General features: G+C 62.7%; 52 protein-coding genes and 3 tRNA genes (2 of these 55 cut by a window edge). 35 read left to right on the plus strand and 20 right to left on the minus strand.

What is annotated here, in order from left to right; all coding sequences use genetic code 11:
• From IM737_RS01115 to IM737_RS01140, 6 genes are all read left to right on the plus strand, one after another.
• Window positions 1–1035: the 3' portion of an ABC transporter ATP-binding protein gene (locus IM737_RS01115; protein WP_236897672.1), read on the plus strand. 51 nt of this gene lie to the left of the window's left edge; only the last 1035 of its 1086 coding nucleotides appear in the window; the start codon falls outside the window, past its left edge; its stop codon occupies window positions 1033–1035.
• 183 nt (window positions 1036–1218) lie between these two features.
• Entirely contained in the window at window positions 1219–1968 is a 750-nt protein-coding gene (locus IM737_RS01120; protein WP_236897673.1) for a sugar phosphate isomerase/epimerase family protein, read from the plus strand.
• Window positions 1969–1974: 6 nt separating this feature from the next.
• On the plus strand, window positions 1975–3114 hold the full coding sequence (locus IM737_RS01125; RefSeq protein ID WP_236897674.1) for a Gfo/Idh/MocA family protein: 1140 nt from the start codon (window positions 1975–1977) through the stop codon (window positions 3112–3114).
• A gap of 140 nt (window positions 3115–3254) precedes the next feature.
• Window positions 3255–4310, plus strand: a complete 1056-nt coding sequence (locus tag IM737_RS01130; RefSeq protein WP_236897675.1) for a sugar phosphate isomerase/epimerase family protein — start codon at window positions 3255–3257, stop codon at window positions 4308–4310.
• A gap of 178 nt (window positions 4311–4488) precedes the next feature.
• Window positions 4489–5640: a Gfo/Idh/MocA family protein gene (locus IM737_RS01135; protein WP_236897676.1), complete on the plus strand. Its 1152-nt coding sequence runs from the start codon at window positions 4489–4491 to the stop codon at window positions 5638–5640.
• Between the two features lie 6 nt (window positions 5641–5646).
• Entirely contained in the window at window positions 5647–6033 is a 387-nt protein-coding gene (locus IM737_RS01140) for a tautomerase family protein (RefSeq protein ID WP_236897678.1), read from the plus strand.
• Between the two features lie 2 nt (window positions 6034–6035).
• On the opposite strand, the gene IM737_RS01145 is transcribed toward IM737_RS01140, so the two are convergent.
• The 4 genes from IM737_RS01145 to IM737_RS01160 all read right to left on the minus strand — a co-directional run bounded on the left by IM737_RS01145 (window position 6036) and on the right by IM737_RS01160 (window position 8219).
• On the minus strand, window positions 6036–6896 hold the full coding sequence (locus IM737_RS01145) for a TraB/GumN family protein (protein ID WP_236897679.1): 861 nt from the start codon (window positions 6894–6896) through the stop codon (window positions 6036–6038).
• 91 nt (window positions 6897–6987) lie between these two features.
• On the minus strand, window positions 6988–7731 hold the full coding sequence (locus tag IM737_RS01150; RefSeq protein ID WP_236897681.1) for a sulfite exporter TauE/SafE family protein: 744 nt from the start codon (window positions 7729–7731) through the stop codon (window positions 6988–6990).
• Window positions 7732–7798: 67 nt separating this feature from the next.
• Window positions 7799–8104 (minus strand): ETC complex I subunit, encoded by a 306-nt coding sequence (locus IM737_RS01155; protein ID WP_236897683.1) that lies wholly within the window; start codon window positions 8102–8104, stop codon window positions 7799–7801.
• A 38-nt stretch (window positions 8105–8142) separates the two neighbouring features.
• Window positions 8143–8219: transfer RNA gene (locus tag IM737_RS01160), tRNA-Pro, on the minus strand.
• Window positions 8220–8324: 105 nt separating this feature from the next.
• Between IM737_RS01160 and IM737_RS01165 the strand changes: the two genes are divergently transcribed.
• Complete coding sequence (locus IM737_RS01165; protein WP_236897685.1) at window positions 8325–9062, plus strand: phosphatase PAP2 family protein; 738 nt, start codon at window positions 8325–8327, stop codon at window positions 9060–9062.
• Here the strand turns inward: IM737_RS01165 and metC are convergent.
• Entirely contained in the window at window positions 9044–10231 is a 1188-nt protein-coding gene (metC, locus tag IM737_RS01170; RefSeq protein WP_236897687.1) for a cystathionine beta-lyase, read from the minus strand. The genes IM737_RS01165 and metC overlap by 19 nt on opposite strands.
• A 221-nt stretch (window positions 10232–10452) precedes the next feature.
• Here metC and IM737_RS01175 point away from each other — a divergent pair, with 221 nt between their 5' ends.
• The 5 genes from IM737_RS01175 to IM737_RS01195 all read left to right on the plus strand — a co-directional run bounded on the left by IM737_RS01175 (window position 10453) and on the right by IM737_RS01195 (window position 15925).
• A complete protein-coding gene (locus IM737_RS01175; protein WP_236897689.1) occupies window positions 10453–11469 on the plus strand; it encodes an amino acid ABC transporter substrate-binding protein in 1017 nt (338 codons plus the stop codon).
• 114 nt (window positions 11470–11583) lie between these two features.
• Window positions 11584–12774, plus strand: a complete 1191-nt coding sequence (locus IM737_RS01180) for an amino acid ABC transporter permease (RefSeq protein WP_236897691.1) — start codon at window positions 11584–11586, stop codon at window positions 12772–12774.
• A 10-nt stretch (window positions 12775–12784) separates the two neighbouring features.
• On the plus strand, window positions 12785–13912 hold the full coding sequence (locus IM737_RS01185) for an amino acid ABC transporter permease (protein ID WP_236897693.1): 1128 nt from the start codon (window positions 12785–12787) through the stop codon (window positions 13910–13912).
• 5 nt (window positions 13913–13917) lie between these two features.
• Window positions 13918–14718, plus strand: a complete 801-nt coding sequence (locus tag IM737_RS01190; protein ID WP_272906539.1) for an amino acid ABC transporter ATP-binding protein — start codon at window positions 13918–13920, stop codon at window positions 14716–14718.
• Window positions 14719–14914: 196 nt separating this feature from the next.
• Entirely contained in the window at window positions 14915–15925 is a 1011-nt protein-coding gene (locus IM737_RS01195; RefSeq protein ID WP_236897695.1) for an amino acid ABC transporter substrate-binding protein, read from the plus strand.
• A 14-nt stretch (window positions 15926–15939) separates the two neighbouring features.
• Here IM737_RS01195 and cls read toward each other — a convergent pair whose 3' ends face one another.
• Entirely contained in the window at window positions 15940–17391 is a 1452-nt protein-coding gene (gene cls, locus IM737_RS01200; protein WP_236897697.1) for a cardiolipin synthase, read from the minus strand.
• 251 nt (window positions 17392–17642) lie between these two features.
• Here cls and IM737_RS21045 point away from each other — a divergent pair, with 251 nt between their 5' ends.
• Window positions 17643–18332 (plus strand): glyoxalase superfamily protein, encoded by a 690-nt coding sequence (locus IM737_RS21045; protein ID WP_236897698.1) that lies wholly within the window; start codon window positions 17643–17645, stop codon window positions 18330–18332.
• Window positions 18333–18349: 17 nt separating this feature from the next.
• Here IM737_RS21045 and IM737_RS01210 read toward each other — a convergent pair whose 3' ends face one another.
• From IM737_RS01210 to IM737_RS01225, 4 genes are all read right to left on the minus strand, one after another.
• Window positions 18350–19399, minus strand: coding sequence for a cysteine synthase A (locus tag IM737_RS01210; RefSeq protein ID WP_236897700.1), 1050 nt, complete (start codon window positions 19397–19399; stop codon window positions 18350–18352).
• Window positions 19400–19585: 186 nt separating this feature from the next.
• Complete coding sequence (locus IM737_RS01215) at window positions 19586–20986, minus strand: cryptochrome/photolyase family protein (RefSeq protein ID WP_236897702.1); 1401 nt, start codon at window positions 20984–20986, stop codon at window positions 19586–19588.
• A gap of 50 nt (window positions 20987–21036) precedes the next feature.
• Window positions 21037–21492: an SRPBCC family protein gene (locus IM737_RS01220; RefSeq protein WP_236897704.1), complete on the minus strand. Its 456-nt coding sequence runs from the start codon at window positions 21490–21492 to the stop codon at window positions 21037–21039.
• Complete coding sequence (locus tag IM737_RS01225; RefSeq protein WP_236897706.1) at window positions 21489–22712, minus strand: MFS transporter; 1224 nt, start codon at window positions 22710–22712, stop codon at window positions 21489–21491. The genes IM737_RS01220 and IM737_RS01225 overlap by 4 nt, the downstream gene beginning before the upstream one ends.
• Before the next feature lie 117 nt (window positions 22713–22829).
• Between IM737_RS01225 and IM737_RS01230 the strand changes: the two genes are divergently transcribed.
• On the plus strand, window positions 22830–23099 hold the full coding sequence (locus IM737_RS01230; RefSeq protein ID WP_236897708.1) for a DUF2188 domain-containing protein: 270 nt from the start codon (window positions 22830–22832) through the stop codon (window positions 23097–23099).
• Between the two features lie 39 nt (window positions 23100–23138).
• On the opposite strand, the gene IM737_RS01235 is transcribed toward IM737_RS01230, so the two are convergent.
• The 3 genes from IM737_RS01235 to IM737_RS01245 all read right to left on the minus strand — a co-directional run bounded on the left by IM737_RS01235 (window position 23139) and on the right by IM737_RS01245 (window position 25140).
• Window positions 23139–23214, minus strand: a tRNA-Asn gene (locus IM737_RS01235).
• A 100-nt stretch (window positions 23215–23314) separates the two neighbouring features.
• Window positions 23315–23929, minus strand: a complete 615-nt coding sequence (gene mobA / locus IM737_RS01240; RefSeq protein WP_236897710.1) for a molybdenum cofactor guanylyltransferase — start codon at window positions 23927–23929, stop codon at window positions 23315–23317.
• Window positions 23926–25140, minus strand: coding sequence for a benzoate/H(+) symporter BenE family transporter (locus IM737_RS01245; protein ID WP_236897712.1), 1215 nt, complete (start codon window positions 25138–25140; stop codon window positions 23926–23928). The genes mobA and IM737_RS01245 overlap by 4 nt, the downstream gene beginning before the upstream one ends.
• A gap of 140 nt (window positions 25141–25280) precedes the next feature.
• Between IM737_RS01245 and IM737_RS01250 the strand changes: the two genes are divergently transcribed.
• Window positions 25281–25354, plus strand: a tRNA-Cys gene (locus IM737_RS01250).
• Window positions 25355–25387: 33 nt separating this feature from the next.
• On the opposite strand, the gene IM737_RS01255 is transcribed toward IM737_RS01250, so the two are convergent.
• A complete protein-coding gene (locus IM737_RS01255) occupies window positions 25388–25666 on the minus strand; it encodes a hypothetical protein (protein ID WP_236897714.1) in 279 nt (92 codons plus the stop codon).
• A 219-nt stretch (window positions 25667–25885) separates the two neighbouring features.
• Here IM737_RS01255 and IM737_RS01260 point away from each other — a divergent pair, with 219 nt between their 5' ends.
• The 5 genes from IM737_RS01260 to IM737_RS01280 all read left to right on the plus strand — a co-directional run bounded on the left by IM737_RS01260 (window position 25886) and on the right by IM737_RS01280 (window position 33012).
• Window positions 25886–26542 carry a protein-L-isoaspartate O-methyltransferase family protein gene (locus IM737_RS01260; RefSeq protein ID WP_236897716.1) on the plus strand — a complete coding sequence of 219 codons (657 nt, stop codon included), beginning with the start codon at window positions 25886–25888 and terminating at the stop codon, window positions 26540–26542.
• A 134-nt stretch (window positions 26543–26676) separates the two neighbouring features.
• Window positions 26677–28041 (plus strand): TolC family outer membrane protein, encoded by a 1365-nt coding sequence (locus tag IM737_RS01265; protein ID WP_236897718.1) that lies wholly within the window; start codon window positions 26677–26679, stop codon window positions 28039–28041.
• Window positions 28042–28322: 281 nt separating this feature from the next.
• A complete protein-coding gene (locus IM737_RS20905; RefSeq protein ID WP_272906540.1) occupies window positions 28323–29120 on the plus strand; it encodes a PopZ family protein in 798 nt (265 codons plus the stop codon).
• 116 nt (window positions 29121–29236) lie between these two features.
• The gene (locus tag IM737_RS01275) at window positions 29237–31996 is read left to right on the plus strand and encodes a valine--tRNA ligase (RefSeq protein WP_236897720.1); all 2760 of its coding nucleotides are present in this window, start codon (window positions 29237–29239) and stop codon (window positions 31994–31996) included.
• An 8-nt stretch (window positions 31997–32004) separates the two neighbouring features.
• Window positions 32005–33012, plus strand: a complete 1008-nt coding sequence (locus tag IM737_RS01280) for a CorA family divalent cation transporter (protein WP_236897722.1) — start codon at window positions 32005–32007, stop codon at window positions 33010–33012.
• A gap of 16 nt (window positions 33013–33028) precedes the next feature.
• On the opposite strand, the gene IM737_RS01285 is transcribed toward IM737_RS01280, so the two are convergent.
• Window positions 33029–34879 (minus strand): ABC transporter ATP-binding protein, encoded by a 1851-nt coding sequence (locus IM737_RS01285; protein ID WP_236897723.1) that lies wholly within the window; start codon window positions 34877–34879, stop codon window positions 33029–33031.
• Between the two features lie 686 nt (window positions 34880–35565).
• Here IM737_RS01285 and IM737_RS01290 point away from each other — a divergent pair.
• Window positions 35566–36378, plus strand: coding sequence for a tetratricopeptide repeat protein (locus tag IM737_RS01290; RefSeq protein WP_236897725.1), 813 nt, complete (start codon window positions 35566–35568; stop codon window positions 36376–36378).
• Between the two features lie 11 nt (window positions 36379–36389).
• Here IM737_RS01290 and xth read toward each other — a convergent pair whose 3' ends face one another.
• Genes xth through IM737_RS01310 form a run of 4 tightly spaced genes read right to left on the minus strand, consistent with a single transcriptional unit; the run spans window position 36390 to window position 39839 of the window.
• Window positions 36390–37169, minus strand: a complete 780-nt coding sequence (gene xth, locus IM737_RS01295) for an exodeoxyribonuclease III (protein WP_236897726.1) — start codon at window positions 37167–37169, stop codon at window positions 36390–36392.
• Window positions 37170–37222: 53 nt separating this feature from the next.
• A complete protein-coding gene (locus IM737_RS01300; RefSeq protein WP_236897727.1) occupies window positions 37223–38338 on the minus strand; it encodes a serine hydrolase domain-containing protein in 1116 nt (371 codons plus the stop codon).
• Window positions 38335–39432 carry a serine hydrolase domain-containing protein gene (locus IM737_RS01305; RefSeq protein ID WP_236897728.1) on the minus strand — a complete coding sequence of 366 codons (1098 nt, stop codon included), beginning with the start codon at window positions 39430–39432 and terminating at the stop codon, window positions 38335–38337. The genes IM737_RS01300 and IM737_RS01305 overlap by 4 nt, the downstream gene beginning before the upstream one ends.
• 56 nt (window positions 39433–39488) lie before the next feature.
• The gene (locus IM737_RS01310) at window positions 39489–39839 is read right to left on the minus strand and encodes a HesB/IscA family protein (RefSeq protein ID WP_236897729.1); all 351 of its coding nucleotides are present in this window, start codon (window positions 39837–39839) and stop codon (window positions 39489–39491) included.
• 82 nt (window positions 39840–39921) lie between these two features.
• Here IM737_RS01310 and IM737_RS01315 point away from each other — a divergent pair, with 82 nt between their 5' ends.
• The 12 genes from IM737_RS01315 to IM737_RS01370 all read left to right on the plus strand — a co-directional run bounded on the left by IM737_RS01315 (window position 39922) and on the right by IM737_RS01370 (window position 53509).
• Entirely contained in the window at window positions 39922–41115 is a 1194-nt protein-coding gene (locus IM737_RS01315) for a deoxyguanosinetriphosphate triphosphohydrolase (protein WP_236897730.1), read from the plus strand.
• A gap of 30 nt (window positions 41116–41145) precedes the next feature.
• On the plus strand, window positions 41146–42891 hold the full coding sequence (gene argS, locus IM737_RS01320) for an arginine--tRNA ligase (protein ID WP_236897732.1): 1746 nt from the start codon (window positions 41146–41148) through the stop codon (window positions 42889–42891).
• A 101-nt stretch (window positions 42892–42992) separates the two neighbouring features.
• Window positions 42993–45326, plus strand: coding sequence for an SPOR domain-containing protein (locus IM737_RS01325; RefSeq protein WP_236897733.1), 2334 nt, complete (start codon window positions 42993–42995; stop codon window positions 45324–45326).
• A gap of 107 nt (window positions 45327–45433) precedes the next feature.
• Entirely contained in the window at window positions 45434–46222 is a 789-nt protein-coding gene (locus tag IM737_RS01330; protein WP_236897734.1) for a segregation and condensation protein A, read from the plus strand.
• On the plus strand, window positions 46219–46872 hold the full coding sequence (gene scpB, locus IM737_RS01335) for an SMC-Scp complex subunit ScpB (RefSeq protein WP_236897735.1): 654 nt from the start codon (window positions 46219–46221) through the stop codon (window positions 46870–46872). Before IM737_RS01330 ends, scpB begins: the two co-directional genes overlap by 4 nt.
• Window positions 46872–47966: an ABC transporter ATP-binding protein gene (locus IM737_RS01340; RefSeq protein WP_236897736.1), complete on the plus strand. Its 1095-nt coding sequence runs from the start codon at window positions 46872–46874 to the stop codon at window positions 47964–47966. Before scpB ends, IM737_RS01340 begins: the two co-directional genes overlap by 1 nt.
• A 60-nt stretch (window positions 47967–48026) precedes the next feature.
• Window positions 48027–48233, plus strand: coding sequence for a twin-arginine translocase TatA/TatE family subunit (tatA, locus tag IM737_RS01345; RefSeq protein ID WP_236897737.1), 207 nt, complete (start codon window positions 48027–48029; stop codon window positions 48231–48233).
• Window positions 48234–48277: 44 nt separating this feature from the next.
• Window positions 48278–48994, plus strand: a complete 717-nt coding sequence (gene tatB / locus IM737_RS01350) for a Sec-independent protein translocase protein TatB (RefSeq protein ID WP_236897738.1) — start codon at window positions 48278–48280, stop codon at window positions 48992–48994.
• Window positions 48995–48997: 3 nt separating this feature from the next.
• Entirely contained in the window at window positions 48998–49816 is an 819-nt protein-coding gene (gene tatC / locus IM737_RS01355) for a twin-arginine translocase subunit TatC (RefSeq protein ID WP_236897740.1), read from the plus strand.
• 199 nt (window positions 49817–50015) lie between these two features.
• Window positions 50016–51347 (plus strand): serine--tRNA ligase, encoded by a 1332-nt coding sequence (gene serS, locus IM737_RS01360; RefSeq protein ID WP_236897742.1) that lies wholly within the window; start codon window positions 50016–50018, stop codon window positions 51345–51347.
• Window positions 51347–52114: a 5'/3'-nucleotidase SurE gene (gene surE, locus IM737_RS01365; RefSeq protein ID WP_236897743.1), complete on the plus strand. Its 768-nt coding sequence runs from the start codon at window positions 51347–51349 to the stop codon at window positions 52112–52114. The genes serS and surE overlap by 1 nt, the downstream gene beginning before the upstream one ends.
• Before the next feature lie 135 nt (window positions 52115–52249).
• Window positions 52250–53509, plus strand: coding sequence for a M23 family metallopeptidase (locus tag IM737_RS01370; RefSeq protein WP_236897745.1), 1260 nt, complete (start codon window positions 52250–52252; stop codon window positions 53507–53509).
• Window positions 53510–53700: 191 nt separating this feature from the next.
• On the opposite strand, the gene IM737_RS01375 is transcribed toward IM737_RS01370, so the two are convergent.
• The gene (locus IM737_RS01375; RefSeq protein ID WP_236897748.1) at window positions 53701–54579 is read right to left on the minus strand and encodes an ATP-binding protein; all 879 of its coding nucleotides are present in this window, start codon (window positions 54577–54579) and stop codon (window positions 53701–53703) included.
• 204 nt (window positions 54580–54783) lie between these two features.
• Between IM737_RS01375 and yajC the strand changes: the two genes are divergently transcribed.
• Window positions 54784–55143: a preprotein translocase subunit YajC gene (gene yajC, locus IM737_RS01380; RefSeq protein WP_236897750.1), complete on the plus strand. Its 360-nt coding sequence runs from the start codon at window positions 54784–54786 to the stop codon at window positions 55141–55143.
• A 66-nt stretch (window positions 55144–55209) separates the two neighbouring features.
• Window positions 55210–57152: the 5' portion of a protein translocase subunit SecD gene (secD, locus tag IM737_RS01385; RefSeq protein WP_236897753.1), read on the plus strand. The gene runs 607 nt beyond the window's last position; only the first 1943 of its 2550 coding nucleotides appear in the window; its start codon is at window positions 55210–55212; its stop codon lies off the right edge, out of view.

Below are 57152 nucleotides of genomic sequence, written 5' to 3' on the forward strand. Positions count from 1 at the left end.
GTGAAGGTGCTCGAGCACCTCGATCTCGATATCGCGCAGGGCGAATTCATCGTCCTGCTCGGGCCCTCGGGCTGCGGCAAGTCGACCTTGCTCAACTGCATTGCCGGCCTGCTCGACGTCTCCGACGGCCAGATATTCATTGGTGGCAAGAACGTCACCTGGGAAGAGCCCAAGGATCGCGGCATCGGCATGGTGTTCCAGTCCTATGCGCTCTATCCGCAGATGACGGTCGAGCGGAATCTCAGCTTCGGCCTGCGCGTTGCCGGCATGAAGAAGGACGAGATCGAGCGCCGCGTTGCCCGCGCCGCCGAAATCCTCCAGATCGGGCCGCTGCTGCAGCGCAAGCCGGTCGAACTGTCCGGCGGTCAGCGCCAGCGCGTTGCCATCGGTCGTGCCCTGGTGCGCGACGTGGACGTGTTCCTGTTCGACGAGCCATTGTCCAACCTCGACGCCAAGCTCCGCTCGGACCTGCGCGTCGAGATCAAGCGTCTGCACCAGCGCCTGAAGAACACCATGATCTACGTGACCCACGACCAGATCGAGGCTCTGACGCTCGCAGATCGTATCGCCATCATGAAGAATGGCGTCATTCAGCAGCTGGCCGATCCGCACACCATCTACAACAAGCCGGTCAATCTCTACGTCGCCGGCTTTATCGGCTCGCCCTCGATGAACTTCTTTGAGGGCTCGCTGAACGGCACCTCCTTTACTGCCGCCGATGGTACGGTCATCCCGGTCGATGGCTACGCGTTCACTGCGCCAGTGACGTCAGCCACAAAGGCTGTTCTCGGCGTTCGTCCTGAGCACATCGTGCTGGGCGACGAAGTGGCCAAGATGCCGGTGACGATGGACGTAGAGATCGAAATCGTCGAGCCGATGGGTTCGGACACGCTGGCCTGGACCAAGATCGCCGGGCATCCCGTGACGTTCCGGGCGGCAAGCGACGTGCTCCTTTCAGTCGGCCAGAAGCTCAAGGTCGGCTTTGACCCCGCGCGCGGTTCGATCTTCAACAAAGAGACGACCGACCGTATCTGATCGATTTTCATCTTGCGGCGGCGCCTGCGGGCGCCCCGCCATTTGCCCGGTGGACTTTTCGACCAATCTTACTTTTGCGGTAGTTGGCCTGTCCCCAGAGCGCGACAGCACAAACCGACATAGCTATCTGCTGGTGCAGAAATTTGCTCCAGCATCCCATTCAAACGTTACAAAGAGGCCCAAATGACTGTTTTGTCATTCCAGCTGTACAGCGCGCGGAACGTCCCCTCGCTGCCCGATTTTCTCGCGACACTTGGTCAGCTCGGCTATGCGCAAGTCGAAGGCTTCGGCGGCCTCTATGGCGATGCCGCTGGTCTCGCGGCCAATCTGAAAAAGAACGGCCTCACCATGCCGACCGGCCATTTTGGTCCGGCTCAGGCCGCGGATGTCTCAACGACGCTGAAGACCGCCGAAACCCTCGGCATCAAGAAGATCATCGTGCCGCATATCGGCGCCGAAGACCGCAGCGCCGACGAGTCCAAGTGGCTCAAGCTGGCGGAGACCCTTGCTGGCCATGCCGAAACCTACGGCAAGGAAGGCTATGCCTTCGGTTGGCACAATCACGATTTTGAGTTCGTACCGACCACCTCGGGCCGCACTCCGATGGAAATCCTGCTCGACACGGCGCCCGGCATCGAATGGGAAGCCGACGTGGCCTGGATCGTCCGCGGCAAGGCCGACCCGATCGCCTGGTTCGACAAGTACGGCAGCCGTATCACCGCCGTCCACGTCAAGGATATCGCGCCAGCAGGCGAGAAGGCCGATGAAGACGGCTGGGCCGACGTGGGTGACGGCGTCCTCAACTGGGATGATCTGATCACCAAGGTCCAGTCCAAGACCAAGGCCGAATACTTCGTCGCCGAACATGACAAGCCGTCCGACGCGGTGCGCTTTGCCACCCGTTCGATCGCCGCCTCCAAGAAGTGGAAGTAAGCTAAAATGGCCAAGACCTTTGGCGTCGGCATCATGGGTGCCGGCAATATCTCTGCCGCCTATCTCAAGCTCGCGCCCCTGTTCAAAGGGCTCGAGGTTCGCGCCGTCGCCGATATCCTGCCCGCTGCTGCCCAGAAGCGTGCCGACGAATTCGGTGTGAAGGCCCAGACGCCCGACGAACTGCTCAAGAACAGCGAAGTCGACGTCATCGTGAACCTGACGATACCTGCGACCCACTATTCGGTTTCGATGGACATCGTCTCGGCCGGCAAGCATGCTTATTCCGAGAAGCCGTTCGTGCTGAGCCTCGAAGAGGGCATGGCCCTCAAGAAGGCTGCCGACGATCGGGGTCTCAAGGTCGGCTCGGCTCCCGATACTTTCCTTGGCGGCGCGCACCAACAGGCTCGCCAGATCATCGATGCCGGCAAGCTCGGCAAGATCATGAGCGGCACGACCCACGTCATGAGCCGCGGCATGGAGCATTGGCACCCCAACCCGGACTTCTTCTTCCAGCCCGGCGCCGGCCCGATCCTCGATCTCGGTCCATACTACGTCACCGAGCTGATCCATCTGCTTGGCCCGGTCAAGCGCCTGTCGGCCTTCACCAACATGGCCCGCACAGAGCGTGAAGTGACGGCCGAAGGCCCCTACAAGGGCACCTTCGTCAAGGTCGGCACCCCGACCACCATCCATGGCGTGCTGGAATTCGTCTCCGGCGCCATCATCACCATCGGCGCCAGCTGGGACGTGGCGGCGCATGGCCACCACAATATCGAGCTTTATGGCACCGACGGCTCGATTTTCGTGCCCGATCCGAACTTCTTCGGCGGCGATCTGGTCACGACCAACATTGCTGGCGAGCGCAGCACGGTCACCCCGTGGGACCACCCGTTCGGCAAGGCCAACCAGGATCTCGACAAGCCGACACCGCGAGCCAACTACCGCACGGCCGGCCTCGCCGACATGATTGCCTCGATCGACGGCGGCTATAACGCTCGCTGCGGCCTCGATGTGGCGCTCCATGCGGTGGACGTGATGACCAGCCTGCTCAAGGCGGGCGAAAGCGGCCAGGTCTTGACCCTGTCGACGACCTGCGAGCGTCCGCTGGCCCTCAGCCCGGAAGATGCACAGGCCCTGCTGAAGTAGTGAGGTGCGTACCTCATTGACAGCGGTCACGCGCCGGTCAAAAGTATGATCAATAATCGCAGGCGGCGGCCAAACCGCCGCCTGTTTTCGCAAAAGCGGTAAAAGACCAAGGCGCCCGAGCGCCTCACGAGGAGAAACTCATGCGCACCATCAAGGGGCCGGCTATCTTTCTGGCGCAGTTCGCCGGCGACAAGCCACCGTTCAATTCCTTCGACGCCATCTGCGGCTGGGCCGCAAACTACGGCTACAAGGGCGTGCAGATCCCGACCTGGGTCGGCAGCCTGATCGACCTCGAAAAAGCCGCGACTTCGCAGACCTATGCCGACGAGCTCAAGGGCACCGCGGCCAAGCACGGCATCGAGATCACTGAGCTTTCGACCCATTTACAGGGGCAGCTCGTCGCCGTTAACCCGGTTTACGACTCGATGATGGATGGCTTCGCCCCCGCGTCGGTCCACAACAATCCCAAGGCGCGTCAGGAATGGGCTGTGCAGCAGCTGCATTGGGCGGCCAAGGCCTCAAAGAATCTCGGCCTGACCGAACACGCGACCTTCTCGGGCGCGCTGGCTTGGCCCTTCCTCTACCCATTCCCGCAGCGCCCGGCTGGCCTCGTCGAAGAAGCCTTCGACGAACTCGCCCGCCGCTGGACGCCGATCCTCAATGCCTTCGATGAGGCCGGCGTCGACGTGTGCTACGAGATCCATCCCGGCGAAGACCTGCACGATGGCGTCACCTACGAGATGTTCCTCGAGCGGGTGAAGAATCACCCGCGCGCCAATCTGCTCTACGATCCGAGCCATTTCGTGCTGCAGCAGCTCGATTACCTCGACTACATCGACATCTACCACGAGCGGATCAAGATGTTCCACGTCAAGGATGCCGAGTTCAATCCGACGGGTCGCCAGGGCGTCTATTCGGGCTACCAGAGCTGGATCAACCGGGCAGGGCGCTTCCGCTCGCTTGGCGATGGCCAGGTCGATTTCGCCTCGATCTTCTCAAAGATGGCGCAGTATGACTTCAAGGGCTGGGCGGTTCTCGAATGGGAATGCGCCATCAAGCATCCCGAAGATGGAGCCCGCGAAGGCGCCGAGTTCATCAAGAACCACATCATCCGGGTGACGGAACACGCCTTCGACGATTTCGCCTCGGCGGGTACGGATGCTGCGGCAAACCGGAAGATTCTGGGGCTTTCGTAGGCTCCAGCCACGCCCTCGTGGTTTGAGGCGCTGAAGAAGCGCACCTCACCATGAGGGCTACTTTGATATTGAGCTAACAGTAGCCCTCATGGTGAGGTGCGACCCTCGGGTTTAACCCGAGGGCTCGAACCACGAGGGCGTGGCACCAACCTCGCCACAACAACTTGAGGAGGCATCAATGGCTGAAAACGGCGCAAAGCGCATTCGTCTGGGCATGGTTGGCGGCGGTACGGGGGCCTTTATCGGCTATGTTCATCGCGTCGCCGCCCGCATCGATGGTGACTATGACCTGGTAGCCGGCGCTCTCTCGTCGCGCCCTGACGTAGCCCTCGAGTCTGGCCGCAACATCGGCCTGGCCGAAGACCGCATCTATACCTCCTACGAGGAAATGGCCCGCGCCGAAGCCGCCCGCCCGGACGGCATTCAGGCCGTATCGATCGTGACGCCCAACCACATGCATTATGGCCCGGCCAAGGCCTTCCTCGAAGCCGGCATCCACGTCATCTGCGACAAGCCCATCACCTCGACCATTGAGGATGCGCGCGCCCTGGCTGCCATCCAGCCGGTCAACGGCGCTCGCTTCCTGCTGACCCACAACTACACCGGCTATCCGCTGATCCGTCAGGCCCGTGAAATGGTCGAGTCCGGCCGCCTCGGCAAGATTCGGGTCATCCAGGCGGAATACCCGCAGGATTGGCTGACCGAAGCCGCTGCCGACGACAACAAGCAGGCCTCCTGGCGCACCGACCCGGCCCGCTCCGGCGCCGGCGGCGCCATCGGCGATATCGGCACCCATGCCTATAACCTCGCCCGCTTCGTCAGCGGCCTCAAGACCGAAGCCGTATCGGCTGACCTGACAAGCTTCGTGCCGGGCCGCCAGCTCGACGACAACGTCCACATCATGCTGCGCTTCGAAGGCGGCGCCAAGGGCATGCTCTGGGCCAGCCAGGTGGCAGTCGGATGCGAAAACGGCCTGCAGCTTCGCGTCTATGGCGACAAGGGCGGCCTCGAATGGCGCCAGGACAATCCGAACTACATGTGGTTCACCGAATTCGGCAAGCCCAAGCAGCTGCTGACCCGTGGCGGCGCGATCTCCGGCAATGCGGCGTCGACCATGAATGTCCGCATCCCCTCTGGCCACCCGGAAGGGTACCTCGAGGCCTTTGCTACGCTCTACAGCCAGTTCGCCTCGATCATCCGCGGCGACGGCGCTGCCTATGAGGGCCTGCTGCCCACTCTCGCCGATGGCGTCGAGGGCATGCAGTTCATCGTGGCCTCAGTGCAGTCGAGCAAAAACGACGGCAAATGGACCAAGCTGAGCGACGTGTGACCGGCCATGCCGTCCACGCGCGTTGACATCATCAAGGGTTGGCTCGGCGCAAGCCGGGCCGACTTTCTCGAAGCGATACAGCAGGCGCTCGTCGAGGGTATCCGCATTCCCGAGAACGACCGGGACATTCGCCTGACGGAGTATGATCCCCAGGACGTGCTCAAGGCAGTCGGTAGCAGCCCGCGCCATACCAACATCGAAATCACCCTGTTTACCGGCCGCACCATCGAAGCCAAGCGGCGCCTCTATGCGGCTCTGGTGTCGCGGCTGGCGCCCTTTGGACTGCAGCCAGCCGATATCAAGGTCACCTTGATCGAGGTCGACCGGGAGAACTGGGGACTGCGCGGTTTGCCTGCAAGCGAGATCGAACTGGGCTTCAAAGTCGACGTCTAGACCTATTGCACCCGCTCGACCGTGTAGCCTGCTTCCTCCAGCAGTGTGGGCACGCCCTGGTCCCCGCTGAGATGCGCCGCGCCGACAATGACGAGTGTGCTTTCATTGCCTGCCAGCATCGCTTCGATGGGCGTCATCCAGTTCTGGTTGCGCTCGTAGAGCAGGCGATCGGCCATGCCCTCGACGCTGGACAGCTCATTGATCATCAACTCGTCGAGCTGCTCGACATCGCCAGTCGCCCACAGGTCAAGCATTTCGAACAGCGATTCCTGCAGTTCCGGCAGGGTTTCGAGCGCTTGCATCAGCAGCGCCACATCGGAGGCCTCCGGTCCGCTGGCGAGTACGTCGAGTTGTTGCGTACCCGTTTCGAAGGCGCCGCGCCTGTCGGGGCTGATCTCTGACAACAGTTGCAGTTCCACCCCGTCACTGACAAAGCCCGACTGGACCAGCATCGGCGCCGTTATCGCTTGTGCTGCCATCCAGGGACGCATGGCCAGCACCGGCCCGATCGGCAGGCCAATATCTGCGGCCACCTCCCGCAACAGCTTTTCCTGTTCGTCATCAAGCACATCGGTGAGCAACGTGCCGTCGGTATAGACGCCGCGCAGGAAAGCCTCGGCCCCGATGATGGCCTGTTGCTCCGCGCTCATATCGGTTTCGAAATAGACCCGTTCGGCCTTGGCCAATACCTGGTCGAAGGCAGGTGTCCGCCAGTCCTGGCCTTCGGGCATCATGTGGATCGAGCCAAACAGCCAGATGCGGCTGTCCGCGTCACTGATCTTCCACATGGCCGGCGCCGCAACGGCAGGCGTGGCAAAGGCGATTGCTGCGGTGGCCAGAAGCAGGTGGGGTAGTCGACGCATGGGCACATCCAGAAGTTTCGTCTCATCCTGCCAGATGTGGCGCAGGAGACCAACGATCAAGGACGCCTATCGTCTGAAAGTGACCGCGCCGTCAAAGCCATTGCGCGAGGCCACCCCAAACCAGTGTCGCTCCGGAGACCAATAGCAGACCCAGAATCAGTCGCCTGAAGGCCAGCGCGTTGAGACGACGAAACAGCAGGACGCCCAGAATGGCTGGTATCACCACGGCGGGCGTGATCCACGAAAACATGGTCAGCGCGTCCCCCGTGATGATTCCGGAAAAGCCGTAAGCCGTCAGCGTAGCGACATGCATTGTGATGTTGAACGCCTGCAGCACACCGCGCTGAGTATCCTTGTCCCAGCCGCGCAGGGTGGTCCAGAGCGTGGGCCCTGGTCCGGCAATACCGGCCAATCCACCCATAGCCCCGCCCGTGAAACCTGCAACGCCGTCGGCTGTTCGCCCGCCATGCGGCCATTTATAGTCGGCCGGCAGCAGCAACAAAACGGGGCAATAGATCAGCAGGAACACGCCGAGGCAAAACTTGAACAGCACCGGATCGAGCCATTGCAGCAGATATGCGCCAATCGGCACGCCCAGCAGTCCTCCGATGACCAAAGGCAGCAGTTTGCGGAAATCGAACCCGCGCCATACCCAGGGCAGGGCAACCAGCTGCCCCACCAACGCACCGAAAACGGACATCGGAGCGGCAAGCTGAGGCTCCACTGCCCATGCCCAGATGGACAGAGCGACCAGCGAGAAGGCAAACCCCGAGACACCCTGGGCAAAACCTGCCGCAGCCGCACCAGCCAGCACGATGATTAGCGACGGATCCATGACCCTCAAAAAAACAAATGCGCCACAATAACTTGCAGCGCATTGCGGACTCAATCTGTGATGCGGATCAATGCGTCCAGGGCGTCTTGCGATCCGACCGGAAGTTGTCCGGGTAGCTAACCTTCTTGGGCGTCGCATCATGCGCCGGCTGCACCGAATAGGCGATGCCGTTCTTCTGCGCGTAGGCTTCGGCTGCTTCGAGCGTGTCGAAGCTCAGCTTGATCTGCTGGGTCGTATCGGTTGAGGTCGTATAGCCCATCAGCGGATCGATGCCGCGCGGCGCGGCCATTTCGTGCACCAGCACCCACTGCCTGGATTTGCCTTTGCCCGACTGCATGGCGTTGCGGGCAGGGCGGTAGATGCGGGCGGTCATGCAAAGTCCTCAACACGATGCGCAACGTATAGGCGTGATGGTCGGAGTACAAAGATTCGAACTTTGGACCCCCGGTTCCCAAAACCGGTGCTCTACCAGGCTGAGCTACACTCCGAGATCACTGCCCTCCGTTAGCCTGTTCAGGTTCAAAGGGCAAGCGGCCGATGTGCGAGCATGCGCGCTATTGACGGAATGGCTACCGATAACCACAAAACACCGCATGATTGACCTCACCAAACCCTGGCCCCTGGGTCTCGATAGCCGCCGCTGGCCCCTGTTCTGCCTTGGCGTCGTCCTCGGCGTTGCCGTGCTCTCCCAAATCGATGTCTGGGCGTCGCGGGGTGCGATCGGTTGGCCGGATTCTTGGCGCGCGCCATTCTTCTTCATCACCGACTATGGCCTGTCCGACTGGGTTCTCATCCCCTCACTCGCGATTCTCTTGCTGGCGCTGGTGGCGATTTTGGTTCTGCGCCGCCTGGCACGCCTAGTGGCCTATGAAGTCGCCCTACTGTCCGCCTTTATCTTTCTGGGCGTTGGCCTTCCGGGGTTGATGGCCAACGGCATCAAGCGCCTGATCGGTCGCGGCCGCCCCAGCGAATTCGAAGCTCTGGGCGCCTTCTCGTTTCAAAATGTCTTCAACGATTCGTCGTTCCAGAGTTTTCCCTCTGGCCACGCGACCACCGCCATAGCCACGGCCTTCGTCGTCGGCTTCCTGTGGCCACGATGGTTTGCCGTCTTTCTGGTCATCGGTGTCGTGGTCGGAATCTCGCGCGTGCCCGTAGGCATGCACTACCCCACGGACGTTTTCGCTGGCCTGGTTGTCGGCATGCTGGGTGCCTATCTGGTCCGAAACGGCTTCGCCCGGCGTGGCTGGCTGTTCCGCGTGGGGGCGGACGGACACGTGGTCCGTCGCCCGTTGATCGCGATCAGGCGGGCGTTTCAGCGCGCTCGGGCGTAGCGCTCGATCGCGGCTGCGAGATCGGCCTTGAGGTCGTCCACGCCTTCAAGGCCAATATGGACACGGAACAGGTTGCCCTCCGCCGTCCAGGGCTTTGCCGTCCGGTTTTTGCCCAGCTTCACCGGCAGGCACAGGCTTTCATAGCCGCCCCACGAATAGCCCATCGAGAAGATCTGCAGGTGATCGACGAAGGCGGCGACGCTCGCCCGCGGCGCCGGAGCCAGCGTGAAGGCGAACAGGCTGCCAGAGCCGGTGAAGTCGCGCTTGAAGATGGCGTGGTCCGGATGGCTGGGAAGGGCCGGGTGCAGCACGGATGTCACCTCCGGCTGAGCCTCAAGCCAGCGCGCGATCTCCAGTGCCCGCTCCTGATGCTCCTTCATTCGGATGGCGAGTGTCCGCAGCCCGCGCGCCACGAGGAAGGCATCGTCGCCCGAAGTAAAGAAGCCGAGCAGCCGCCGTGTCCGCTCGACGTCGGCCCAGCTTTCCTCGTTTGCCGATATGGTGCCGGCAAAGGCATCCGAATGGCCCACGAACATTTTGGTTGCCGCATGCACGACCAGGTCAGCCCCTAGCCTAAGGGGCTGCAGGTAAAGCGGGCTGGCCCAGCTATTATCGACGATCAGCCGCGCCCCGCTAGCATGGGCTGCCTTGGCAAGCGCCGGAATGTCCTGGATTTCGAAGGTCAGCGAGCCTGGGCTTTCGGCCAGGACTGCCTTGGTATTGGGCTGCATCAAGCTTGTCAGACCCACGCCGATTCGCGGATCGTAGTACCGCGCGGTAACCCCCATCTTCTGCAGGAACCCGTCGGCGAAGGCACGGGTCGGCTCGTAGGCGCTGTCAGTGATCAGCACGTCGTCGCCGGCCCGGAGACAACTCATCAGGGCAATTGTGACGGCGGCGAGACCCGAGGGCACCAGCCGTGTCTTGTGGGCACCTTCGAGTTCGGTGATGACCGCCTCGACGCTCTCAGTCGTCGGATTGCCGGCACGGCCATAGAGGAACCGCTGTTGCTGAGCGTCCAGGTCGTCGAGCGTCTTGAACAGCACCGTCGAGCCCCGGTAGACAGGGGTATTCACAAATCCGAACTGCTCGTCAGGGGCGCGGCCACCATGGGTGAGAACCGTCTCAACCGAGAGGCCACCCGCGCTGCCACTTTTTTTGTCAATCATACTAAGCTCTATGCTCAAAATCCGGTCAATTGGGTATGCGTGGCTAAATAAGCGACAGTCTTGCTGTCCCAAGCCGTCATCGGCCCTTGACGCAACGCTCAATAGACGCTTGTGTTTATCAGCATCACACCGCTCTTCAAGGGCGGCGGTGCCACTGGGGACGCTGGCGCAAGCCTGATGAGCTCCGGGACACAGGGTCAGGAAACAAAAAGGCAATATCAATGCAAAAAACGCTCGTAACGATCGCACTCGCGGCCTCGCTGGGCCTCGGCGCGACGGCGGCACACGCTGACATTCTCAGCGATGTGAAGGCCAAGGGCTATGTTCAGTGCGGCGTGACCGGCGGTGTGCCCGGCTTCTCCGCTCCCGACGCAAACAACGTCTGGACCGGCCTGGAAGTGGACTACTGCCGTGCTCTGGCTGCCGCGATCTTCAACGATCCGGAAGCTGTCCGCTACACGTCGCTGACCAGCCAGGAGCGCTTCACCGCACTCTCCGCTGGCGAAATCGACGTGCTGTCACGCACCACCACCTGGACGATGAGCCGCGATACCCAGCTCGGTATCAGCTTTGTCGGTACCATGTACTATGACGGCCAGGGCTTCATGGTTCGCAAGGCCGATGGCATTGCCTCGGCCCTGGACCTCAGCGGCGCCGCCATCTGCATCGAATCGGGGACCACCACCGAGCTGAACGCTGCGGACTACTTTGCGGCCAACAGCCTCGAATTCAACACCGTGGTGTTCGTCGATCAGGACGAAGTTGTGAAGGCCTACGAAGACGGTCGTTGCGACGTGTACACCACCGATGCTTCGGCTCTGGCTGCCGAACGCTCCAAGTTCGCCGTCCCGGCCGACCACGTCATCCTGCCCGAAATCATCTCCAAGGAGCCCCTTGGTCCGGTGGTTCGTGCCGGTGACAGCACCTGGTTCAACATTGCACGCTGGACCTATTATGCACTGCTCGAGGCCGAAGAACTCGGCGTCAGCCAGACCAATGTCGACGAGATGCTCGGTTCCGACAATCCGTCGATCAAGCGCCTGCTCGGCGTTGAAGGCGACTTTGGCACCCCGATGGGCCTGACCAAGGACTGGGCCTACCAGATCATCAAGCATGTCGGTAACTATGCCGAATCCTACGATCGCAACGTCGGCCCCGCGACCCCGATCGGGCTTGAGCGCGGCCTGAACGCCCTGTGGTCCAACGGTGGTCTCCAGTACGCCCCGCCGATCCGCTAACTCGACGATCCCCGGCGCCTCAGAAATGGGGCGCCGGGTTTCTGTTGCATCGGCCACCGCACCTGGTTGGCGCGTGGGGCGGCCGTCGTAAACGGCCAGGGGACCGCTTTCTACATGACCACTCTCTATACGGGGCCAGCAGCGTCCCCAAGGGTTGCATTCTACAACGATCCGGTAATCCGGGGCATATTCTTCCAGGCCGTTGTCGCAATCCTGCTCGTTTCCTTCATTGTCTGGATTGTCGGCAATACTGCGGCCAACCTTGCCGCCCAGAACAAGACCACCGGCTTTGATTTTCTCTGGAAGACGGCCGGCTTCGACATCAGTTTCTCTCTGTTCCCCTGGACGCGTGCTTCCTTCTATTGGGAAGCCTTCATTGTTGGCATCACCAATACGCTTCTGGTGGCCTTCATTGGCATTGTCTTCGCCACTATGCTGGGCTTCACCATCGGCATCGCGCGGCTGAGCAGCAATTTCATCATTCGCACGCTTGCGACGGTCTACGTCGAGACCATCCGTAACATCCCGCTGCTGCTGCAACTGTTCTTCTGGTACTTCGCTGTGCTCAAGGCGATGCCGGCGGTGCGTGAGTCCATCCTGCTGCCGTTCGATTCCTTCATCAACCAGCGCGGCATCTTCGTGCCACGGCCAATACCGGACGAGCAGTTCGGTCTGGTGTGGGTCGCCATTGTTGTCGCTATCGCGGCTGTGATCGGCATGCGCTTCTGGGCCTTGCGCCGGCTGGAGGCCACGGGCAAGCGCTTCCCGGTTGTCCTGACGGCCATCGCTCTTGCCGTGGTCATCATTGCTGGAACCTACATCCTCACCGGCGCCAGCGTCGCGTTCGAACTGCCGGTGCTGGAGCGGTTCAACTTCAAGGGTGGCGTGCAACTGCCGCCCGAACTGCTGGCGCTTGTGTTTGGTCTCACCATCTACACCGCCTCGTTCATCGCCGAGACCGTTCGCGGCGGTATTCAGGCGGTCAGCAAAGGCCAGACCGAAGCGGCACAGTCGCTCGGTCTCAAGGAGGGCGATCGCCTGCGTCTGGTCATCGTCCCGCAGGCCATGCGGGTGATCATCCCGCCGCTGACCAGCCAGTATCTCAACCTGACGAAGAACTCCTCGCTCGGCGCGGCCATCGGCTATCCCGAGCTGGTCAACGTCTTCGCGGGCACTTCGCTCAATCAGACCGGCCGCGCCATCGAATGTATCGCGCTGACCATGCTGGTCTATCTCATCTTGTCGCTGCTGACCTCGGGTATCATGAATTGGTACAATGCCCGCGTCGCACTGGTAGAGCGGTAGGAGTTCGGCCATGACAGACATCGGCTTCGTTCGCTCTGACATGGTGGCCGCCAAACCGGCCCCCAGTTCCACTACCGGGCCCATGGCATGGGCTCGCACGAACCTCTTCGCCACGCCCGTTGATGGCCTGCTCACCTTCTTGGGGCTGCTCTTCCTGTTCTGGGTCGTGCCGCCGCTCTATAACTTCTTCATCGGCCACGCGGTGCCGCCTGGCGGCACCGTCGAGCAGTGCCGTATGGAAAATGCCGGCGCCTGCTGGGCCTATATCTCGGCCGAGATGGAATTTTTCATCTACGGTTTCTACGATATCCCCGAGCAGTGGCGCCCCAATATCGTCTTCGCGATGGGCGTGCTGTTGCTCGCCCCGCTGCTGATGCCGAAGGTGCCGTTCAAGCGCACCAACGCCGTCCTGTTCCTCGTCGTCTTCCCCATTGTCAGCTATTTCCTGCTGGCCGGTGGCGTCTTCGGCCTCAAGCCGATGCCGACCGAAAAGTGGGGTGGCCTCTTGGTCACGCTCATCATCTCGGTGGTCGGCATCACGCTGTCCTTCCCGCTCGGCATCATTCTGGCGTTGGGTCGACAGTCAAAGCTGCCGGTCATCAAGACGCTCTGCGTGGCCTTCATCGAGCTCATCCGGGCGGTGCCGCTGATCACCATCCTGTTCATGGCCTCGATCATGCTGCCGCTGTTCATGCCCCAGGGCACGACGGTCGACAAACTGCTTCGCGCCCTGGTGGGCGTGACGCTGTTCACCTCCGCCTACATGGCCGAAGTGGTGCGCGGCGGCCTCCAGGCCATCCCGCGCGGGCAATATGAGGCCGGTGCGTCGCTCGGGCTCGGCTACTGGAAGCGGATGTATTTCATCGTCCTGCCCCAGGCGCTCAAGCACGTGATCCCGGGTATCGTGAATAACTTCATCTCGCTCTTCAAGGATACGTCGCTCGTCTACATCGTGGGTATGAAGGACTTGCTCGAAGCCGTGAAGACCAAGAACGATACCGCCCTCGAATGGCAGTCCGCCAACACAGCGACAACGGGTTACCTGTTCGCCGCTATGGTCTTCTGGGTCTTCTGCTTCGGCATGTCCCGCTACTCCATGTACATGGAGCGTCGTCTCAATACTGGCTACAAGAGGTAGTTCCAATGTCTCAGGTTTCCGAAACTACCGTTGATCGCGCCGTCGATACTTCGCAGATGAAGGTGTCCTCGACCAACGTGGCCATCGAGGTCGTTGGCATGCACAAGTGGTATGCCGACTTCCACGTCCTGCGCGACATCAACCTCAAGGTGATGGAAGGCGAGCGCATCGTCATCGCCGGCCCCTCGGGCTCGGGCAAGTCGACGTTGATCCGCTGTATCAACCGGCTCGAAGAGCACCAGGAAGGTCAGATCATCGTCAACGGCACCGAGCTGACCGCCGACGTCAAACGCATCGACGAAGTCCGCCGCGAAGTGGGCATGGTGTTCCAGCACTTCAACCTCTTTCCCCACCTCACCATCCTGCAGAACCTGACGCTGGCCCCCATCTGGGTCCGCGGCATTCCCAAGGCCGAGGCGGAAGAGACCGCGATGCACTATCTCAACCGCGTCAAGATCCCCGAGCAGGCCAACAAGTTCCCCGGCCAGCTCTCGGGCGGCCAGCAGCAGCGCGTGGCCATCGCCCGCTCGCTCTGCATGCAGCCCAAGATCATGCTGTTCGATGAGCCCACTTCGGCCCTCGACCCCGAAATGGTCAAGGAAGTGCTCGAAGTGATGATCAGCCTGGCCGAAGAAGGCATGACCATGCTGTGCGTGACCCACGAAATGGGCTTCGCCCGCCAGGTCGCCAACCGCGTGATCTTCATGGACCAGGGCCAGATCATCGAGCAGAACGAACCAGAAGCCTTCTTCTCCAACCCGCAGCACGAACGCACCAAGCTCTTCCTGAGCCAGATACTGCACTAGCTTCGAGCCGACATAGCAAGTCAGAGCCAGTGGCCAGACCTTCTGCACATGTCGTCTTCCTCCCTACAGGCGAGGGAGACGACTTCCCGATCGCGCACTGGATGCGTCTCGGCTTGACCTGATGGGCTCGCTCGCCAATATGGGCCAGCGAGTGAAGGCCCGACGTTTGACCCGATTTTTCGACCGATTGCTATCGATGGCCGCGGGCATTGCCTGCGCGCTTTGCCTTGCATTGCCCGCCCAGTCGCAAGCACCGACCACGACGCTCGAAACCGTGCGCGAGCGCGGGTTCCTCATCTGCGGCGCCACCAACCCGCTGCCCGGATTCTCTCAGCAGGATGCCGAAGGGCGCTGGTCCGGTTTCGATGTCGATCTCTGCCGCGCCATCGCCGCATCGATATTCGGCGACCCCAACAAGATCGAATTCCGTGCCCTGCGTGGCGAGACCCGCTTTGCGCCGTTGCAGACCGATACTGTCGACGTGCTCACACGCAACGGCCCATGGACCGAGCGCCGCGATACCCTCTATGGCGCCAGTTATGTGGGCACGGCCTTTTTTGACGGCCAGGCCTTCCTCGTTCCGCAGTCGATGGGCGTCGTTTCGGCCTACGAACTCGACAATGTCAGCGTCTGCATCATCGATGGCGGCGAAGAGCTCGAACGCATGCAGGAATTCTTCTTCGCCAACCAGGCGATCTACACCGAAGTCCCATATGAAGATGTCGCCGATCTCGCCGTGGCCTATCAGGCTGGCCTTTGTGAGGCTGTCTCCGCTTCCGGCCGCCAGCTTCAGGCCATCCGCCGGGCGCTGCCCGACCCAAACGCACACCGCATCCTGCCCGAGCGCATTTCCAAGGAATTGCTCGGCCCGGTCGTGCGCCAGGGCGATCAGCAGTGGTTCGACATCGTTCGTTGGACGCTGTACGCGCTGATCAACGCGGAAGAGGTGGGTATTACCGCGCTCAACACCCAGTCACTTGTTGCCGCGCGAACCCCTGCCATCCGGCGCATTCTTGGCGTGGAAGGTGACTTTGGCACACCACTTGGCCTCACACCCACCTTCATGGCCGATGCCATCAGGGCCGTTGGCAACTATGCCGAACTCTATGACCGCCATTTCGGCCCGCAGACCGGCGCAGCCCTGTTGCGCGGACAGAACGCTCTCTGGACCAATGGCGGACTGCTCTATGCGCCACCTGTCCGCTAGCGGCCGGAAAGGCCTCAGAGCACCGGGGATAGCAGTCGCGCGGCCTGGGTCAGGAAGCGCATCGGCAATGAGCGGGATTTCACTTCGTCCAGAACTACTTCGCGGCAGCTCTTGAAGTCCTCCACCAGCATGGCCTCAACATTTTCGATAGTCAGCCTGTCGGTGAACCACAGCGTGATCTCGAAATTGATCGCAAATGACCGGTTGTCGAAGTTGACGCTGCCAACGGTCGCGATCTGGTCGTCCATCAGCACGACTTTCTGGTGCAGGAAGCCATCGGTGTACCGGTAGATCGCCACCCCATGCTCGATCATGGCGTCCGAATGGGCGATGCTCGCCAGCCACACCGTTTTGTGGTCCGGCTCGTTGGGCAGCATGACGCGTACATCAACGCCGCGCAGCTTGGCCGCATAGAGCGCCGTCCGGATATCGGTATCCGGCACAAAATAGGGGCTGACGATCCACAGCCGCTCCCGCGCGCGTCCGATGATATCGGTGAACGCGATCGCGCATTCCTCCAGTTTGTCGGCCGGGCCGCTGCCCATCACCAGCACCGATTGATCGCCCGGCGTGGCCACGGTCTCCGGCGGGGTTGCGGGCAGGGTCTCGCCCGTCGCCCATTCCCAATCTTCGCGGAAGAGCAGGGCGCAACCCAGAGCCGCCGGTCCGTCGACATGCACATGCGTATCGCGCCAGCGCCCGAATTTGGGGTCCTCGCCGAGATACTCAACGCCCACATTGTGCCCGCCGACCCAGGCCTCCTTGCCATCCACCACCACGATCTTGCGATGGTTGCGATAGTTGATGCGGGTCGGTCCATAGAACCGCAGGAACTTGTGGCGCTGGTTGAAGCCCGCGACCTTGATCCCGGCCTCGCGCAATTCGCGGCGATAGCGCTTGGGCATGCCCGTGCTGCCGACATCGTCATAGAGCAGATAGACCTTCACGCCAGCCTTGGCCCGCGCGATCAGCCGCTCGGCCAGTTCCTGGCCCAGCCGGTCGTCCCGCACGATGTAGAACTGCACCAGCAGGTAGTCCTGCGCCCGGTCGATACCGGCAAAGATCGAGTCGAACGTCGCCTTGCCATCGACCAGCAGGTCCACATTATTGCCGTTGAGAAACGGCACTTCGGATACCTTCACCTGCACCGGCCATTTGTGGCTGGTCTCCCGGTCGATCAGCGCCAGGTCCTTGGCGCGCAAGGGACGGGCCGCGCGGCCGTTGCGGATGCGGTCGGTGGCATAGTCGTCGAACGCCTTCCAGCCGAAAATCAGGTAGAGAAACGCCGTGGGGAAGGGCAGCAGCGCCAGCGCCAGTATCCAGGCGATGGACCCCTGCGATGTACGCGAATTCATGATTTCGCGCACCGCACACACAAAGGCCAGCACGTAGATTGCGCCCATGATGGCGGCCACCACATGCAACTCGGCCAGCAGCGTTCCCAGAAAATACTCGATACCGATCAAAGCGCCCGCCTGGAGTCGTAGGCACTCACTCTATCAGCCTGCCCGGGTTGGACAATGCTGCGGTTGACAAAGGCCGATCGCGGCGTAGTCTTTGTGTCGGCTCGTGCAGCCAGCCGCTCGCACCCCCTTTGGGATTGGTGAATGCACGACTATCCTGCTGGTTTGACCCCGATCACCGGGCAAGCCGTCAGCAATGCGAGCACTGACTACGATTTGCCCGTTTGAGAAGGATCGAACCCATGCATAGTTTCATGGACTCCAAACTCATGGCCAAGCTGCTGCGGCAGGCTTTGGCCGAACGTGAGATCGACGTCTCCCACAGTGATTGCCTTGAACTCGTGGCCCGCCAGTTCGGTGTCGCCAACTGGAACATCCTTAGTGCCCGCATCGAGGCAAGCGTTCTGGCGCTTGCTCCTATGCCCATGCCCGAAGGCTGGGTAAATGGCAGCGTCCGGTCGGACGGCTTTTTCCGCATGGGGCTCGACCCGGACCATCCGGGTTGCGCCGTGATCGAGAGTACGCCGATAGCCGACCACACGACCGAAAGCCAGTTCGGCACCATGTCGCAAAGCATCTCCGCCGAGCCCTATCGCGGGGCCAGCATCCGGGTCGCCTGCCAGCTATCCTCCGAACATCTGGATGGCGCGGGCACGATGTGGCTTCGTATCGATAGTCAGCGCGTCACTGCGCTTCGCTTCAGCAATTTGTTGGAAATGAAGGATGTCCCACTAACCGGCACGCGCGACTGGGCGGATTACACCATCACCATGGACGTCCCGGACGAGTCAGCGTCCGTCCACTATGGCTTTCTGCTCCAGGGGCGGGGGCTCCTGCGGGCGCGCAATTTCTCAGTGGAGCGGGTCGAAACCGTGGCTGCTCCGCCAGATCGCCAGGCCTACCGGCACGAAAAGCCGACCAATCTAGGCTTCTCGGCCAATTAGCGATCTTGGAGCCGGTCTCAGACCGGCTCCGCCTCGATCACGCTCGAAATATCGATCGGCGTCCTGCCTTCGAGCCAGTTTGGCACCGGCAGGCCCTTGCCGTGCAAAAACTCCGGATTGAAGATCTTGCTGGCATAGCGGTTGCCGTAGTCGCACAGGATCGTGACGATGGTCTTGCCCGGTCCCATCTCCTGCGCCATGCGCACAGCACCGGCGATGTTGATGGCGCTCGATCCGCCCAGGCACAGCCCCTCATGTTCGAGCAGGTCGAAAATGTAGGGCAGGGCCTCCGCATCCGAAATCTGATACGGATTGTCGATCTTGAGCCCTTCAAGGTTCGCCGTGATGCGGCCCTGGCCGATACCCTCGGTGATCGAATTGCCCGATGATTTCAGCTCACCATTGGCGAAATAGTTGTACAGCGCCGCGCCCTCAGGGTCGGCAAGCCCGATCTTGATATCGGAATTGCGCGACCGCAGTGCCTCGGCAACACCGGCCAGCGTGCCCCCCGAACCGACCGAGCAGATGAAGCCATCAATGCGCCCGCCAGTCTGCTGCCAGATTTCGGGGCCCGTCGTTTCGACATGAGCACGCCGGTTGGACGTGTTATCGAACTGGTTGGCCCACACTGCACCGTTGGGCAGCTCGCGGTTCAACTTCTCGGCCAGGCGGCCGGAAATCTTGATGTAATTGTTGGGATTCTTGTACGGCTTGGCCGGGACTTCGATCAGCTCGGCGCCATAGAGGCGCAGCGCGTCCTTCTTTTCCTGGCTTTGGGTCTCGGGGATCACAATCACCGATTTGAATCCCAGCGAATTGGCCACCAGCGTCAGCCCGATGCCGGTATTGCCCGCCGTGCCCTCGACGATTGTACCGCCCGGCTTGAGCGCGCCCGACTTCACCGCATCATGGATGATGAATAGCGCTGCGCGATCCTTCACCGACTGACCGGGATTGAGAAACTCCGCCTTGCCCCAGATGTCGCATCCCGTGAGCTGGGAGACGCGGTTGAGGCGGATCAGCGGCGTATTGCCGATGGCGGAAATGAGGTCTTTATGATTGGCCATGGATCTTTGTGCGGGCTGTTGTTGCCTGATGGTAGGTGCGCACTGTGTCACCCGCAAGAGATAACCGGCTGTCACGGCAGTGCTTTTCGTTCACGCCCACCTGGACGCAATGTGTATGCGCCCGTGTCTGTTCCGCAGAATATCATTCCCACGATCGGGCGCTCAGCTTGGCGGCACACCGCTGAACTAAAGTTCCTGCGCTGCCGCCAGCGCCCGCTCGCGCGACATCTTGAGGTCGACGATTGGCCTTGGATAGGTCTTGCCCAGCACGACCCTGGCATCCGCAAGTACGTCCTTGGGCGCCATCCACGGCTGGTGGACCCACTTGTCGGGCAGGCCCGCTATCTCAGGCACCCAGCGCCTTACATAGTTGCCGCTGCCGTCAAACCGTTCGCCCTGCGTTACCGGATTGAAGATGCGGAAATACGGCGCCGCATCGAGCCCGCTCCCCGCCACCCACTGCCAACTCGCCGGATTGTTGGCGACATCGCCATCGACCAGGCAGTCCCAGAACCACTGCTCGCCCAGCCGCCAGTCGATCAGCAGGTTCTTGGCCAGCAGTGATGCGACCAGCATGCGAACCCGGTTCTGCATATAGCCGGTCTCCCAAAGCTCCCGCATCCCGGCATCGACAATGGGCAGCCCGGTCTGGCCGCGCTGCCACGCCCGCAAGTCAATGGGCGCATCCCGCCAGCTCATCCCGCCATATTTGGGCTGCATCGGCTCCCCGCTGATATCGGCGCGATGATAGAGCTGGTGGTAGCTGAAGTCGCGCCAGGCCAGCTCCGAGAGAAACTTGTCGACCGCGGCGCGCTTGCGATGGTCGGCATGCGCGACGGCCTCTGCCGCGTGCCACACCTGCCGCGCGCTGATCTCGCCAAACCGCAGATGCGGTGACAGGCGCGACGTGGCGTCCCGATCTGGAAAGTCCCGGCCCTCCGCGTAGCCCTCCAGGCGATCCTCCAGGAAATCATCCAGCGCCTTGTGGGCTGCGCGTTCACCAATCGACCAGTGCTGCGGCAACTTGGCAGCCCATTTCGGCGTACCATAGCCGTCGTCGATCGCACCGACCTTGAGCGCTTTGGCAGCATCAGGCCGGCGCATTGGCGTCGCGATGGGTCGCTCCCGCAAGGTCTTCCAGAACGGCGTGAACACCGAATAGGGCTTTCCCTGCTGCGTGGCGATGTCCCACGGCTCGACCAGCAGATTGGCGCCGAACGACTCGGTCGCCACGCCGCGCTCTCGCAAGCCCGCCTTGATGGCCGTATCGACCGCACGCTCGCCGGGCGCATAGCGCCTGTTCCAGTACACCGCCTGAGCGTCGTGTTCCTTGATCACCGCAGCGATGACGTCCGAAGGATCGCCGCCACGAACGACAAGCTCGACCCCGCACGCCGCCAAATCCTTACCGAGCACCACGAGGCTTTGATGCAGCCACCAGCGTGCCGCCGCTCCGGGCGGGCGCACGCCATCGGCGGCCTCGTGAATATAGAGCGCGACCGCCCATTCGCCGCCGCGCATGGCGGCCGACAGGGCAGGATTGTCCGATACGCGCAGGTCGTTGCGCAGCCAGGCGATGTTGGTCATGGTCCCCCCGTTGCTGTGCAGATACGTGCTGAAAGGGGAAAAGGTTCAGCCTATTCCATCACCTCGGCCAGATGCTCGAGCGCCGCGCTCCAGGCTTCCATCGAGAAGATGCGCGATTCCGGATCGGCATGGGCCAGCCCGCGTTCGGTGATCGTCACCCGGGTCTGGTCCTCGCCCAAAGCCTTGAACGCAATTTCCAGCACGAAGATCAGCTCGTCGCCGTCTTCCTCGTCATCCTGGTGCACCCAGGACATCACCAGCTTTTCGTTCTCGACGAACTGCAGGATTTCCCCGCTGACCGTATGGTCCTCCGGATCCTCGTCGTCGCCAAAGGTGGTAAACTTGTATTCGCCGCCCTCGAAGGCATCGAGTTCCGCCTCGTCTGCCTGCCACTGCTCGATCAATGCCGGATCGGTCCAGGCGGCGAAAACGTCCGATATGTTGGCGTCGATGGTCCGGGTCAGGGTGATCTGGCTTTCGGGATCGACGTGGCTGCCATTGCTCATGCTGGGGCCTTTCTGTTGGGATGCAGTTCGGCGGTCCGGGGCAGGAAGATGGTCAACAGCCCCAGGACGGGCAGAAACGCACAGATGTTGAAGACTGAAACAATGCCGATGCGATCGGCCATCGCCCCCAGCACGGCGGCGCCGATCGCGCCCACGCCGAAGGCAAATCCGAACACAAATCCTGCCACCATGCCCACTTTGCCGGGCAGCAGCTCCTGGGCATAGACCACGATCGCCGAAAACGCCGATGACAGCACCAGGCCGATGATCACGCTGACCACCGCCGTCCAGGTCATATCAAGATGCGGCAGCAACAGCGTAAAGGGCAGGGCGCCCACGATGGAGCACCAGATGACGGTCAATCTGCCGAAGCGGTCACCCACCGGCCCGCCGATGAAGGTGCCGGCCGCGATCGCGCCCAAAAACAGGAACAGGTAGAGCTGCGCATCCTGGGCCGATAGCGAGAATTTCTCGATCAGGAAGAAGCTGTAATAGCTGGTGATCGAGGTGATGTAGACATACTTGCTCAGCAGCAGCGCCCCGATGACGACGAACGCCACCAGCAGCCGTTGCCGTGACAGCACCTGCGGTACCGCTTTGGGCACCGGCCGGCCAGACTGCGCCCGCTGATGCGCGCTATACCACCGTCCCACCGCCGCCAGGATCACCAGCGACGTCACCGCCACGATGGCGAACCAGGCGACGCTGCCCTGGCCGCGCGGCAACAGGAAGAATGCGGCAGCCAACGGCCCGATCGACGTGCCGATATTGCCACCCACCTGGAACAGCGATTGGGCAAAACCAAGTCGCCCGCCTGAGGCCAGCCTCGCCACGCGGGACGCCTCCGGGTGAAAAATCGCCGAACCGATACCGCCAAGCATTGCCGCCAGCACCAGCAGCCCAAATGTGTTGGCAGTGGAGAGCAGCAGCACGCCGGCCAGCGCGAACACCATCGAACCTGCGAGAGCCCAAACCATCGGCCGCTTGTCGAAATAATAGCCCACCAGCGGCTGCAGGATAGATGCCGTGATCTGCTGGCTGAATGTGATGAGCCCGATCTGCATATAATCGAGGCCATAGGCCTGCTTGAGCAGTGGATAGAGCCCGGGCAGCAGGAACTGCATCAGATCATTGAGCAGGTGCGACGCGCTGACCGCCAGGATGATGATGAGCGAGGTGCGCTGCACTGTCGGTGCAGGCTTTGCCAGAACGGCGTCCATATTGAGAAGGTCCAATGCCTAAATGCGCGCAGCCCTACCGCGACCGCCCTGTGCTGGCAATGGTCGCACCGATGCAACGAGAGCGGGCTGCTGGCGTTGCTAGCGCAGGAGATTAGCATGGTCACCAATCACTTCGTCGTCTCGCAACGGGAAAATTCCTGGCAAATCAGTTTCAAGGGCGATGTCACAGCGCCCTTCACCACCCGGGATGCTGCCATCGCTGCGGCCATCAACCTGGCGGGTACCGTCGGCGATACCAGCACCGAGGTCATCGTGCATGACGCGGACCTTCGGTCCGAAACCGTGTGGCGGGCCGCCGGCGCCAATCTGTCGGAAGACGAGAGCGCCGTTCTGGCCGTGGAGACAGAACGCGAGCGCGACGCCTGATAGGCATCGTCGCTCAAGTTCATCAATGTAGGGGGTGATTGGCTCCGCGAGCTGGACTCGAACCAGCGACCATTCGATTAACAGTCGAATGCTCTACCAACTGAGCTATCGCGGAACAAAATCGATGCCTTCTGGGAAGGCGAGGTCCGTGTACCGAACTTGTTTTGCTTTGCCAAGCCCTAATTGCCCGGCGTGTGCATAACTCGTCACCGATGTCAGGCCCGCACGGCTATCCGCTGCAGGTCAACCAGGTCGGCTACAGTGTTGATGTTGCGAAACGGATTGTCGCTACGCTCGGTCTGCCAATCCACCCGCCGCGCACCTAGCTCCCGCAGCAGGGCCTTTAGGCTGGCCGGCGCCGCGCCAGATCTTACCCGGTCGGGCAGGGCGGTTATCGCCTCGATCCGCCAGATTGCATTGGGTGGATAAAAATCGTCGCCCCAGGCCGCAAAAGCTGCCGGCGCCGCACCCAGCGCCGCGCCCATGCGCGCCACGAAGTCCCGCGGCAGGAACGGCGTATCCACAGCCGCCGACACCAGCAATCCGTCCACAATTTCCTGGCCCGCCAACCAATCCACCGCAGCCACCAATCCCGCCACCGGCCCCGCGCATTCCGCCACGATATCTGGCACGGCCACACAGTCCGGCGCCAATCCGATGGAACGTCCCATAGGCCCGACCGAGACGAGCACCGGTGCCGCGACCGCACCCAGCGCGCGGATGACCCGGTCGAGCTGACGCATCCCGCCGATCCGCAGGTCGGCCTTGCGCACGCCGCCAAGCCGCTGTCCCTCGCCACCGGCGATGATCACGGCATGTGGCAGGCTCATATGCCCGTATTCTCCACCGGCGGCTTGATGCCGAAGCGCAGCAGCACCAGCATGGCAATACCCCCCACCAGGCCCCAGAATGGCGCACCCACGCCCAGAATGGTGATTCCCGACGCCGTGGTGACGAAGGTGAAGATGGCCGGGAGCCGCATCTCCTCGGTCACCAATGCTCCAGCCAGCGCCGCCGTGAGACTGGATAGGAGGGCCAGCCCGGCCACGGCCTGGATCAGCAGCGGCGGCGATGCTGCGATAAACGCCGCAGCCAGGCTCGCCCCCGGCGCCAGCAGCAGATAGACCACGCCCGCCGAGATCGGCGCCGGCCACCGCTTGCTGCGCTCCGGATGGGCTTCAGGACCGGCGCAAATCGCCGCCGTGATCGCCGCCAGATTGCTGCTATGCCCACCGAAAAACGCCGTCACCGCGCTGGCAATGCCCGTCAAGATGAACAGGGGCGCCGGCGGCAGGTCGAAGCCATTGGCCTTCATCACTGCCAGTCCCGGCAGGTTCTGCGAGGCCATGGTCACGACATAAAGCGGCAGCCCGATCCGCACGATGGCATCGAGCGTGAACACCGGCATGACAGGCACGAAAACCGGCCAGCTGCCATCCAGCGCCCCTGCCGGCAGATGCGTTGTCGTCGCCAGCAACACGCCCGTTACCACCACCGCGATCGGCACCGCATAGCGCCGTGCAAAGCGCAGCCCGATGACCCAGGCCAAGAGGATTGGTAAGGCCAGCAACGGCATCTCGGCCACTGCAGTGATCGGCGCCAGACATAGCGTCAGCAGCATGCCCGCCAGCATGGCATTGGCGATGGCCGATGGAATGGCCGCAATCAGCCGCGCCAGCGGCTTGATCAGCCCGGTCAGCACGATCAGCCCGGCCGCGACGAGAAACGCACCCGCAACCGCCGGAAACCCACCCACCGGCTCGCCCACCGTCAGGATGAAGGCCACGCCCGGCGTCGACCAGGCAAAGCTCACCGGCAGTCTGACCCGCGCGCTGACCACGATGTTGAGAATACCGATGGCGATACAGACGCTCATCAGGCCCGAGCCGGCCTGCTGCGGCGAAGCACCCGCCGCCGTCAGCGCCGCCAGTACCAGCGTGAACGTGCTTGCATAGCCCACCACGGCCGCCAAAGCGCCGGCCATTACCGGCTGCAGATAATCCCGTCGCCCGACGGCGCCCCCTGTCAGCGATTGGCTCACCGCGATTCCCCTTTGTGCGGCGGCACCCTAAGCAAGCCCGCAATCTGGGTGAAGCCAAATTGTGCTGGCGACCGCGATAACGGTTTGGCAACTCCCGATCTTGCATAAGACTTGGCGCTGGCTTAGATACCGGCGCCAGAGGCCTCGTGGCGGAGTGGTGACGCAGCGGATTGCAAATCCGCGTACTCCGGTTCAATTCCGGACGAGGCCTCCATCAATCTTCATCGACGGACGCTGTCGGGTGTGTCTACTGGAACACCGGCAGGGGCTTGTAGACCGGCACAAAGGCGTTGAGCCGCTGCTGGAGCTGGATGTCCTGGATTTTGTTCTCCAGCATCTTGAGCTCGAACTCATATCTGCGTCGCGCGGTGTCCTCCGCCAGCTCATTCTGCAGGCAGATGAGTCGGTCGCCATTGGCGCGCACTTCCTCCGGCAGTGAGCCGGGTACAGCCGGTGGGCATGCGCCCAGCGCGGGTCCCGCGGTGAGCGTTATCAGAAAGAATGTCGCTGACAGTTGCCGAAGCATCGCGCCTCCCAGCCTTATCTTCAGACTGTATCGACATCGCTGCAAATCACGATACGATGACTCATTGCTCGGGTGGCCACCTCCTGACCAATGGCTGTGCCGATCACATAGCACCTATGCGCCGCCCATTTTGTCGCGGCGCACGATCCCGCCTTGTCAGCCGCCACCTCGGCGGATATTCACGTCCAGCATATGGACTGACGCGGGCGGGCATCCCCAATGACTGATTTCGAGCGCGTACGCGCTTACATGGTGGATAACCAGCTGCGCACCAGCGGGGTGACCGAGCATCGCCTTCTGGCCAGCATGGCCGCTGTTCCGCGCGAGCTCTTTGTCTCCGCCGATCGCCAGGCCGTTGCCTATGTCGACGATGTCCAGTGGCTGGGCCAGCCTCCCGCGCGCCGCTTCATGCCGCCCCCGGCTTTGCTGGCCAAGCTGTTGCAACTGGCTGAAATCACCGAGAAAGACCATGTGCTCGATATCGGCGCGGCCACCGGCTACGCGACTGCGGTCATCGCTGGTTACGCGGCATCCGCGACCGGCCTGGAGGCCGATGCAGGTCTGGTTGGTCTTGCCCGCGCCAATCTCGAAAGATTGGGCCTCGCCAATGCTGACATCGTGGCTGGCGACATCGCTGCGTTGCGCGGCCGGCAGTTCGACGTGGTCATCGTGCAGGGTGCACTCGATAATGTTCCCGACACCTTCTTCGCTGCGCTTAAGGACGGGGGGCGACTGGTCGCTTTGGTTCGCCAAGGTCGCGTCGCGGTTGCCAATGTCTTCGTAAAGGCTGGCACGACCATCACTGCGCGAGGTGAGTTCAATGCCACCTTGCCACCGCTGCTTGCGCCGCAGGCAGTTGAGGATTTTGTTTTTTGAGCGTGGGTTGCAACCCAGTGTTGCCGCTGGAACACGGCGGGCATAAATCGCGCATTAACGTTTTGTTGGGATTGTTGCAGCTGGTTGTTAACACCATCTGCCGCGCATACTGTTCTGAGACTTGGAGGCGGGCCATGAGTTTTCGCGGGAATTTGGTCGCAAGTGCGCTGGCTCTGAGCCTGGCTTCATTTGCTATGGGTGGCGCACAGGCGCAGTCGATCACTCAGGCGCTGACAGCCGCCTACAATCACGCACCCGACCTGCAGGCGGCGCTGCTCGACGCCAAGGCGTCGGCGGAAAACATCGCATTGGCCGAAGCCGGCAAGCGCCCCACCATCGGGGCGTCGCTTGCGGGTAACTATAGCGGCAGTCTGTCGAACGGCGCGTTCAGCGGTGGACCGTCCATCACCACCGGCATATCCTACAACCAGACCATCTTCGACAATTTCCAGACCGAAGCGCAGATCGAAGCCGCTCGCGCCGGTGCGGAAGTGGCCGAGTACCAGATTCGCAATACCGAACAGAACGTGTTGCTGGCGGTCGTGCAGGCCTACATGAACGTGCTGAGCAACCGGCAGCTCGTCGCGTTGCGGCAGGAGAACGTCAACTTCTTCCAGGCGCAGCTGCAATCCGCGCAGGATCGGCTCGATGTGGGTGAGGGCACGCGCATCGACGTGGCGCAGGCCCAGGCGCGCCTTGCGCAGGGCGATGCGACCTACCGCGCTGCCCAGGCCAGTCTTGAGATCAGCCAGGCGACATTCCAGCGCTACGTCGGCACGGCACCGCAGAGCCTCGACTCGTCGCACAACTTCGGCCGTCTCATTCCGTCCAGCCTGCAGTCGGCCATCTCCGAGGCCGAAGCGGGTCACCCGGCGATCCTGATGGCCAAGGCCGCGATCCGCGCCGCTCAGGCCGCCAGCGATGGCGCCCAGGCCGCCTTTGGCCCCACCGCGAGCATCAGCGGTCAGATTGGCAGCCGCTGGTCAGGCACCGCCGGCGCGGCCGGAGATGGGTTCAGCGGTTCTGTTGGTTTCCAGATCACCGTGCCGATTTATGCCGGCGGCGCCATCGGCGCTGGCGTGCGCAAGGCCAATATCAACCAGATCAAGTCCGAGGTGGATGCCATGTCCGCCTATGACCAGATCCGCGAGGCCGTGATTTCTGCCTGGGCCGGCATCCAGAGCGCCGACGCGCAGATTTCGGCCGCCAATGCCGCTGTCTCTGCCGGACGCACCGTGCTGGATGGCGTCATTCAGGAACGCGATCTGGGCACCCGCACCACGCTCGACGTGCTCAACGCCCAGGCCGAATTGACCACAGCTCGTGAGGGCCTCATCAACGCCTCGGCCAACAAGGTGCTGGCCACCTTCTCGCTGCTCTCGGCCATGGGCCACTTGACCGCGACCGATCTGGCCCTCAATGTCGAGGTTAAGTCTGCCGTCACCTACACGCAGACCGTCGACGACGTCTGGCAGGAATTGCGCAGCGTCGAGGACTGATCCAGCTGGCTTCCATCGGCATCGACCCACCACGGCATTCCCGCTTTGCGGGCATGAAGGTGGGTCAGGCGAGTTGGGAAGCCGCAGAACGCAGCCAGAAACATCCATCCATTGTGCTGACAATGCCTTCTGCCACAAGTTTTGGTGGAAGACCTCTTGCATACATGCCGCGGCGATTCCTAATTTCGCCTTCTGGGTCTAAGGTAGGCGTACGAATCAGGGTTTGGCCGTATTTTTGGCGGGGGCCGCACCCGGTTCGAGCGCATGAGTAAGAGGCACTGATGAACAAGCCGGCACCCAAAGAACCCTCGATGGACGAAATTCTCTCGTCCATCCGGCAGATCATTGCCGATGACGACGCCGCAGGGGTTCCACGCCGGCCCACAATCCAGGCCGCTCCCCCGCCGATGCAGGCCGCGCCCGCACGCGGCTTGGCTGATCCACTCGATCGCGATCTCAGCGATATGCTGGAAGACATGGAACCGCTGGCTCTCTCGCCCAACCAGATCGTACCTGAAGCCGCTGCGGAAGATGACGACGTAGCCGGCTTCAGTTTCGATTCGATCCTGGCTGATACCGAAAGCGCCGAGGAAGAGACGCCATTGGCGTTCGCTCCACAATTGGTCGATCCCGAGGATATTGGATTCTCCATCGAGGACGCCGATGACGGCCTGCCGTCATTCGATCCGCCGCCGATGCGCCAGCTCGAACCGACCCCGCCACCACCAGCCCCAGTTCAGCGAGCCGCGCCCCGACCGGTCGAGCCGGAGCCGGAACCAGTCCGCGCTGCGCCTCCGCCGCGCCCCCAACCCAGCATCGCCGAGGCGGCGCCGATGCCCGATCCGACCTTGTCGAGCGACATCGCCGATCAGCTGCTTGAGCCGGCGACCCAATCTGCAGTGCGCTCGTCCATGACCAAGCTCAATGGCCTGGGACTTGGCAATACCAGCGCCACCATCGAGTCGCTGATGCGCGACATGCTGCGCCCCATGCTCAAGGAATGGCTCGACGAGAACCTACCGTCCGTCGTCGAGCGCATGGTGGAAAAGGAAATCTCCCGCATTTCGCGCGGCGAGTGACCTATCCTGACGCGATACGGTTGACCCCGCATCCCGCATTTGCTTGAAGTCTGCCAACCTGTTTATCCGACCCGCCAATGTCAGCATCGGCGGGTCGCTGCTGTTGCGAGTGACCAATGCTTGAAAAGTCCTATGAGCCATCAGCGGTTGAAAACCGCGTCTATGCCGATTGGCTCAAGGCCAACGCCTTTGCGGCCGGGGCAGGGGCTGCCCCTGGCGCCGAGACCTTCACCATCGTCATTCCGCCGCCCAACGTCACCGGCTCGCTCCATATCGGCCACGCGCTGAACAACACGATCCAGGACATCCTCGTCCGCTTCAATCGCATGCTGAAGAAGGACGTGCTCTGGCAGCCCGGCACCGACCATGCTGGCATCGCCACCCAGATGATCGTCGAGCGCCAGCTGATGGAGCGCCAGCAGCCCGGTCGCCGTGAGATGGGCCGCGAGAAGTTCGTCGAGCGCATCTGGGACTGGAAGGCCGAGAGCGGCGGCACCATCATGAACCAGCTCAAGCGCCTCGGCGCTTCGGCTGATTTCTCCCGCGAACGCTTCACCATGGGTGAAAACGGCGTCGCCGACGACCAGATGGTTCGTGCCGTCACCAAGGTCTTCGTCGAGCTGCACCAGCGAGGCCTGATCTATCGGGCCAAGCGCCTGGTCAACTGGCATCCGGGTCTCGAAACCGCCATTTCCGATCTCGAAGTCGAAAACATCGAGATCAAGGGCCACATGTGGCACCTGCGCTATCCACTGGCCGATGGCGTCACCTACCAGTTCCCCATCGCCCATGACGAAGACGGCAACCCCACCGAGTGGGAAACCCGCGACTACATCGTCGTCGCTACCACCCGTCCCGAGACCATGCTGGGCGACAGCGGTATCGCCGTCCACCCGACAGACGAGCGCTACGCCCCGCTCGTCGGCAAGTTCGTCGATCTGCCGCTGGTCGGTCGCCGCATCCCCATCGTTGCCGACGAGTACGCCGACCCGACACTGGGCACCGGCGCGGTCAAGATCACGCCTGCCCACGATTTCAACGACTTCGAAGTCGGCGTCCGCAATAATCTCGAACAGATCAACGTCTTCACCACCAACGGCTCGATCACATCAGCCGAGGCCATCCCCGCCGCCTATCGCGGCCTCGATCGCTTCGTCGCCCGCAAATCCATTGTCGCCGACCTGACTGCGCTCGCCGAAGCTGACCCGACCCGTGGCCTCGATCACATCGAGGACAAGAAGATCATGGTCCCGCATGACGAGAAGTCCAAACTCGTCGTTATCGAACCCTTCCTGACCGACCAGTGGTGGGTCAAGGCCGACGTTCTGGCCCAGCCGGCCATGGCCGCCGTCCGCGAGGGCCGCACCAAGTTCGTGCCGCAGCAATACGAAAACACCTATTTCGCCTGGCTCGAAAACATCAAACCATGGTGCATTTCCCGCCAGCTGTGGTGGGGCCACCAGATTCCGGCCTGGTACGGCCCGGACAACGAGGCCTTCGTCGCCTACGATGAAGCCGAAGCCCAGGCGCTGGCCACTAAGCATTACGGCAACCCGGTAGCCCTCAAGCGCGACGAAGACGTCCTCGACACCTGGTTCTCCTCCGCCCTCTGGCCGTTTTCGACCCTGGGCTGGCCGGATGACACCGCCGAACTGCGCCGTTACTACCCGACCGACGTTCTTGTCACTGGCTTCGACATCATTTTCTTCTGGGTTGCCAGGATGATGATGATGGGTCTTGAATTCCTGGATGAAGAGCCGTTCCACACGGTCTACATGCATGCTTTGGTCCGCGACGAGAAGGGCCAGAAGATGAGCAAGACCAAGGGCAACGTCATCGACCCGCTGGAACTCATCGATCAATACGGCGCCGACGCCACCCGCTTCACCCTCGCCGCCATGGCCGCGCAAGGCCGTGACCTCAAGCTGTCGCTGCAGCGCGTCGAGGGCTACCGCAACTTCGTCACCAAGATCTGGAACGCCGCGCGCTTCCTCGAAATGAACGAGTGCCGCCGCGTCGAGGGTTACGACCCCAAGGCCAACAAGCTCGCGCTCAACCGCTGGATCGTCGGTGCAACGGCACGCGGCGCTGCCGCCGTCACCCAGGGCATTGTCGAATACAAGTTCAACGAAGCCGCCAATGCCGCCTACGATTTCGTCTGGGGCACCTTCTGCGACTGGTATGTCGAATTCGCCAAGCCGGTGCTGCTGGGCGAGGACGAGGCCGCCAAGGCCGAAACCCGCGCCACAGCGGCGTGGGCTCTCGACCAGATCCTGACGATCCTCCATCCCTTCATGCCCTTCGTCACCGAAGAGCTGTGGGCCGAGACCGGCAAGTTCGGGTCCAAGAGGTCCAGCATGCTGATCCTTACCGAATGGCCCGACCTGTCCGGCCTCGAGGATGCCGACGCCGATGCAGAGCTCACCTGGCTGATCGACGTCATCACCAATGTCCGCTCGGTCCGCTCGGAAATGAACGTCCCCGCCGGCGCCAAGCTGCCGATGGTGGTGGTCGGGGCAGGGGAAACCACCCTAAAGCGCCTCGTCGCCGGCACCTCGTTGATCACCCGCCTGGCCCGCCTCGAGGAAATCTCGCCGCAGACCGTGGTCCCCGGCGAATCCGCCCAGTTCGTTGTCGGCGAAGCCACCTTCGCCCTGCCGCTGGCCGGCTTCATCGACATCGCAGCCGAAAAGCTCCGGCTCGAAAAGGAAGTGACAAAGCTCGACGCCGAAATCGCCCAGATCGACAAGAAGCTCGGCAATGAGCAATTCGTTTCCAAGGCGCCCGAAGAGGTGATCGAGGAACAGAAGGCCCGTCGTGAAGCTGCCATCGAACGGCGTCATCACATCATCGAAGCCCTCAAGCGCTTGAGCTGAGACCCACCATGGACGATATCCCACGCGAACCGCCAGCTCGCCATGTCGCCAACGGCATGGTGGGCGTCGGTGCGGTCCTCGTCTTTGATGGCAAGGGCGGCGTCCTGCGTCACGAGCCGAGCGCAGAGGAGCCAAAGGTGCCCGTCCGCGGCTTCAAGCTGGTCTGCGGCAACTCGAAATCGCCCGAATTCAAGGTCTGGTTGAAGCAGGAACTGGGTGCCTTCAATGCCGACCTGCTGACCGTGCCCAGCACACGCTCGCGCTGCACCGTCATCGAGGATCACGCCATGGTCGTCATGCGCGTCGCTCGCCCAGGCGCCGAACCCGACGATATTGGCCGCCAGTTGCTGACGCTGTGGATCGAGAAGGGGCGCGTCATCATCGCGTCCGAGCTGAACATTCTCGATTTCGTCGGCGTTACGAAATGGGTCGCCTCCCACCATGCGCCAGTCTCCCCCGCCGATCTGGTGGCTCGAATGGGTCTGCGCGCCGCCGACCGGCTCGAACCGCTGGTGGAGATGCTCGGCGATCGCCTCGACAGCATCGAGGAAGCGCTGATCGTACAGAACAACACCAAGGCCAATAGTCGCTTGGCCGACCTGCGTCGCAATCTCATCAGTTTCCGCCGCATCGTCTGGCCGCAGCGCGACGTACTCAACACGCTCGAAATCGAGGATCTGAGTTTCTTCACCACCCGCGACCGCCTGCGCCTGCGCGAAGCCTCGGCCCGCTCTGCTCGCATCGGCGACGAGCTCCAGGCGCTCTCAGAGCGCGCCGTGCTGGTGCACGAACAGATCATTGATGCGCGGGCCGAGCAGATGAACCGCACCATGCTTATCCTCGCCGCGGTGACGGTCGTCTTCATGCCGCTGACGCTGCTGACCGGCGCGCTTGGTATGAACGTTGCGGGCATTCCGTTCTCGGACAACCCACACGCCTTCTGGACCGTATGCGTGACGCTGTTCATCCTCTCTCTGGGCATTGTCTGGTGGATGCGCGGCCAGCGCTGGCTCTAGCGCCGGCCGCTTTCGACTAAATGCTCGCCTGCACCCGATGCAGCCCGGCATACAGTCCATCTGCCGCCATCAGCACCTCATGCGTGCCTTCCTCGGCAATGCCATCCGCCGTCAGCACCAGGATCCGATCGGCATTCCGCACCGTCGATAGCCGATGGGCGATGACCACAGTCGTCCGCCCTTTGGTCAAGGCCAACAGCGCTTGCTGCACGGCACGCTCGCTCTCATTGTCGAGCGCGCTGGTGGCCTCGTCGAAGATCAGCACTGCCGGGTCCTTTAGGAAGGCGCGTGCAATCGTCAGTCGCTGCTTCTGCCCGCCCGAGAGCTTTACGCCGCGCTGGCCGATATCGGTGTCATAGCCCTGGGGTAGGGCGCTGATGAAGTCATGCGCATTGGCCGCCGTCGCCGCCGCGATGATGTCGTCATCGGTGGCATCGGGCCGGCCATAGCGCAGATTCTCCGCCACCGTGCCGCTGAACAGATAGACGTCCTGCTGCACCACGCCGACGCTTTGCCTCAGCGAGGAAAGCGTAACGTCGCGCACGTCGTGCCCATCGATGGTGATGGCGCCCGACGCCACGTCGTAAAACCGCGGGATCAGCGCACAGAGTGTGCTCTTGCCCACCCCCGATGGTCCGACCAGCGCGACGAATTCACCCGGCCTGATGTCGAGCGACAACCGGTTGAGCACATGCGGGCCGTCCTCTTCATAGCGGAAGCCCACTTCGCGGAAGCTGATCGCCCCAGCCACCTCGCCCAGATCCACTGCTCCCGGCCGATCGACGATATCGGGCTGCTCTTCCAGCAGCTCCATGGCTCGGACAAACCCGGTATAGCCCTCCTGCCAAAGCCGGATAAAGTTATCCAGCCGCCGTACCGGATCAACCAGCACGCCAACGCAGAGCAGAAAGGTCAGCAAATCTGCCACCGTCAGGTCGGCACTGAGGATGCGCAACGCCCCGGCCACGATCACCATGATCGTCACGATCTGGGAAAAGCCATCCATGCCCACCCAGAGTAGGGCCTCACTGCGATAGCCCGCCGCCCGGCTCTGGAAGAAGCGTTGGTTCTCGACCTCGAAGCGGCGCAGCTCCATGTCCTCATTGGCAAACGACTGCACCACACGCACGCCGGCCAGTGCGTCCTCGACCCTCTCATTGACCGAAGCGATGCGTTCCTTGCTGCTCTTGAGAGCGACGTTCATGCGACCGTTGAAATGCTGCGCATAGAGCACCGCGAACGGCACCAGCAGCGCAATGAGCCCCGCCAGCACTGGATCGATGATCGTGAGCACCACCATGGCGCCGCCAAATTTGAGCACGCTGATGGCGATGTCTTCAGGCCCATGGTGGAACAACTCACCCAGCCACAGCGAGTCATTGCTGATCCGGCTCATCAGCTGGCCTGTCCGTTGCCGATCATAGAAGCTGAACGACAGCTTCTGGCAGTGCTCGAACAGTTCGCGGCGCACGTCCGCCTCGATGCGGGCGCCCATGACATGGCCCTGATAGTCGACAAAGTAGGTGGCAAGGGATTGGACCAGGAACACGCCCAGCATGATCCCGCCCATGGTCAGGATTTGCAGCATCCCATCATCGGCGGCGGCCAGATCCGGCAGGCGCGTTGTGATGTAGCTGGCACAGAGCGGCAGGGCGATTGCCGTCGCCGCAACCAAGACCGCGCAAGCGAGATCGGCGACGAGCAGCGGCACATAGGGGCGGTAATAGCCCAGAAATTTGCTGAAGCGTGACTGCGGGCGCACGGGCACGGAGCCCCGGCGGTTGGTCAGTCTGGCAAGAATGCGGGAGAAGAGGTGGTTACGGCCGGCGTTTTCGCGCGACTCCGTCCACATTTTTCGAGAGTGCATGAACTGTCATGTCCTGTTGATGAAGAACTCCTGTCGTTTCGGACACGGTTTTCATGATGCACTCCTTGGGCTCTTGTCCGGCCAGTATGCGGATCGGAAGGGGCAACACAACCCCGTGAGCTACGCATAAGTTGCCGTCCGTTGCCGTTGGGAAACAGTTGCGACACGAGTCTGTGACGATTCCGCAACAGCCCCTCTGAATCGATTTGCCGGCACCCGGCAGCAACGTTTTGGCGATGTTTGTCGCCACAATCTCACCCTAAACGAGACGGCATAGGCATCTGGGGGCGGATGGCCTGTGGGCTCGGACGATTGTCTGTACGCCTGCGAGTTTTCATCCTCTGGTGTCTCGGCCCGTCGGCCGAAGTTGCGAAATGCGGCGCTTTGCCGGATTTCTGCGGTTTTGGCTCTGGGCGAAAGGAAGACTTCGACGTGACCCAAGCCACCGCAAGAGTTGGCGCCTACCCAATGATGTCGAGCGCTTTGTTGTGAAGAGTTCGGCTTCAATCCGGTCACAAACGAAGTTTACCGAGTTCTTAACGCCGACTTTCCCCGCAGCGTCAGCGGGGACAGACTGGCAGCAAGGATGGATGGGCGCAGCCGCCATAGCTGGCGCGCCCGAGCGGAGCCCGGAACACCGGGTTCGTGATGGTAATGTAGCCTGCTACCCCGCGGGCAAAAGGAGTATGATGCGGACCATTGGGGACAATTCCCTGATTTCCGTGACAATGGGAGCCTTCCTCGCCCTCGCGGCGTCGATCCTGCCCGTGCACGCACAGACCGCAGCTGATGCTGCGCTCAATATGGCCAACATGCTCGACGGAGCTGGGGGCGGCGTATCGCGCGCCGACCAGCTCGCCGCGCTTGAGGATGCGGCCGATGCTGGCCAGCCCATGGCCATGTGGCAGCTTGGCATCATGTACGAGAACGGCGAGGGCGTTGATCGCGACCTGGTCAAGGCCTTCGGCTATTTCGCCCAGATCGCCAATCAGCATGCCGACGCCGCACCCAAGGGCGTCGAAGCCGATATCGTCGCGCAGTCCTTCGTCAAGGTTGGCGACTATTACAAGCAGGGCCTGCCCGATGCCGGCATCCCCGTCGATGCCGAACGCTCGCACGCGCTGCTGCTGCACGCCGCCACCTATTTCGGTGATGCCGATGCGCAATACCGCGTTGGCCTGCTGTATCTTCAGGAAGACGAACTTGGCGTGAACCCGCTGCAAAGCGCGCGCTGGTTCTCGCTCGCCGCCCGCAAGGGTCATTGCCCGGCACAGGCCCAGCTCGGCCAGCTGCTGTTCCATGGCATAGAGGGCATCGAGCCTCAGCCGATCGAAGGCCTGATGTGGCTGACGGTCGCCCAGCAGCGCTGTGCGGGCACGGCTGATGCCGGCTGGATTGGCGACATGCTCAACACGGCTCTCGCCAGCTCAACGCCGGAAGATCAGGCCGAGGCATCCTCGCTGGCCACCACCATCGCACCGCAGTTCGCCGGGTTCTGATCCGGCGAACGTTAGAAGCGGAACGTGCCCTCGACCGGCACGTGATCGCTCGGCTTGTCCCAGCCGCGGACATCCTTGTGCACCATCACCGAATCCAGCCGGTCTGCCGCCTGCGGCGACAGTAGCAGGTGGTCGATACGGATACCGGCATTGCGCCGCCAGGCACCGGCCTGGAAATCCCAGAATGTGTAGGACGGCTCGCTCGTCGTTGAGCGCAACGCATCGGTCAGCCCCAGGTTAAGCAGCGAGCGCCAGCGCTCCTGGCTCTCGGGCCGATACAGCGCGTCACCCCACCAGCCTTCGGGATTATGCGCGTCGATGGGCGCCGGGATGATATTGAAGTCGCCGAGCAACACGAACGGCTCTTCCAACTCCAGCCGACCCTCGACGAAGCTTTCCAGGCGCCGCATCCAATTCAGCTTGTACGGAAACTTCTCGCTGTCGACGGGATTGCCGTTGGGCAGGTAGATGCCACAAACCCGGATAGCGCCGCCTTCCACCGAAAACACGCCTTCGATCAGCCGCGCCTGTTCGTCGCTGTCGTCGCCCGGCAGCCCGCGTGTCACCTCGTCGAACGGCAGCAGCGACAGGATGGCGACGCCGTTCCAGCTCTTCTGCCCGTGGAACTCGACATTGTAGCCAAGCGCCTCGATCTCCAGTCGCGGAAAGTTCTCGTCGACCGTCTTGGTCTCCTGCAGCACGACGATGTCGGGCTTCTCCTCGCTCAGCCACTTGAGCAGGAGCTCGAGCCGGGCCTTGATACCGGCAATGTTCCAGGTGGCGATGCGCATGTCAGTCTCCGAGTCACGTCAAAGGTATAAGCCGGGCGGGCAGGGGGCAACCGCTAGAGCCCGGCATACACAGCGTCGCGCACTGCTTCCTTATAGGCGCCGTCGCAGCCTTCGAGCCCGGTATTGCTCATCGACACCACTGACAGGCCGTTTTCCGCATCGAGGAACCAGTTGTGTCCATAAATGCCCCCCCAGCGATTGGTGCCGATGGCCGCGGGTGAACCTGCTACTTGCGCATCGTCCAGCCATGCGCCGAAATAGCTGAACAGCCAGCCTGGACCCTGCGACTGTGCCAACAGGGGCGTACGGTTGCCCAGGCCCAGAAGAACGGTTTCGGGCTTCAGAACTGCTCCGCCCCCGGTTCGGAGCGCTTCCAGCAGGCGCATGAAATCGGGACCAGTCCCCGCCATGCCCCCGCCGCCGGACTGAAAGGCCCTTGCATCAAATATCCGTCCGGGATCGAACGTGGTCATGCCACCAAACGGGTTGGGAACGCTGTGAGGATCGCCCATTAGCACCGGACCCGCTGCGCCATCGGCGTAAGGTGCAGCCAGCCGCGCCGCATCGGTGACCCCAAACCGGCTGTCGTCCATGCGTAGCGGACCGGTAATGAATTGCCGGATCGTGTCGTCCAGCGTTCCGCCCGAGACCCTGGACGCGATGACGCCCAGGACATCGATCGATGGGCCATAGGACCAGCCTCCGCCGGGCGCAAACTGCAAGGGTAGGGCCGCGATCCGCGCCACGATCGCGTCGGCGCCCAAGTGCCAGCGATTGACCCTTGTCGCCTGTTCCTCTGCCGTCAGAATCGATGCCACGCTCAACCCGGATGTGTGGGTCAGCAGGTGATCGATGGTGATGTCCGGCTGGCTGCCATCGGTCAGCCTCGGTCGGAAATCGGGCAGATAAGTCGCTACCGGCGCATCCAGCCGCAGCTTGCCAGCATCGACAAGGGCCAGCACTGTCGCCGCCACGATCGGCTTGGTCAGCGACGATAGCCTGAAGATGGTATCGACCGTCATCGGTCGCCCGGCCTCGCGATCTGCCAGTCCATGCGCCCTTTCATAGACCACATCGCCGTCCTTGCGGACGATCAGCACGGTCCCAACGATCTTGTTCTCCGCAATCGCCTTGTCGGCGACGGCATCCAGTCGTTGTTCGATATTCATGCGTAAACCGCGCGCAGGATGTCGTCGCGGAACGGGCCATTGCAGCCTTCGAACGTCGTATTGGTGCACACCACGATCGTGATCTTGTTGATCGGGTCGACCACCCAGTTATGGCCCCAAGCGCCGCCCCAATCGACCGTGCCGACGGGGCAGGGGTTGTTCGCCGCTACAGCATCGTCCAGCACCGCTCCGATGAAGCTGAAGCGTTTACCCGCATCATGCGGGCGGCGCTCCAGGTCGCCGATCTGGTTGGCCAGCGCCAGTTCCACCGTCTCCGGTGTCAACAGGCCCGGCGCTCCGTTGTAGACTTCGAGCATCTTGAGGATGTCGTCGGCTGTCCCCGCCATACCGGCGCCGCCATTCTGCGCTGCCGCTGGATTGAAGATACGCGACGGCGAAAATACCGTGGTGCTACCATCGGCACTGACAATCGCATGCGGCTCGCCCATGCGAACCGGCGGTGTACCATCGGCATAGGGGGTCGCCAAACGCGCCGGGTCGGTGACGTAGAAATGTGCGTCGGTCATCCCGAGCGGACCGGTGACGTGGCGCAGCAGCGCGTCCTCGACATCGGAGCCGTTGATGGCCGCCAGAACCCCGCCCAGTACGTCGATGCTGGTGCCATAGTCCCACCCAGTCCCCGGCGCGAAGGCCAGCGGCACCTTGGCGATGTTGACAAGTGTCTCGTTGAGCGGATTGATCACCCCGCTCAACCCGCCACTGGCATCGGCCGGCACGCGAGCATAGACCAGCCCCGACGTATGGCTGAGCAGGTGCTTTATCCTGATGTCGGCGGGCCTGCCGTCCGGATTATCAGGGGTAAACCACGGCAGGTAGCGCGTGACCTTGTCGTTGAGCCCGATCAACCCCAGGTCGACCAGCCGCAATATGGCCGTCGCGACGATCGGCTTGGTCACCGACGCCAGCCGGAAGATCGCGTCGCGCTGCATCGTCCGACCCGACTCGCGATCGGCAAGACCGGCGGCGCGGGCATAAATTTCCTGCCCATCCTTGTTGATCAGGATGACGCAGCCAACAATGCGCTGCACCAGCGCGGCATCGATTGCCGCGTCCACACGTTCTGCCAAGCTCATGAAAACCTCCCGCAAACAGGGAGACGCTACGGCGAGATGTTCAGAAAAACAACCGCTTAGACGGCAAAACTCGTGCCGCAGCCGCAGGATGCAACCGCATTGGGGTTGCTGATCTGGAACGACTGCCCGATCAAGTCGTCGACATAATCGATCTGCGATCCGCCCATGAATTCGAGGCTCATAGAATCGATCAGCACCACCGCATCGCCCTTGCTCAGAACGATATCGTCGCTACCGGGCTTTTCCTGTACGAGGTTGTATTCATACTGGAAACCGGAGCATCCACCGCCCGCCACCGAAATGCGCAACACCGTGCCCTCGGGCTCCTTCGACAAGATACGCGACACGCGTTTGGCAGCGCGATCGGTCAGTACGACGTCGGTGGGAGCAAGGGCGGTGTCAGTCATCTGATATCCATGCCGTGATGTCATAACGGTCAGGCTAAAATAGTAACTCTTGCGTCGAATGAAAAGGGTCTTGTGATCAACGATGAGCGATACTGCTGCCTACGCCAGTAAGCCCGAAGACTCGCTCGGCCGCCTTTACGGCACGGGCCCCAGCCCGACGCGCTCCGAATTCCAGCGCGACCGCGACCGGATTATCCATTCCACCGCCTTCCGCCGCCTGCAGCACAAGACTCAAGTCTTTCTGCAGCATGGCGGCAAGCACTTCCGAAACCGGCTCACCCATACGCTCGAAGTCAGCCAGATGGCCCGTTCGATGGCCCGCGCCTTGCGGCTGAACGAAGATCTCGCCGAGGCCGTCGCGCTTAGCCACGATCTTGGCCACACCCCCTTTGGTCATGCCGGCGAGCGGGCGCTTCACACCGCCATGCAGCCCTATGGCGGCTTCGATCACAACATCCAAGCGATGCGCGTCGTCACCCGGTTGGAAAACCGGTACGCTGAGCATGACGGCCTCAATCTCACTTGGGAGACACTCGAGGGTATCCTCAAGCACAACGGGCCGCTGACCAATCTGGACGGCACGCCCTACGGCAAATACGCCCATGAAGGTCTGCCTGCGGGCATCGACGACATTCCCGCCGCCGCCGACCTTCGCTTGTCCAGCCACGCCTCCCTCGAAGCTCAGACCGCGGCCATCGCCGACGACGTCGCCTACAATGCGCACGACATTGACGATGCCCTGCGCGCCAATCTGATCGTGATCGACGACCTGATCGGTGTTCCGCTCGCCGGCCCCATCGTCCGCGAAGTCCTCGACCGCTATCCCAATGTCGCCCCCAAGCGCCAGGCCCACGAAGTGCAACGCCGCCTGATCACCCGCTCCATCGAAGATGTCATCGCCACCACCCAGGCCAATCTCGTGACCGCACGGGTGCAATCAGCCGAGGATGTCCGCATCGCTGGTCGGACCCTGGTGACCTTCTCTCCCGCGACGGCCGAAGCCGAACGTGGCCTCAAGACATTCCTCTTCGAGCGAGTCTATCGACACGAGGCGGTGATGGTTCCCGTGCGCCAGAGCGAAACCGTCGTCACCGATCTTTTCGCGCGCTACATGGCGACACGCGACTTGCCCGGACGTTGGGGCGCTGTCACTGAGGCTGCCACGTCCGACCGTGCCCTTGCCCGCGTCGTGGCCGACTTCATCGCGGGCATGACCGATCCCTACGCCCTCGACGAGTATGCCCGGCTGTTTGACGCTCGCCCGGAATTCCTTTAGGGCCAACGCACTTCAATAGTCAGGTCAATCATGGACGTTTTCGCGCTTTTCTCCGCACGCGTCGCCAATGCGATGCAGGTTCTCTTCCCCGAAGCCGGCGCCGATCTGGTCGCCCGCATCGTGGTGGAACCACCGCGAGATAGCGCCCACGGCGATCTCTCGACCAATGCCGCAATGGTTGTCGCCAAGCCCCTTGGCAAGAATCCGCGCGACGTCGCCGCCGTGCTGGTCGAACATTTTAAGCACGATGCCGACGTCACCAGTGTCGAGATCGCAGGGCCAGGCTTCATCAACTTTCGGCTGGCCAACCCGATCTGGCATCAGGTCCTGCGGTCCATCGCGACGCAGGGCGCGGACTATGGCCGCTCAACCCTGGGCGGCGGCGAGCGCGTCAATATCGAATATGTCTCGGCCAATCCCACGGGCCCAATGCATGTCGGTCATACCCGCGGCGCCGTCTTCGGCGACACGCTGGCCTCGCTCATGGCCTATTCGGGCTATGACGTGACGCGGGAATTCTACATCAACGACGCGGGCAGCCAGGTCGATACGCTCGCCCGCTCCACCCTGCTGCGCTACCGCGAGGCCCTGGGCGAGACCATCGACATTCCCTCGGGTTTCTACCCAGGCGACTACCTGATTCCGGTCGGGCAAGCGCTGAAGGCCGAGTTCGGCGACAGCCTGCTTGGACGGCCCGATGCGGAAGTCCTGCCGTTGGTCAAGGACCGCGTGCTGATCGCCATGCTCGATCTGATCAAGGCCGATCTGGCGCGGCTCCGTATCCATCACGACGTATTCTTTTCCGAGCGCACGTTGCACGGGCAGGGGGGCGACATCCAGCTCACGCTCGATTGGCTGCGCGAGCAGAACCTGGTCTATCAGGGCAGCCTGCCGCCCCCCAAGGGGCAGGTTGTCGAAGACTGGGAAGACCGCGAGCAGACGCTGTTCCGGGCTACCGATTTCGGTGACGATACCGACCGGGCCCTCGTCAAATCCGATGGGTCCTACGCCTATTTCGCCCCTGATATCGCCTACCATCGCAACAAGTTCCTGCGTGGCTTCAAGCACATGGTCATCGTGCTGGGCGCCGACCATTCCGGCTACATCAAGCGGCTCAAGGCAGCGGTCAAGGCCGTTTCCGGCGGCGTCGCTGACATCGACGTCCGAATCTGCCAGCTCGTCCGGCTGCTCAAGAACGGCGAACCGTTCAAGATGAGCAAGCGCTCTGGCGATCTGGTAACGCTTGCCGACGTGGTCGAAGAAGTGGGCGCCGACGCGACCCGCTTCATGCTGACCTACCGTCGCAACGACGCGACCATGGATTTCGACTTCGCCCTGGTCAAGGAACAGACCAAGGATAACCCCGTCTTCTACGTGCAGTATGCGCATGCCCGCGCTTATTCCATATTCAAGACCGCCGCTCGTGACCTGCCGGGGCTCGACACATCCGCTGCCGCGCTGGCCGCAGCGGAAGTCGAAACCATCGTTACGCCCGCGGAACTCGACCTGGTTCGGGTGCTGGCGGCCTGGCCGCGCGTCGTCACGGCTGCCGCAATCGCGCATGAGCCGCATCGCATCGCCTTCTATGTCCATGAGCTCGCAGCGGCCTTCCACGGCTTCTGGGCCAAGGGCAAGGATGATCCGTCGTTACGATTTGTTAACGTAGACGACCCAAAGCTAACCTTGGCCCGACTCGCGCTGGTCGACGCTGTCCGTCAGGTTATCGTCAACGGACTTGGGATTTTGGGAGTATCCGCACCGACGGAGCTTTCATAATTCGGGCGCAATACTGTGTTGACTCGCGGAAAATCGCCCGCAGTGGGCACAGTTCGCAGTAACCAAGAGGGCGCTGCTACATGCCAGCGAGACCGCAGCCCATGGCCGGACAATCCGACGCCGCCGACGATCTGATCGCCGAATTGGCAAAACTGATGGCGCAGGACGCGCAGGGCGGGGGGAATGCTGCGGCTACCCCAGCTGCCCCGCCGCTTTATCCCGTGCGCATTCCGGGTGGCGATGCGCCACAGCCGGCCCCCCAGGCCAAGGCTGACCTCGATTTCGTACGGTCGTTCAATGCAGAGCCCGCTGAACGCCCGGCGCCGGCACCCGCAACTGCTCCGGTCGAGGCGCAGCGCGCTCCCGCAGCGCAGGTGGATGAGCCCGAACCGTTCAAGTTCGACTTCGATTTCGGCGCCAAACACGCGCCGTCCGAGCCAGTTGTGCTGCCCGTGGCTGCCAAGCCCCAAGCGACCCCCGCGCCTGCGCCCGCTTCGGTGATCGCGGCGCCAGCCGGACCTGCGTCTGCACCAGTTACTCAGGACATTGATCACGACAGCATTGCCGATCTGATCGCTGCCGACCTCGCAGCCGATACCCAACCCGCGCCATCTCCCGCTCCGACTCGATCCGAAGCCACTCCGGCCGCTGCGCCCGTGGTTGTTGCCGCCGAGCCCGCTCCGATGCCGGTCGCCGAGTCGCGACAGCCCAATCCCGGCCCGGGTTGGACGCCGACCACAGTTGCCGCCAACTTGGGTGGCCAGCAGCGTCCGGCCCGCCCGGCGCTGCGTGCCGTCAACTTGCAGCCTGTCGCCCGCCCCGAGCAGGATCGCTTCAAGGTGCCGCCGGTCTTCGGTCTGGCGACGACGCCGGCTAAGTCCACGGAAACAATTGTCCCGACGGAAACCAGCGTTCCGGCGGCCGAGCCTGTTGTCGCTGCTCCTGCTCCGGTTCAGCTTGCCCCAGTCGAGACACAGCCAATCCCACGCCCGGCTGCGCCGACCCCGGTCGCCCCGCTGCGTCCGGCCGATCAATCCGATCTTGGTCTTGATCCCATCGACGAAATCGAAAGCCTGATCGGTCGCGCCATGCGCGTGGAATTTGATCAGGTTGCTGACGCCGACGAGCCCGTCGTGGCGCCACCGCCCGTTGAGTCGCGTCCGGCGCCAAGCCCGGCTTTGCGCTCGCTGGCGACCCCTACAATGGCTCCTGCGCCAGCGCCATCGGCACTATCCGCCGCCGACGAGGCTGTTCTGGCCGCTGCGGCGGCGACGGGCGCCCAGGTTGGCTGGGTCGAAGCCCCTGAAGTCTCCGATACCGACGATGAGCCGCGCCAGCGCACCGAACGTTCGCGTGGGCCGTTTGCCCTGGGCATGACCCGTGCCGTTGCCGGTCCGCTGGTGGCCGTCACCTTGCTGCTAGCTGCAGGCTTTGGCCTCTACTGGGTTCTGGGCCTTGGTGGTCGTGACACCGGTGGCGTTGCCCCGTTGCTCACTGCCGATGCCACGCCGATCAAGCAGGTCGCCCCGGCAGCGACAACAGACACTGCTGCGACGCAGCAATCCGTCGTGTTCAATGAAATCGACGGCGTCGTGCCTGGCGCCGAGGAACAGCTCGTTTCGCGCGACCAGGCCGATGTCAACGAAGTCACGCAGGTGGCGTCCGCCGTTCCGGCCGATGTAAGCGAGGAGGGCCTTGCCAACCGCAAGGTCCGCACCGTCACCGTCCGTCCCGATGGCACCATTGTGAGCGGCGATGACAGCATTGCCGGCAGCGCTATCCTTCCCGTCGACAGGCCAAACGTTCCGGCTGTTCCCGGTGCCGAAACCGCGAGCCCTGAACTGCTGGCCGCCGCCGATCCGGTTACCCCCGCAGCTGCCGCACCAGCTGCGCCGGTTACCCCGGCCGTGACACCGGTTGAGCCGGGCGCCACCGTTCCAGCCTTCGACCTCACTGGCAATCCGATTGCTGGCAAGACCACGGTCGTGCCGCTGGTCCGCCCCGCCAATCTCGCTTCCATTGCGCCCACGGCTGCATCGCCGGTCACGGCGGTCGTCGACCCGATCAATGCGGTCATCGATGCTGCCGCTGCTCCGGTCGCGGCTGAGCCCGTAGCGGCGCCGGTCGCTGCCGCTCCGGTCGAGCAGCCGGTCGCCGTTCCTGGTGCAACCGAAGTTGCGGCGCTGGGCAACGACGCCCCGGCCTATGTCCAGCTCGCCTCCCAGCGCAGCGAGGCCGAAGCCCGACAAACCGCGCAGGCGATGGTTACGCGTTTTGGTCCGCTGTTCGGCGGCGCCAATATGGAAGTCCAGCGTGTCGATCTGGGCGCCAAGGGCATCTACTACCGTGTTCGCGTCCCGGCCAATTCGCTGGAGCAGGCCAACAACATCTGCACCAACGTCAAGGCCGCCGGCGGCGACTGCTTCACCATGTAGTTGGGCCCCAGCGCCCAACCTCCAGTGCAGATTGCCCTCCCGTGCTTGACGCTCGGGAGGCGAGCGGCCAAGGATGACGCGACGTTTCCGCAGCGCGGCTCCAATTCATGACGACTGCCCAGACCGACTGGTTTGACGCTCCGGCCCCGCCCGCTGACGACGACATCATGTATGTCGATGTCGGTGGCTACGAAGGACCGCTCGACCTCCTGCTCGATCTCGCGCGCCGCCAGAAGGTCGATCTGGCCGCTATTTCCGTCCTGGCGCTGGCGGAGCAATATCTGCTGTTCATCGAAACCGTGCGCGAGAAGCGCATCGAGGTCGCCGCCGACTATCTTGTGATGGCGGCATGGCTCGCCTACCTCAAGAGCCGTCTGATGGTGCCGCAGGCGCCTTCGGATGACGAACCGTCCGGCGAGATGCTCGCTGCGATGCTACAGTTTCGGCTCAAGCGGCTCGAAGCCATGCGCCGTGCCGCCAGCCAGCTGATGAACCGGCCACGCCTCGGCTTCCAGGTCTATGCCCGAGGCATGCCCGAGCCCATCGAGATCGCTCGCACCAACCTGTGGGAGGCCTCTCTCTACGATCTCCTCAAGGCCTATTCCGCCCAGCGCGAGCGCGGCATCAGCACCGACTATTCGCCCCTCCAGCGCACCGTCTGGTCGCTGCAGGACGCACGCGACATCCTCCAACGCCTGATCGGTGACAGTTTCGACTGGATACCGATGGATACCTACCTGGCCGAATATCTGGCCAGCCCGCGCGAACGCGCCACGGTCCGCGCCTCGACCTTCGCGTCGAGCCTGGAGCTGGTCCGCCAGGGCCAGATCGACATCCGGCAGAGCGAGACTTTTGGTCCGCTGCTCATGCGTCGTCGCAAGGCCGACAAGCCGTGAGCGATCCCGAAGACCATGGCGAAGTCACCGAGCGCCACTTGCGTATTCTGGAGGCTTTGCTGTTTGCCTCATCCGAGCCATTGGCGACCAACCAGATGGCAACATATTTGGGTGAAGGGTCGCGCGTGATCGAATTGCTGGTGACACTGCAGCAGCGCTATGCGGGCAGGGGTGTGAACCTCGTTCAGCGCGCCGACAAATGGGCCTTCCGCACCGCCGAAGACCTCGGCTTCCTGTTGCGCCGCGAGGAACACGAAACCCGCCCGCTCTCCCGCGCTGCCTTAGAAACCCTCTCGATCATCGCCTATCACCAGCCCGCCACACGGGCAGAAATCGAGGAAGTCCGGGGCGTTGCGACCGGCAAAGGCACGATCGACCTGCTCCTCGAAGCCGACTGGATTCGCATGCGCGGCCGCCGCCGCACCCCCGGCCGACCGGTAACCTACGGCACGACCGACGCTTTTCTCGACCATTTCGGCCTCGAAACGCTCGGCGATCTGCCGGGCCTCGAAGAGCTCAAGGGCTCCGGCCTGCTCTCCAACCGCCTCCCGCCCTCCATGCAGATTCCGCTTCCCTTTGACGGCGCCTTGCGCGAGGACGAAGACCCGCTCGATCCTGACGACAGCGGCAGCGAGGAAGAAATCTCCTGATGACAGAAGAACTTGCCGGTTGGGGACGACGCGGCACCACCGGCGTCAGCTTCGCCGCCACGCTCGAATTCGACGCCGTCGATGTCCATCTCGGGGGCAGGGTCGTCCTCGACCAGTTCAGCCTATCGCTGCGCCCCGGTGAAATCGTCTGCCTGCTCGGCGAATCGGGCTCTGGCAAGTCCACCGCCTTGCGCGTCGCCGCTGGCATACAGCCGGTTTCCTCCGGTGTCGTCCGTATCAACGGTGAGGTCGTCTCGTCCGCCAGCAAGACCATCCCAGCCGATCGGCGCGGAATTGGTCTGATGTTTCAGGATTTTGCCCTCTTTCCACACCTGACCGTGCTGCAAAACGTGCTCTTCGGCCTGCGCAAGCTTGGCCGGAGCGCTGCGCTCGCCCAGGCACGGGCTGCCCTTGGCCGTGTGGGCTTGGCCGACCGTGAGGCCGACTATCCCCACCGTCTCTCTGGCGGCCAGCAACAGCGCCTGGCCCTCGCGCGCAGCGTCGCCCCACGGCCGGGCGTCCTGCTCCTCGATGAACCCTTTTCCAGCCTCGACGCCCGCTTGCGAGAGACAGTTCGCGAAGAGACCCTTGCGGTGCTGCGGGAAACCAATGTCACGAGCCTCATCGTCACCCACGATCCGGAAGAGGCCATGGTGCTGGGTGATCGCGTTGCGCTGCTGCGGCATGGCCGCATCGCCCAGATCGGTACGGCTGCGGAAATCTACGGCAAGCCTGTCGATCTCGCCGCGGCGCGCTTTTTCTCGCCGCTTAGCGAGATCGAGGCCACCGTCGTTGACGGCCACGTCGACACCCCCTTGGGCCCTCTCGGTACACCGGGCCTGGCCGACCGCACCAAGGTAACTGTGGCGATCCGCCCCGCCGGTGGCGCCCGCATCCGTATATCGGAACCCGGCATACCCGGTCGCATCGTCAGCAAGCGGGACGCCATCGGCATCGATATCTGCGAGGTGACGGTCGGTGGGCTGGACAAGCCGCTGGGTATTCGGCAGCCCGCCAGCGCGGCATTGAGGGTGGGACAAGACGTCTTCGTGACGCTTAACCCCGAGCACGTTCTTGTGTTCCCGCGCGATTGACCCTATTTCTGACCTATCTTTCGCGTGTAACGCGTTCTGAAGAATTCTAGGGAGACCAAAATGCACGCGCCAGGAATTTGGGGCATTCTCGTTGTCGCCGTCGTCGTGATCCTGCTGTTCGGTCGCGGCAAGATTTCCGGCATGATGGGCGAAGTTGCCTCGGGCATCAAAGCCTTCCAGAAGGGCATGAAGGACGAGGACAAGCCGGTGGAACGTGTCGCGACGACCACTGCCGATGTCCGTGAGCCCGAGAAGAAGGACGTCTAAGGACGTCACCGCCGGTCATGCCGCTGCGTTGAAGGAATAAGACTATGCTCGGCTTGGGCTGGACAGAGATGCTGGTGATCGGCGTTGTTGCGCTGATCGTCATCGGGCCGAAGGACTTGCCGGTGGTGATGAACCGCATCGGCAAGGTCGCCGGTCAAATTCGTCGCATGGGCAGCGAATTCCAGCGCGAGATCAACAAGACGACTGGTCTCGACGAGGTGCGCAACCTGCGCAATTCCATCACGGCGCCGCTCAAAAAGACCACCGACGAAATCCGCAAGGAATTCAACGCCATGACGCCGACAGGCGTCCAGCCGAGCGGCATCATCAAACCAACTGATCCCAAGGTCGAAAGCGTCGTCGACGCCATCAAGACCCAGGCGGGCATGACCACGCCCAAGACAGCCGATCAGGTTGCTGCCGAAGCCGGTTTCAAGCCGGCCGGTCCCGCGCCAGTGGCGTCCAAGGCCACGGTGCCAACTGAAAAGAAGGCGCCTGCAACCAAGGCTCCCGTGAAAGCCAAGGCGGCGCCGACGCGTCCGGTGATCAAGACCGAGTTGGCGCCAATCGAGGCCGTGCCAGCACCGGCTGAGGCTCAGCCGGTTGACGTAAAGCCAGCCCGCAAGCCACGTACGCCCAAGGTTGTCGCGGAAACGCCGGTTCCCGTATTGCCCACCGAGCCGGCGGATTCGCCGGCGACGAAAACCCCGCGTGCCCGTACGCCGCGTAAGCCTGCCACCGCGAAAGCCGGAAGCGAATAGACCATGGCCGACGCCAAGCAGATCGAAGACAAGAGCAAAGAGCCGGTCGATGAGCTGGCCGGCAGCGAAGCGCCGCTACTCGAACACTTGGTCGAGCTGCGTAAGCGGCTGATCTATTCAGCCGTCTCGATCGTCGTGCTGATGGGCTTCTGTTTCATCTTTGCCAGCACGATCTACGAGTGGTTGCTGATCCCGTATAAGAACTCGGTGCCGAACTCGGACCTGATCTTCACGGCGCCGCAGGAACTGTTCTTCACCTACCTGAACGTGGCCCTTTTTGGTGCCATTTTCCTCGGCTTTCCGGTGGTCGCCAGCCAGATCTACATGTTTGTCGCTCCCGGCCTCTATAAGCACGAGCGCAAAGCGTTCATCCCCTATCTTGTGGCGACGCCAATATTCTTCGTGGCGGGCGCCGCTTTGGTCTATTTCATCGTCCTGCCGATGGCCCTGCATTTCTTCGCCGGCATGCAGACCGAAGACATCGTGATGATGACCAGTGTCAGCGAGTATCTTGGCCTCGCCATGCTGCTCATCCTGGCCTTCGGCATCTGCTTCCAGCTTCCGGTCATCCTGACATTGCTGGCGCAGATCGATCTCGTGCATGTCGACATGCTCAAGAAGGGCCGCCGCTACGCCATCGTCGGCATCCTGATCTTCGCCGCCTTTATCACGCCACCCGATCCGATCTCCCAGATCGGTCTTGCGGTGCCCATGTACCTGCTCTACGAACTCTCCATCATTTCGGTACGGATGGTCGAGAAGCGCCGTGCTGCGGCTCTGGCCGCGCAGGAAGCCGAACTCTCCGGCTCATCATCCGACTAGCAATCCACGATGTCATCCCGGCGAAGGCCGGGATCCAGGTCCGTATCTTTCCCAGACCGCTGAGTTTGCAACTGCTTGCCGGACATGGATTCCGGCCTGCGCTGGAATGACCCGGTGGGATTGGGGATTGCGGCGTTTCCTCATCGACCTTAGACAACGTGCGTAGCCAACCAGAGGCGGGCAGCGACCCGTAATACCGATGTTCGATATCAAGTGGATCCGAGCCAACGCAGAAGCTTTCGATGCTGCCGTTTCGCGGCGCAAGGGCGTCTCCGTCCGCTCCTCCGATCTGCTCGCCATCGACGATCGCCGCCGCGACATCATTGGACGCCTCAACGACGCCCAGGAAAAGCGCAATGCGCTCTCCAAGCAGATCGGCCAGGCCAAGGCCCAAAAGGACGAGGCCAAGGCCGCCGAGCTGATGGCCGAGGTCGCCCGCCTTAAGGACTTCATCCCGCAGGGTGAAGCCGACGAACGCGCCGTCGAACTGGAATTGCGCAACGCGCTGTCGGTCATTCCGAACCTGGTGTTCGAGGATGTACCAGACGGCACCGACGAAACCGGCAATGTCGAATACTTCGGCCGCAACGGCTCGCCCGAAACCGCCGCCAAGGTTCGCGCCCCGCGCCCGAGCTTCGCGTTTGCTCCCAAGGAACACTACGAGATGGGCGTCGCCGCCAATGGCGACATGGATTTCGAGATCGCCGCCAAACTCTCCGGCAGCCGCTTCGTGGTGCTGAAGGGGCAAGTTGCCCGCCTGGAGCGGGCACTGGGCCAGTTCATGCTGGACCTGCACACGACCGAGCATGGCTATACCGAAGTACAGCCGCCGCTGCTGGTGAAGGACGACGCGCTGTTCGGCACCAATCAGCTGCCAAAGTTCGAGGACGACCTGTTCTTCACGCCCCACGGCGAGGCGAGACTGGCCCTGATACCAACGGCCGAGGTGCCGCTGACCAACTTCGTGCGCGACTCTATTGTTTCGGAAGAAGAGCTACCGCTTCGTATGACCGCCCTTACGCCCTGCTTCCGCTCCGAGGCCGGTTCCGCTGGCCGCGACACCCGCGGTATGCTGCGGCAGCACCAGTTCAACAAGGTCGAGATGGTGTCCATCACTACGCCGGAAACCTCGGTGGACGAGCATGAGCGCATGCTGGCCTGCGCCGAGACGGTGCTGCAGCGTCTGGGCCTCCACTACCGCGTCATGAATCTCTGCACCGGCGATATCGGCTTCGGCGCGAAGAAGACCTACGACCTCGAAGTCTGGCTGCCCGGTCAGGACACCTATCGCGAGATTTCCTCCGTCTCGGTCTGCGGTGATTTCCAGGCTCGTCGCATGGATGCCCGCTATCGCCCCGCTGGCGAGAAGCAGGCGCCGCGCTTCGTCCACACGCTCAATGGTTCCGGAACAGCCGTTGGACGGTGTCTGATCGCAGTGCTGGAGAACTATCAGCAGGAAGACGGCTCCGTCCTCGTGCCTGACGTGCTCCAGCCTTACATGGGCGGCCTCAAGTCGATCGGCAGCCGCTGATGAGCCTGCGCATTCTCATCACCAATGACGATGGTGTGGATGCGCCGGGCATCGCCATCATGGCCGACATCGCGCACGCGTTGAGCGACGATGTCTGGATCGTGGCGCCCGATGGCAACCAGTCTGGGGCAGGGCACCGCTTTACCTTGGGCCGCGAGCTCGAGATCGATCAGCGCGGTCGCCAGGTGTTTTCCGTAGTCGGCGGCTCGCCCGCCGACTGCGTCGTTGCCGGCATGACGCACTTGCTCGGCAATCGCCCGGCCGACGTGGTTCTATCAGGTATCAATGCCGGTCAGAACCTCGGCGACATCATCAATTGCTCCGGCACGGCGGCCGGCGCGCGCGAAGGCGCTTTGCAGGGTGCCATCGGCATCGCCATGAGCCAGGGCATCAACTACGAGCATGGCCGCGACGTGAACTGGTCCAATTCCCGCCATCACGGCGTGGCCGTTGCGCGCGCCATCATCGCCGCTGCCACGACAAGCGACCACTATTACAACGTCAACTTCCCGTTCTGCGACCCGCTCGACACCAAGGGCATAGCGGTCGTGCCGCACCAGCGTTTTTCGCGCTCGCCCTTCCGGCACTACCCCAGCGACAACAAGGGCAAGTTTTTTGTGGCAATCCCAGAGACGCCGTTGCCGCTCGATCGGGCGTCCGATTTCGAGGTGATGCGGCGGGACGGCTACGTCACGGTAACCCCAATGATGCTCCAGCAGACGGACTTCGCGCTGGTCGAACAGCTGAGCGGAACGCTATCTCTCTGAGGCCGCGCTCTTAACCTTACTCAATTCAGAATCCGGCCTGTACGATTTTGCTCAAATCGCGGCGGCCTTAAACTCGTCTTTACCTTACCGGCTTAGTCTCAAACTCGTGTTGAGTACCTGCGTACGAGTAAGCTGATGAGTATCCGCGTATCCCGTCGGGCGCCCAAAGGTGCCGTTGCGATGGTTGGCCTTGTGGCCGCCGCCGTTGCCCTTTCCGGGTGTTCAAGTCTCGGTAGTCGCGCCTTCAGCGATCCGACGACCACATCTGCCATTCCGCAGACTGCTCCCCAGAGCATCAATCAGCCAATGCCGTCGAGCCTTGGTGCGCCACAGAGCATGGTGGCCGAAAGCCAGTTCCTGCCCCCTGCCAATGTCGGTGGCGGTGGCTTCGTCGGTCAGCCAGCAGCGCAGCCGGCCTGGAACCAGCCCGCGCAGACCGCTTTCAGCCAGCCGCTGCCTGCCCTTGGCGGCGCAGCGCCTGCCGTCCAGACCCAGTCTCTTCCAGCTCTGAATTCTCCGCCCCAGGGAACCCTGCCAGCCATGCAAGCACAGCCCGCCATCGCGTCGGCCTCGATGCCGTCACCTGCTGCCCTTGGCAGCCTGCCCACCAATAGCTCGGTGCCAACGCTGGCATCCGTGACCCCAGCGGCCCCGGCGGTCGGTGGAACCTTCACCCACACCATCGCCAGCGGCGAGTCGCTCTACACCATCGCCCGTCGCTATGAAGTGACGACCCAGGCGATCGTGCAGGCCAACAGCCTGTCCTCACCCGACAAGATCGTCGTCGGCCAGAAGGTGATCATTCCAGGCCGCGCTGACCTGCTGGCCACCAAGGCGCCGACCACCCAGGTCGCCGCTGCCACCCCGATGGCTGCACCAACGCCAACGCAGCAGACCCTGCCACAGGCAGCCCCGAACGCACTGCAGACCGCTGCTGCTCCCGCGCCGCTCGCTGCTCCCGCCGCAGCGCCGGTGCACGTCGCCAATGCTCCGGCCGCTCAGCCCGTGGCGGCTCCAGCGCCTGCCGCCAGTGCTGGCTTCCGCTGGCCGGTCAGTGGCCGCGTGCTGGTCGACTTTGCCTCGTCCAAGGGCACCGGCATCAATATCGAAGTGCCGGAAGGTACCTCGGTCAAGGCTGCCGACAATGGTACGGTGATCTATGTCGGCTCGGGCGTCGAAGGTTACGGCAACCTGATCCTGATCCGCCATCCCAATGGCTACGTCTCGGCCTATGCCCATCTCGGCTCGATGAGTGTCGCCAAGGGCGCCAACGTCAATCGCGGCGACAGCATCGGCGCTGCGGGCATGACCGGCTCGGTGACCAAGCCACAACTGCATTTCGAGCTGCGCAAGGGCGCGACACCGGTTGATCCGGTCCCGCTGCTGGCCAGCTGATAACAGCGCAAACTACGAAGAGAAGCCCCCGCGAAAGCGGGGGTTTCGCTTTGTGCCACGCCCTCGTGGTTCGAGGCGCTGAAGAAGCGCACCTCACCATGAGGGCTACTGATACACAGCATTAACAACAGCCCTCATGGTGAGGTGCGAGCTCTTCGCGAGCCTCGAACCACGAGGGCGTGGCACATTTCTCAGGCAGACTTGCCCATTTCACCCGCCAGCGTCCGCACCAGTTGGATCGCCACGCGACCCGAACGCGCGCCACGTGTGGCAGACCATTCGATGGCCCGCGCCCGCAACGTCTCATCGTCGATGTCCAGCCCGTAGTGGTCGGCATAGGTCCGGACCATCGCGAGAAACGTCGGCTGGTCGCAATTGTGGAAGCCGAGCCACAGCCCGAACCGATCCGACAGCGACACCTTCTCCTCGACCGCCTCCCCAGGATTGATCGCGGTCGAGCGTTCGTTCTCGATCATGTCGCGCGGCATCAGGTGACGACGGTTGGAGGTGGCGTAGAACAGCACGTTGTCGGGCCGGCCTTCAAGGCCACCGTCAAGGATGGTCTTGAGTGACTTGTAGCTGGTTTCGCCATTGTCAAAGCTCAGGTCGTCGCAGAAGACGATGAAGCGCGCGGACTCCTTGCCGATGCGCCGCATCAGGGCAGGGAGGCTCTCCAGATCCTCGCGGGCGATCTCGATCAGCACCAGCCGCTCAAAGCCTTCCGAGCTCCTTTCGGTAATGTCGCCGTGGATGGCTTTGACCAGCGAACTCTTGCCCATGCCGCGCGCACCCCAGAGCAGGGCGTTGTTTGCGCCATGGCCACGGGCGAACTGCTCGGTATTGCGCAACAGGATGTCCTGCACCGCGTCGATACCCTTGAGCATGGCCAGCGGCACGCGGCTGACGCGCGGCACGGCCATCAACACTCCGGCATCGGCATCCCAGTGGTAGGCATCCGCATCCTCAAGCACCGGAATCGATGCCTTTGGCATCGGCGCCAACACCTTGAGTGAATTGGCGATTTCGCCGAGGATGCTGGCGATCTGTGCGAGGTGTTGTTTGCTCTTCAAAACGTGCAATTCCTATAGTCGGCGCGGCAATTTGCGACCCCCGGAATGCCTTTGCAATCGTGGGGGTGCAAATGTATAGTCCGCGCGATTTTGACCGGGGCGCAAGTGCATCAAGCCCCATATGCGTCCAGTAGCGTCTTGCGTTGATGCTGGCTCTGGCGCTGTCCCTCCACCAAACCAAGAAGAAACGAAGGAACTCGCCTCATGTTTGTAACGCCCGCTTTTGCCCAGGCGACGACCGGTGCGGCCGCCACTGGTGGCGGCATCAACGACATCCTGATCCAGCTCATGCCGATCCTGCTTCTGGTGGTGATCTTCTGGTTCCTGATCTTCCGCCCGCAGCAGAAGCGCCTGAAGGCCCAGCAGGCCATGCTCTCGGCGATCAAGCGTGGCGACACGGTCGTGACCACCGGCGGCATCGTCGGCAAGGTGACCAAGGCCGTTGATGGCGAAGACCTCGAAGTCGAGATTGCCACCGGCGTAAAGGTCAAGCTGGTGCGCGGCATGGTTGCTGACGTGCGCTCCAAGGGCGAGCCGGTCAACGACAACAAGCCTGCTGCCTAACCGCCGCAGCTCAGATACCGCCGGCGCCCAAGGGCGCCGGTTTTTTCCTTTCAGGACGTCTCCTAAATGCAGTTTTCGCCGGTCCGCACCGCCATCATCGCCATCGTTGCTCTTCTGGGTGTGCTCTTTGCCGTACCCAGCTTTCTGCCGCAGACTGTGCGCGACGCCTGGCCGAGCTTCCTGCCCAAGCAGACCGTCGTACTGGGCCTCGACCTGCAGGGCGGCTCGCACCTGCTGCTTCAGGTCAACGAAGATGGCATCGTCACCGAGCGTTTGCAGACCCTGCGCCGTGACGTTCGCAATACGCTGGCCAACGAAAACGGCATCGGCAACCTGATCACGACCGATGAAGCGACCAAGTCGCTGAGCATCGAACTGACCGATCCGACGCAGAAGGAAGCGGCCCGTACCGCGATTGCCGCGCTGCAGAACACGGTCAGCAACTCGCTGATATCGGTTGGTGGCGTACAGGAACTGTCCTTTGGCGAGACCCCCGACGGCAAGTTGACCGTCACGCTGACGCCAGAGGGCATCAGTGAGCGCATGTCGGCTCTCGTCGCGCAGTCCATCGAAGTCATCCGCAACCGTATCGACGAACTGGGCACCACCGAGCCGTCGATCCAGCGCCAGGGCAGCAACCGCATTCTGGTGCAGGTGCCCGGCTTCGGTGACTCCACCCGCCTCAAGGACATCATTTCGCGCACCGCGCGCCTGACCTTCCATATGGTCTATCCGGGCATGAGCGCCGCTCAGGCCGAGGCCCAGGGCCTTCCCGCCGGCACCATGATTCTGCCGAGCCAGGATGGCGGCAACGAGCTGCTGTATGAAGACGTCGCAATCGGCGGCGAGTCGCTTGTCGACGCCCAGCCGAGCTACGACCAGCAACGCGCCATGCCTGTCGTCAGCTTCCGCTTCGACACGCGTGGTGCCGTCACCTTCGGCCAGATTACCTCGGCCAATGTGGGCCAGCGCTTCGCCATTGTGCTCGACAACACCGTCATCACGGCCCCACAAATCCAGCAGCCGATCACCGGCGGTACCGGACAGATCAGTGGCAGCTTCACCACGGCCACGGCCAACGACCTTGCCGTCCTGCTGCGCGCCGGCGCGCTGCCGGCCAGCCTCGACATCGTCGAGGAGCGTACGGTTGACGCGAGCCTGGGCGCCGACTCCATCCGCTACGGCCTGACCGCCGGTATCGTCGCGGCCGTTCTGGTCGTGGCCTTCATGGTCATCGCCTACGGCATCTGGGGCGTCTTCGCCAACATCTCGCTGATCCTCAACATCGTGCTGATTTTCGGCGCACTCTCCATGCTCGGCGCGACGCTGACGCTTCCGGGTATCGCCGGTATCGTACTGACCATCGGCATGGCCGTGGACGCCAACGTGCTGATCTACGAACGCATGCGGGAGGAACAGAAGGCCGGCCGATCGCCACTGCAGTCGATCAATGCCGGCTTCGAACGGGCCTGGGGCACCATCGTCGATTCGCACCTGACGCAGCTGATCGCGGCCATCGTGCTCTACTTCCTGGGCTCGGGCCCGGTGCAGGGCTTTGCCGTTACGCTGGCCCTTGGCATCCTGACCTCGCTGTTCACCTCCTACACCGTGACGCTCTACTTCGTTGGGATGTGGTACCGGTCGGTGCGGCCCAAAATTCTCAAGATCCAGCATTTCCGCTTCATTCCTGACGGGACCAACATCCCGTTCATGAAGATCAGCCGCTACGTGATCGCCTTCTCGATCGTGGCCAGCCTGCTCTCCATCGGTTCGGCCTATTTCAAGGGCTTCAACCTCGGTATCGACTTCGTTGGCGGTACAGCCATCGTCATCCAGCACGAGGGTGGACCGGCCGATGTCGGCGCCGTTCGCGAACTGCTCGACGGTCTTGATCTGGGCGAAGTGCAGGTCCAGGGCTTCGGCACGCCGGAAGACGTGCTGGTCCGTGTGCAGGCGCAGGAAGGTGGGCAGGATGCCGACCAGGTCGCGGTGACCAAGGTTCGGGAGGC

It is taken from the genome of Devosia sp. SL43 (assembly GCF_021729885.1).
In the GTDB taxonomy this organism is placed as follows: domain Bacteria; phylum Pseudomonadota; class Alphaproteobacteria; order Rhizobiales; family Devosiaceae; genus Devosia.

Excerpts from the sequence above, each read along its gene's own strand:
- IM737_RS01120 (WP_236897673.1), top strand. The coding sequence starts at position 1,219 with ATGACTGTTTTGTCATTCCAGCTGTACAGCGCGCGGAACGTCCCCTCG.
- IM737_RS01125 (WP_236897674.1), top strand. The coding sequence starts at position 1,975 with ATGGCCAAGACCTTTGGCGTCGGCATCATGGGTGCCGGCAATATCTCT.
- IM737_RS01130 (WP_236897675.1), top strand. The coding sequence starts at position 3,255 with ATGCGCACCATCAAGGGGCCGGCTATCTTTCTGGCGCAGTTCGCCGGC.
- IM737_RS01135 (WP_236897676.1), top strand. The coding sequence starts at position 4,489 with ATGGCTGAAAACGGCGCAAAGCGCATTCGTCTGGGCATGGTTGGCGGC.
- IM737_RS01140 (WP_236897678.1), top strand. The coding sequence starts at position 5,647 with ATGCCGTCCACGCGCGTTGACATCATCAAGGGTTGGCTCGGCGCAAGC.
- IM737_RS01145 (WP_236897679.1), bottom strand. The coding sequence starts at position 6,896 with ATGCGTCGACTACCCCACCTGCTTCTGGCCACCGCAGCAATCGCCTTT.
- IM737_RS01150 (WP_236897681.1), bottom strand. The coding sequence starts at position 7,731 with ATGGATCCGTCGCTAATCATCGTGCTGGCTGGTGCGGCTGCGGCAGGT.
- IM737_RS01155 (WP_236897683.1), bottom strand. The coding sequence starts at position 8,104 with ATGACCGCCCGCATCTACCGCCCTGCCCGCAACGCCATGCAGTCGGGC.
- IM737_RS01165 (WP_236897685.1), top strand. The coding sequence starts at position 8,325 with ATGATTGACCTCACCAAACCCTGGCCCCTGGGTCTCGATAGCCGCCGC.
- metC (WP_236897687.1), bottom strand. The coding sequence starts at position 10,231 with ATGATTGACAAAAAAAGTGGCAGCGCGGGTGGCCTCTCGGTTGAGACG.
- IM737_RS01175 (WP_236897689.1), top strand. The coding sequence starts at position 10,453 with ATGCAAAAAACGCTCGTAACGATCGCACTCGCGGCCTCGCTGGGCCTC.
- IM737_RS01180 (WP_236897691.1), top strand. The coding sequence starts at position 11,584 with ATGACCACTCTCTATACGGGGCCAGCAGCGTCCCCAAGGGTTGCATTC.
- IM737_RS01185 (WP_236897693.1), top strand. The coding sequence starts at position 12,785 with ATGACAGACATCGGCTTCGTTCGCTCTGACATGGTGGCCGCCAAACCG.
- IM737_RS01190 (WP_272906539.1), top strand. The coding sequence starts at position 13,918 with ATGTCTCAGGTTTCCGAAACTACCGTTGATCGCGCCGTCGATACTTCG.
- IM737_RS01195 (WP_236897695.1), top strand. The coding sequence starts at position 14,915 with ATGGCCGCGGGCATTGCCTGCGCGCTTTGCCTTGCATTGCCCGCCCAG.
- IM737_RS21045 (WP_236897698.1), top strand. The coding sequence starts at position 17,643 with ATGGACTCCAAACTCATGGCCAAGCTGCTGCGGCAGGCTTTGGCCGAA.
- IM737_RS01210 (WP_236897700.1), bottom strand. The coding sequence starts at position 19,399 with ATGGCCAATCATAAAGACCTCATTTCCGCCATCGGCAATACGCCGCTG.
- IM737_RS01215 (WP_236897702.1), bottom strand. The coding sequence starts at position 20,986 with ATGACCAACATCGCCTGGCTGCGCAACGACCTGCGCGTATCGGACAAT.
- IM737_RS01220 (WP_236897704.1), bottom strand. The coding sequence starts at position 21,492 with ATGAGCAATGGCAGCCACGTCGATCCCGAAAGCCAGATCACCCTGACC.
- IM737_RS01225 (WP_236897706.1), bottom strand. The coding sequence starts at position 22,712 with ATGGACGCCGTTCTGGCAAAGCCTGCACCGACAGTGCAGCGCACCTCG.
- IM737_RS01230 (WP_236897708.1), top strand. The coding sequence starts at position 22,830 with ATGGTCACCAATCACTTCGTCGTCTCGCAACGGGAAAATTCCTGGCAA.
- mobA (WP_236897710.1), bottom strand. The coding sequence starts at position 23,929 with ATGAGCCTGCCACATGCCGTGATCATCGCCGGTGGCGAGGGACAGCGG.
- IM737_RS01255 (WP_236897714.1), bottom strand. The coding sequence starts at position 25,666 with ATGCTTCGGCAACTGTCAGCGACATTCTTTCTGATAACGCTCACCGCG.
- IM737_RS01260 (WP_236897716.1), top strand. The coding sequence starts at position 25,886 with ATGACTGATTTCGAGCGCGTACGCGCTTACATGGTGGATAACCAGCTG.
- IM737_RS01265 (WP_236897718.1), top strand. The coding sequence starts at position 26,677 with ATGAGTTTTCGCGGGAATTTGGTCGCAAGTGCGCTGGCTCTGAGCCTG.
- IM737_RS20905 (WP_272906540.1), top strand. The coding sequence starts at position 28,323 with ATGAACAAGCCGGCACCCAAAGAACCCTCGATGGACGAAATTCTCTCG.
- IM737_RS01275 (WP_236897720.1), top strand. The coding sequence starts at position 29,237 with ATGCTTGAAAAGTCCTATGAGCCATCAGCGGTTGAAAACCGCGTCTAT.
- IM737_RS01280 (WP_236897722.1), top strand. The coding sequence starts at position 32,005 with ATGGACGATATCCCACGCGAACCGCCAGCTCGCCATGTCGCCAACGGC.
- IM737_RS01285 (WP_236897723.1), bottom strand. The coding sequence starts at position 34,879 with ATGCACTCTCGAAAAATGTGGACGGAGTCGCGCGAAAACGCCGGCCGT.
- IM737_RS01290 (WP_236897725.1), top strand. The coding sequence starts at position 35,566 with ATGATGCGGACCATTGGGGACAATTCCCTGATTTCCGTGACAATGGGA.
- xth (WP_236897726.1), bottom strand. The coding sequence starts at position 37,169 with ATGCGCATCGCCACCTGGAACATTGCCGGTATCAAGGCCCGGCTCGAG.
- IM737_RS01300 (WP_236897727.1), bottom strand. The coding sequence starts at position 38,338 with ATGAATATCGAACAACGACTGGATGCCGTCGCCGACAAGGCGATTGCG.
- IM737_RS01305 (WP_236897728.1), bottom strand. The coding sequence starts at position 39,432 with ATGAGCTTGGCAGAACGTGTGGACGCGGCAATCGATGCCGCGCTGGTG.
- IM737_RS01310 (WP_236897729.1), bottom strand. The coding sequence starts at position 39,839 with ATGACTGACACCGCCCTTGCTCCCACCGACGTCGTACTGACCGATCGC.
- IM737_RS01315 (WP_236897730.1), top strand. The coding sequence starts at position 39,922 with ATGAGCGATACTGCTGCCTACGCCAGTAAGCCCGAAGACTCGCTCGGC.
- argS (WP_236897732.1), top strand. The coding sequence starts at position 41,146 with ATGGACGTTTTCGCGCTTTTCTCCGCACGCGTCGCCAATGCGATGCAG.
- IM737_RS01325 (WP_236897733.1), top strand. The coding sequence starts at position 42,993 with ATGGCCGGACAATCCGACGCCGCCGACGATCTGATCGCCGAATTGGCA.
- IM737_RS01330 (WP_236897734.1), top strand. The coding sequence starts at position 45,434 with ATGACGACTGCCCAGACCGACTGGTTTGACGCTCCGGCCCCGCCCGCT.
- IM737_RS01340 (WP_236897736.1), top strand. The coding sequence starts at position 46,872 with ATGACAGAAGAACTTGCCGGTTGGGGACGACGCGGCACCACCGGCGTC.
- tatA (WP_236897737.1), top strand. The coding sequence starts at position 48,027 with ATGCACGCGCCAGGAATTTGGGGCATTCTCGTTGTCGCCGTCGTCGTG.
- tatB (WP_236897738.1), top strand. The coding sequence starts at position 48,278 with ATGCTCGGCTTGGGCTGGACAGAGATGCTGGTGATCGGCGTTGTTGCG.
- tatC (WP_236897740.1), top strand. The coding sequence starts at position 48,998 with ATGGCCGACGCCAAGCAGATCGAAGACAAGAGCAAAGAGCCGGTCGAT.
- serS (WP_236897742.1), top strand. The coding sequence starts at position 50,016 with ATGTTCGATATCAAGTGGATCCGAGCCAACGCAGAAGCTTTCGATGCT.
- surE (WP_236897743.1), top strand. The coding sequence starts at position 51,347 with ATGAGCCTGCGCATTCTCATCACCAATGACGATGGTGTGGATGCGCCG.
- IM737_RS01370 (WP_236897745.1), top strand. The coding sequence starts at position 52,250 with ATGAGTATCCGCGTATCCCGTCGGGCGCCCAAAGGTGCCGTTGCGATG.
- yajC (WP_236897750.1), top strand. The coding sequence starts at position 54,784 with ATGTTTGTAACGCCCGCTTTTGCCCAGGCGACGACCGGTGCGGCCGCC.